The sequence below is a fragment of the Candidatus Poribacteria bacterium genome, assembly GCA_009839745.1.
Classification (GTDB): domain Bacteria; phylum Poribacteria; class WGA-4E; order WGA-4E; family WGA-3G; genus WGA-3G.
Map to the genome: position 1 here is coordinate 1 of VXPE01000075.1, position 57,671 is coordinate 57,671.

The following is a 57,671-nucleotide window of genomic DNA, read 5'->3' on the forward strand; positions in this document are numbered from 1 at the left end:
ATGGGCCCACTAGGACTCGAACCTAGGACCAGCCGGTTATGAGCCGGCGGCTCTGACCACTGAGCTATGGGCCCCCTTTTAGAACAAGTTCAATGCAAAAATTATATCATATTTTGAAAAAAATATCAAATTTTAATAGTTGTCAGCAATCAGGAGTCGAGAATCGAGGTATTTTTGCTTGGGTATTTCCCCTACCTGCAGCAAAGTTAGTGCTAATGCACAAAATCTCGGAGTTTTCGGCTGCGTCTGGGGTGTCTTAACTTCCGGAGTGCTTTCGCCTCAATTTGCCGGATGCGTTCCCGTGTTACGTTAAAGATATTGCCGACCTCTTCAAGCGTCCTTGGATAACCATCTTCAATCCCAAAACGGAGCGAAATTACTTTTCTTTCCCGTTCATTGAGTTCGGAGAGGACTTCCTGAATCTGCTCTTTGAGTATATTCAATTCGGCTTCTTGGACAGGGGAAGGAGAGTCCACATCCATAATGAAAGCACCGAGAGGGTTCTCATCCTCTTCACCGATCGGGGTATCTAAAGAGGCTGTTTCAGGAGCGACGGCTAAGGCTTCAGCGACCTTATTGGTAGAAATCTTGAGATCGGCGGCGATCTCTTCAGCTGAGGGTTCAGTGCCTAACTCCTGTAAGAGCGAACGTTGGACACGCCTGATTTTGTTAATGCGTTCGTGCATGTGGACAGGGATGCGGATCGTGCGTCCTTGGTCAGCGATAGCACGCGTGATCCCTTGACGAATCCACCAGGTGGCGTAGGTGCTAAATTTATAGCCGCGCTGATAATCAAATTTGTCCACTGCCCGCATCAAGCCGATGTTCCCCTCTTGGATCAAGTCGAGAAATTCGAGTCCCGATGCGCGGTGTCGATGTTTCTTTGCAATGCTGACGACCAGGCGGAGGTTGGCTTCAACAATCGCCATTTTTGCGTCTTGTGCCTCGGATTCACCCTTGTCAATCTGTTGTGTGAGTGCCTTGAGGCGTTCCCGGGGGACACCAATTTCGGTCATGTGCTGTCGGATATTGCGTTGTAACCGAACAATGTTTATGTATGCGGCTTTCGCGGTGTCGCTTTTAAACTCGCGATCCGCTCCGTTAGTGCCGTTGAGCGATTCATCGGGAATCTCATATTTCTGCTGAAGGTACTGGATTTCACTTTCCCACGTGCTAATCTGATACTCGGCTTGTTTGACAAGGTCAGAAATTTTGCTAATTTCCTCTCGGTCAATCTTAAGTTGCTCGAGTGTCTTAATAAGATTGGGACGATTTTTCGATTTCGCGGCGGTTTTCCCTCCGTTTTTAGCAGTGGCAGGCGCGGTCGCGGCAAGACGTTCCATCTCTAAGTTTTCAAGGACCTCCAACGCTTTCTTGACCTGTTCGCGTAGTTTGCGTTCCTTATCCTGTGTCGAGTTGCTCGAAACAGGCATATCAATAATATCAGAGGCACGCTTTTTAGCCGTGACGATTTTATAGAGAAGTTTCCGAACTTCAGTAATAGCGAGTGCTGTGCCGAAGGTCGCTTCATGAGCCGTGCGATGTCCTGCCTCAATCTGCTTAGCGAGTTCCACCTCTTGCAGCTTATCAAGGAGTTGAAATTTCCCCATCTCGCGCATGTACACCTTCACGGAATCGTCCGTGTAACTTGTGCCAGCTGCAGCTATTTCTGCCATTTCGTCTTCATATCCGAGTTCGTCGTTGTTCTCGGTATCCAGGTAATCAAGGGTAGAATGATCTTTGAAATCCACCATCAATTTCCTCCTTCATTTAGATTTTCCTCATGAGTGTCCGCGGTCTCGCGATTACGTAAAGCGCGTCTTTGGTTCGAGAGTTTTACCAATTCCTCAAGCGTTTCTATTTTATCTGCCCCCTCAGCGAGTGCGTGCGAGCGAACACGCTGTTCAAGGTCGCGCAAGAGGAAATGCCGTAGTTTTTTAAGGCATCCGTCCACCCGTGCCTGTAGTAGATTCGGTGGATGTGCTCTTTGTAGCATTGCACCTGAAATAAACGCTCTGAGTTTTTCGTCAGGGCATTCATTAATTAGGGTTTGGATGTCCACATGCTCGTCATCCGTACAAGCCTCCCACAGCAACCGTGCGATTCTAACAAAAAAGGGTTCCGTGAAACTCTGATAGTCAAATTGAGGTTTGACATGCGAGATTAACGCTGGGTTTTGGATTAAGGCTTCAATTAATTGACGTTCAATTTGTGCGCGGGGTGTCAACTTTTGGTTCTTCGGCTTGGTTCGCCGCTGCTGATTCGGAGTCGGGGTTTCCTTGAACCCCATATCTCTCAATTCCTGCCAAAGGACCGACGCCTCCATGTGGAGTTCCCGTGCGGCGTATCTGATGTATTCGCTCCGCTCTACCCGATTCTGAAGGTTTAGGAGCGTCTCAACAATCTCTTTGACGACCTGTGTTTTCACATCAACCCGATGAATGTTCTGCCGTTGGATGGCGGCTTGAATCTGAAATTCGATGAGATTTATCGCCTTTTCCGTGAGTTCCATGAACGCCGTTGCGCCGTGTTGTCGCGTAAACGAATCTGGATCTTCGCCTGTAGGTAGCAGGGCAACGCGCACCCGTAATCCCTCAGCGAGCAGTCGGTGCAATCCACGTTGTGCGGCTTGAAGACCGGAGGCATCTCCGTCATAGACAATGATAACTTCAGGAGCAAACCGCTTCAATAATTTCGCGTGATTTTCGCTCAACGCGGTTCCAGAGGATGCCACTACATTCTCAATCCCCGACTGAAAAAGCATCAAAACGTCCATATACCCCTCTACAAGCAGCACGTGCTGCTTTTTGTAGATAGATTGGCGTGCTTTGTCGAGGTTATAAAGGATATTACTTTTATCATATAGAACTGTCGCCGGAGAATTCAGATACTTCGGTTGATGTTCTTCAGAGAGCGAGCGTCCCCCAAATCCAACGGGTGTCCCCCGTTCATTGTAAATCGGAAAAAGGACCCTGTTCCAAAACCGATCCTGTGGACCCCGATCTTCATCCCGAATGAGTCCGGCATCAATGAGTTGTTGGATCGTAAAACCTTTATCTGTTGCGACTTTAATAAGCTCGCGGCGCCCAGCCTTTGCGTAGCCCAACTGAAAAGAACGGAGCGTTTTCAATTGGACACCGCGATGCCTGAGATACTGCCTCGCCGACGCGCCGGCTCTATCAGTGAGAAGTTGATTGTGGTAGTATTCCACAGCAAACCGGTTGAGATCCTCCAAAGTCGTGAACCGTTTTCGGTTCGCGCTCCCCCGACTGTCCTGATTCGGGAGGTCAATATTCAGCCGACCCGCTAACCACTCCAGCGTCTCAATGAAGTTTTTACCTTCGTGCTTTTGCACAAAAGAGATGACATTGCCCCCCGTCTGACATCCAAAGCAATAGAACATCTGCTTTTGCGGTGAGACTGTGAAAGAGGGGGTCTTTTCATCGTGAAACGGACAGAGTCCTTTGTAATCTCGACCCGCAGCACGCAGGGCGACCCCACACTCGGAGATGACTTCAACAATATCGCTTCGACTCTGAATCTCATCAATTGTTTCGCGTGGCACAGAGCCTCTTGTCTGGGGGGTGTTCACGGTGAATCTGCCTCACTCTTTGAATGTAACGACGGTTACGCCCTCACCGCCTTGGCTGAGTGGCGCGAATTGGTATTTGGTTACACGCGGATCCTCACGCAACTCGTCATGAACGGCTTTTCGCAAGGCACCCGTCCCTTTGCCGTGAAGAATACGAACTGTCGGGAGACCCGCGAGATACGCGTCATCAAGATACTTATCCGTCACGTCTAACGCCTCTTTTACAAGCAATCCTCGGATATTCAACTCACCACTGATTGTATTGGATTTACTGTATTGGATATCGAGGACAGACGTTGAAAGGTTTGATGATTCCTGTTTTGGATGCACGGAATCGATTTCGTGGTAAGCGGCTTGCATTTGCATATTCCCAACCAGAATCTGAAGGGGTGTTTTACCGCGCGATTTGATAGCGAGGACTTCTCCAAATCGGTCGAGTTTTTTGACCCTGACCTTATCACCGACGTTAACTTTAAGTTTTGGTGGATGAGATTGCTTTTTCGGGGGTTCTTTTTTTAGCGATTTTTTGGCGGACTCTATCTGTGAAAAAGCGTTTCGGATACTATTTTTCGAGGCTTGTTGTTTGCGAATATCAGCGACAAGTTTCTCTACGGTTGTGCGTGCGTTGTTAACGATGTCGCGAGCCTCAGACTCAGCCTGCTGTTTTAAGGTATGGCGTTCGGTTTCAAGGGTTTGAAGGAGTTGTGTATGTTTCTCGGAGGCGACTTCGGCTTTTTGAATCTTATGGTGTAAGTGTGTGCGTTCTGTTTCCAGTTCATCTTGTGTTTGCTGTAAACGCACGAGAAGGTCTTCAACAGCGACGGTGTTATTCCCTAAATGCGTTTGTGCTTCATCAAGAATTTCAGTGGGGATTCCGAGTTGCGAGGCGATTTTTAGAGCGTTGCTACTTCCAGGTATACCTATCTGGAGTCGATAGGTCGGACGCAGCGTCGTCCAGTCAAACTCCATTGAAGCGTTCTCCATGGTGTGTTGTGTATGGGCATACGCTTTGAGCGCGCCATAGTGCGTTGTGACGATGGTATTCACCTGTCTTTCACCGAGCCACTCAAGGAGTGCCATACCGAGAGCGGTTCCTTCACTGGGATCCGTTCCGGCACCGATCTCGTCCAACAACACGAGCGAGTATTTGGCGTGTTCGATTTTCCGAAGCATCTCCGCAATCTTCGTGATATGTGAGGAGAAAGTACTCAGACTCTGTTCTATACCTTGGTCATCGCCAATGTCAGCAAAGACCTCGTCGAAGATAGCGACCTGACTTCCGTGTTCCGCTGGGATATGTAAGCCGGATTGTGCCATGAGCGTTAAGAGCCCGACCGTTTTGAGAACAACGGTCTTGCCACCCGTATTCGGACCGGTGATAATCAGTGTATTGAACGTTTTACCGATATGGATGTTTGTCGGCACAACACGCGTTGGTAGATCCGTGCTTCTATCCGAATCGGCATCCGAGGGACGCTCGTTTTGAAGATGGAATTCTAACAACGGATGCCGTGCTTCAATCAATTTGACGACACCACGGGTATTCAATTTCGGTTCAACGGCGTCTAACGCGAGACTAAAACGTGCCTTCGCGTTCAAAAAATCGAATTCTGCTAACAGATCGAGAGACAGTTCCAATTCGTGTAGGTGGTCGCGCACGCGATCGGTGAGGTCAAGGAGGATGCGTCGAATTTCACGTTGTTCGGCTTCAGCGGTTTCATGGAGGGCGTTGTTCATCTGGACGATTTCCAAAGGCTCTACAAAAAAGGTTGCCCCACTTGTAGATTGTCCCTGAACGACGCCTCGAAAAGATGAACGCGCTTCCTGTTTTATTGGAATAACATACCGATTGTTTCGAGAGGTGATGACCTGTTCCTGAATTGCTTTCTGATGTTCCGGTGAACGCAGCGTCGCTTCGAGCTTTTGGTGTATATTTTCACGAAGACGCGACAATTTGCGACGGAGGGCGCGCAACTCAGGACTTGCGCGATCCAGCAGTATTCCGTCAGCGTCAATGCAATGGCTGATTGCTTCAACTAACGCTGGGAACACCGGCAGGGCATCGACAATCGCGAAGAGGTTGGGAAACTCCTCCCGATCACGTTTTTTGAAGACACGATGGATGTCTTCGGGAATCTGTGCGACCTTTCGGACATCAAGAAGTTCCTCAGCATCTAAAAGCGCGCCTGTCTTGGCAGCGTGGGTTAGCGATTTGCGGATATCCTTTAAACCGTTCAGCGGTATTCCACCGTAAACTTGATGAAAGAATTTCGTTTCACTGCACAACGTGAGTAGATAGCGGACTTTATCGACATCGCAAGAGGGCGCGAGGGTGTCAACACGTGCCGTTCCGAGTTGAGAAGCGGTGTATTTTTTCAGGAGTGCACGGATTTTGTCGTATTCTAATGCTTTTTCAACACTGGATACCACTTTTTAATTATTCCTTGCGGTTCGGTCAGGTGGGTTTGACAGATAACGTGCCTCTCCGTAGACCTAAGGGGAAACGCCCAAGCAAAAACCCCTCCGCTACGCTTACGGGCTACAGTTTTCCATTCTATACTAAGACAGCAGCCTGCAACAATACGCAGAAATCCCCAAGCAAAAACACGCAGGCGGATATAACAGAAAAACGAAAACCCACAGAAGACTTCATTTAACGCCTTGCGAACATTTAAAAATTCTTACGCTTAAGGTTGCCCCACGTCGTGACTAACTTCTCTTGCGGTTCGACTGGCAGTAGCTCTCCGTCGCGTAACCAAGCAATGACAAAAACGCTACCATCGACCTCGACGATCACTTCGGTTTCATCGGTGGCGAAGTCATAAAGATAGATCGACCCCCACCGAGAATATGCTATATAGTCTCCGCCAGGCGACCAGTCTGCCCAATACCCGGTGGCTTTGTCTACATCGAACAACGCCTCAATCGTTTTGGTTTCGATATCAATTGTGCAGAACGTATCAAACTCTCTGTTCCATCTGAGGAAGAGGATCCGTTGCCCATCGGGTGCCCACACCGGATAAAAGTCTTTATGGAGTTCGGTCAAGATTTCTATCTCTTTGGTTTCAACGTCTAAGAGGTAGAGATGTTCCAACCAACCGGGTCTGGAGAGCGAAAAGGCGAGTCGCTTGCTATTTGGCGACCAGGACATTCCCCAAAATGAATAGGGCCATCCTTGATGCGGGACTTGCGTCATAACTTCCATCTCACCCGTCTCGATATCCAGGACCCATATCTGATTTTCTTGCGGAAGTTGATCTATTGTCCAACCGTTGAAAGCGAGTTTTTTGCCATTGGGAGAAACGGAGAGAAACCGATACGTGCCAGCCGAGGGTGTAATGAGTTTCTTGTTCTTTGGATTTTCGGGATTAATGGAATAAACGTTAGAGTGCCCAGCATCCCGTTGAATGAAATAGAGGGTATCCCCGTTCGGACCCCACGAGGGATACATCCCTTTGAGGTTCAAAGGAATCGCTCTCAAATCCTTCGTGCCTTTGATTGCTGTTGTATAGAGATTCCAATCGAAGCGACCGAGGTTTTCATCGAATCCGTTGACTGCATACGCCAGGTGTCCTGTCGGTGCCGCTTCGCCTAACGATGCAAAAGGGAGCAGGGTTAAAAAAAGGACTCCTAAAATAGCGAATCCGAGGGGTTTGGCAGCGAAGTAAGGCGGACGACCATATTTATAAAGCATCATTGCTGCTCCTTAATATTAAAAAATATTAAAGTAGAAAAATTGTTAGTAAAACTAAAATTACTGGACGGAGCCGAGACGTTTGTAATGGAGCAGCGCGTTCTCATAAAGGCGGCGACTTAACCCCAGTTTTTCAAGTTCAACAACCAGATCATAACTGTAAAGTGCTGAACTTTCTCTGCCTTCGTCGTCGGCACGACGGGCGTTTTGAATGCTATTTATCAATGTGATCGCTTCTTTTTCAAAACTTCCGATCTGCTTTCGGAGCTCCGTGGATAATCCGCCCTGAATGTCTTTGTTGACTTTATAGGTGCGAATCGCGTCGGTATAGGCGACATAAGCCTCGTAGTAACGCTTTTCGCTCTCCAGTTTTTCCGCATTTGAGAGGTCCAACGTTTCACCGAGAGCAGCGATAACAACTTTTGCGTCTTCAATGACCTCAAGGCTCTTTTGTGATATGCCGACTTCAAGGGTCGTCCGGAATTCGTCCACGATCTCTTTATATGCGGCACGCGCGGCATCGGCGTTCCCCAACTTTTCATAAACAATTGCCTGATTAAATTTGGCTTCGGCAAGCACGAACTGCCGAATCTCTGCTGGGAGTTCTGGTGTGGGCGGGAATGCTTTTGCCTGATAAGCGTCAACGGCTTTTTCGTAGTTGCTTTCCTGTTCGTAGGTGTTGCCTATTGCCTTCTGCGCGTACAGACTGTAGATCTGATTTTCGGGTTGATGGTTGGCAATAATCTGTTGGAATTGTGAGCGTGCTTCTGCGTAGTTGCCCTGATAATAAAGTGAACTCGCGTATTGATACCGGGCTTGGTCAGCAAAAGCGGTATTCGGATATTTCTCAAAGACCTGTTGCAGCTGCGTCTGGGCGGATGCGAGGGATTCTTCACTTTCCGCTAATTTCTCTGCATCGAAAAGACTTTCCTCGGCGGTTCGATAGGTTTCGGTGGCGTCCCGCAACGCGATTGTTGCTTCAGCGCGGCGGTTTTCCTGATTCTGATAATATGCCGCATAGCCTGCGACAGCGATAAGGACTATTCCCACCACAATGATGATGGTTCGCAGGTTCTCTTTAAGGAACTGGTAGGTTGTTAGAAGTCCTTCAATAAATTTGTCTTCTTGGATTTCTTCTTTCGTTAAGCGTTGGTCTCGTGCCATGGATTTCCTCAGTTTTAGGCGATTTCCAGTTAAATACTTTAAGTGGGCAAATGTTTAAGCGGGTGACGGGAATTGAACCCGTGACCCTCAGCTTGGGAAGCTGACGCTCTACCGCTGAGCTACACCCGCATTAATGGTATTATACCATATCCTTTCGGCGTTGTCAATGTTGTGAAAATTAAAATGAAAAGCGGGCGTTGGCAGGTAGAGAGTCACGGTTTGCAGTTTCGCCAGATGCCCACTTTTTCATAAGGTTGAGGCACGCGGACCGCGCAAACGGTCCCGGTTGCTCTAAAAGGTTTATTGCAATTTGTCTAACTCACCCAGAACTTGCGCAGGTGACAACGTATTGTCGGGGGGCGCCGCTTCGACGTGTTTGAAGGCGATATTGCCAGACGTATCGATGATAATGACACCACGCGTGGTAATACCGACGTCTTCGAGTGCCATACCGAACTGCTTAGAGACGGTAAGGTTCATGTCGGCAAGAAGCGGAAAATCGACACCACCGAGCACTTCACTCCATGCCTTATGGGCAAACGTTGAATCGCGATTGATGGCGATGACTTCGGTATTTTTCGCTTGAATCGCTGACAAACTTTCGTTGAAATCTGGCACCTGTTCAGCACAGACCGGTGAAAAAGCGAGCGGGTAGAAAAGCACGACTAAATTTTTGCCTGCGTAGTCGCTCAATGAAACTTCAACATCTTCTTGGTTAACTGCACCTGTGAGTGTGAAATCCGGTGCAGCACTTCCTACATCTGCCATTAAAATCCTCCTATCGCGCCTGAAAAACGCGTTGAGATAATGAGAGTTTTCGGTAAAAATGTTACACTTGGTGTAACATTGCGGGTGTATAGGTTATAGACACAAAACCCAATAACTGTAAGGGTTTATAGACGTTTCGTGTCTGGTCTTCTACGAGAAAAAAAGATAAAAATAGCAAAAAGTGTAACGTTTTGTTGTTAACGGTTAAATTTTTTTATGTTGTATGCACGTTAGGGACGTTTATTTGGTTTCGGTAGGTGTAAGTTTATCAAATTCTTCGGTGTCAAAACCCCGTCTTTTAAGGCGGGGATGTAGACACCGCCTATGGTTGTGTCAAAAAACATTTGACATTGAGTTAAAAATGTGGTATAATTAGAGTATCAGGTTGGCAAGCATTCTAAGCGTTGCCACTCGGCAATGTGCTTGCCTCCCACTTAGAAGGGGATAAACGCCTGATACCTGATATACCATGCGAAACACGACACACAAACTTTTTCATGATAAGTCTTTGAAGCATTTGCACGACGACTTGAATATCATCGGCGTTGTGCGGAATCACTTCATTGGGCTTTCTATGCGGTATTACCGCCGCTATGGGAAGGGACTTTCGTATTCTAAAATGTCCAAGCACTTGACGAGACTCAAAAAACTTGAGAAGTATCAGCATTGGCATATCCCGTATTCGTGGTCTCTGCAAAACATGCTCAAACGTTTGGCACAGTCCTTTCGAGAAATGAAAACGCTTGGACGCGGACACCCCCAATTCAAGTCGTGTAAGAAATACAAGGGAATGACGTTTGATGGCATACAAGCCCCGCTTGAAAAAGTTTTGGAGAAACAGAAACACCAGAGAAACCATCCGACCTACAAAATCCGCTTGAATGGACGCTGGTATCGCTTCGCCTTGCATCGTGCGATTGAAGGTAAAATCCTTCGCGTTCAGGTTACAAGGGACGCACTTGGAGATGTGTATATCACCCTCACAGAAGATTTTACGGAAGTCCGATACGAACCCAAGACGGGTAAAGCCGAAGGGTTTGATTTTGGTATCAAAGACTTCTTGACTACCAGTGATGGTGAAAAGCCTGCCTCCCCGATGTTCTACAAACAGAATGCCGAGAAGTTGGCGAAAGCCCAGCAGGAGCATTCTCGCAAGGTCAAAGGGTCTCATAATCGAGAACGCGAACGCAAGAAAGTTGCGCGTATCCATAAGAAAACGGCAAATCAACGAACCGATCATCATTGGAAACTTGCGATAGAGTTGTGTCGTGAGTTTGATATTCTGTTCTTTGAGGACCTGAACCTTGAAGGAATGAAACGCCTTTGGGGTAAACAGGTCTCCGATCTTGCCTTCGGTGAGTTCATGCGAAAACTCAAGCATCAATCTCATAAGCGTATCCGCTCTGTGCTGAAGATTGGGCGATGGACTCCCACCACAAAGTGCTGTTGTGTGTGTGGACATAAAAATGAAAACCTCACGCTCACAGATCGTCATTGGCAGTGTCCTGAATGTGATACATATCTTGACCGCGACCAAAACGCTGCTATCAATATCCTTAAGGAAGGGGTAGCTTCCTTTGCGTTAGGAGAAGTAAATCCTATTGTTTTGTTTAACAAAATTGTAGGTATCTCCGTTGAAGCGAGTAGTCCGCTTCTGAAAACCACAAATGCTTCTGCTTAACGATTGCAGAAGCCTCGCCCTTTAGGGCGGGGTCTATCACTGTCTCTTTATAGCTGCCCAGGACGTTGCGAGTTTCCCCTGAGGCTCAATTGCCGTAAGGGATGTTGTGGTGTTACCCTTCACGTTCACGTCATCAAAACTGGCTTGTGTATCCCACGTCCAGACACCGACTTTCCCAACGGGATAGGCATCATCAAGAAAGACACCCTGTTCTATGTCGTTAATCGCAACTGCGATGCGACTGCCTTCAACGACAACTCGGAGCGTGAACCATTCGTTGCGCGTCAGCGTGAGTCCGATAGGTTCAATGTCGTGTTCGATTTCATCGCGTGCTTCAAATCCGTCTTTAAAAGCAGTGCTGCGTTTGTGTCGCCATAACTCCGACTTATTCTCTTTCGGACAGATGAGGTACACATAGTACTCAAATTCATTTTGTGCTCGGAAGACGATACCGCCCCAGTGTCCGTCATCAATACGGACTTTCGCTTCCAACGTATGGTCTCCCCATTCTACCCCGTCAACCAATGCCTTTTGTGCTTCACCCCAGCGTGTCGTTTGTTTATAGATGCCTTCTCCGACTTCCCAGCTGCCGTTCGCGGGTGCCCAATCGGAGGCATCATTATCAAAGGTCCAAACGTGTTCTTCAGCAGTTGCGAGAGGGACGGCATAGAGACTGATGCACATGAGGAGCAGGGCGAGTCGGTTTTTCATAACGTCCATCATGGTCGAAAACTACCGTTAACCTCATCTGAAATAGGGCGAATCCACTTGGGTTTCGCCCTATCCTTAAGAACCTATTTCCGTTTAAGCTTTGCCCATTGGGTCGCGAGTTTCCCTTGGGGGACAACATCGAGACTCTCGGGTTCCATTCCGTTAACTTCAGCTTCGGTCAACGCGACGGCGTAGATTCGGGATTCTTCAATGTGCGCGTTGAGCTCTCCGGGACCACCGAGTCCGTTTGTATGCCGTTTTCCCCAAATTATTTCAGCATCACCTGTGGGCCAGGTTTTGATCTCACCCTTTTCATAACTGCCGAGGCTCTCACCGTTGCGGTATCCCGTAATCTTGTAAGTTCCACCCTTATCTTCGTAAGTGAAGGCTAAGTAAACCATTTCGCCTTCCTTCTTCTCGTTGTGCGCTTTTGGGAAGTCTTCCGTGCGGTGGAACCAACTGCTTCCAGACATCCATTGATTCGGTTGGCGTTCGGCATAGACAATCGCGTTAAATTGGTCCTCTGTGGCTTTATCTAACGTGAGTGCTGAGCCTTTCGTCGCGGCGAGGTTGTCCAGAGCGACCCAGGTCATCAATGTTTTCTCTTCAATGTCGGGTCCACTGTATTCGAGGGCGTGTGCCCATTTTCCTGTCTCCACAATCAGCTGACCACCTTTGAGTTCGGCACCGTGGAGATCTATATCGTCCCAGTTCCCCATCTCGTCTTTTTCGCTATCAAATAGCCACCACCCAAGCAGGTTATCTTCTTGAGCACCTGGATCTGCGAAGACCACGGGGGCCGAGAGACTCAACATCAGCAGTACAGCACAGATGTAATAGACTTTTACTCTCATTGTCAATTGCTCCTCTTTGAGTTCAAATTGAGGTTCAGCGCGAGTAGATTTCCTCAAGGATAGAAAACAGATTGTGCTTCCACCCGCATCGGTAAATTATATACAATTATAACACATCGTTGAGACAAAAGCAAATACATTTACACATCTACACACTCGGAAATTTCGCCGCTTGCAAATTATACCTGTATATGTTACCATATAATCATCTCAGTGCCACGTCTGAATCAGAATCAAGGAACAGGCGGGTTGCGCTGCCTACAGCAAAGTGATCTGTAATCTAAACTACAATTTGAAAATAACATTGTAAAAGCAAGAGAAAAACATGTGAACAGGAATAAAAAATGAAACGATTGATACCGTTACTACTCGTCATCAGTATCGGGCTGGTTTTCTGCCAAGAAATTTTTGCCCAACAAAACGCCGCCACCCAAAGAATGACAGCCACCCTATCCGGAAGTGTTATCTGGGAGGGACAGGATCTCTCCCACACGAGCGTGTCGGTCTACCGGGATAAAGAACTCAAAGCGTTGTATACCACCGGGATCCCCCAACTCGGCGATGGACAATTCACGATCCGCGTTGAGCCGGGTCGCTACTATATCGTTGCCTACGTTGATGTGGATAAATCGGGGCAATTCGATGCGGGGGACGGCTTGGGGATCCTCGGTATCACCGATTGGAACGACCAAGCGCAGGGGTATCAGTTAATTGCGGTAGATAACGGACAGAAGATTCGGGGCTTAGAGATTCCGATAACGGCGCGTGCGGCACGTATTAAAGGGGAACTTAAGATCGTTCCAACCTCCCAATATGAGCCGAGTCAACTCCAGCGATTCCAGACGGCTTTGCGGACGGCGACATCTGGGTGTCGTGGCTCACTCAAGATCGGTCAAGGTCCTGTGAATCCTCAAGCCCGCCTTGGAAATCGGAAAGCCTTGATCCTTGCGTATACGGATCTATCTTGGAAATATCGCGCGGGTATTGGTCCCGTCACGGATACAGGGGCGTGGGCGTTGAATCTGCTGCCGGGGAAGTATTACCTGATGGCGATTGTGGATAACAATAACACGAACAAATTGGACACAGGCGACGACTTCGGGTTCTACGGTGTCGAAGATATGCGGAAGCGTGGCGAATTCCCCGAACCCGTACTCATTTCGCCGAATAAGTTCACCGAAGATATTGAAATAGCGATTACGGCGACCTATCAGACCCGTAGAAGGACGGCGACCGAAAATACGAGTATACTCACAGGACATGTATCGCTACCTGAAGATGCAACGGCACGTGTTGAGGTATACGCCGAACCCGCTCTCGTTACACCGATTGCGAGCGGAGAAACCGCAGCAGGCGGTATATTCCGCATCGCGCTCCCGCCGGGGGAATACTACGTTATTGTTAATTCTGATGCCGATAAAAACGGTAGATACAGTGAAGGCGACGGCTTGGGTGGTTATGGAACAGTGGACATCACGACACAACCCCCGGCTCCGATCGTCCTTATGGAGGGTGAGAACCGAGACATCGAACTTGTGATAAGCGGGCGTTACGACGCGAACGGACACCTTCACGCCGCACCCCCGGGCATTGAAGCACATATCGAACAGGGCAGGATCGCAGGACGCGTAACGTGGGATGGGCATTCCGTTCAACAGGGTATTTTGACCCTCTCTTATAGCCCTGATTTCAGCGCACCGATCGCCATGCCAATTTCTCTGGCGGGAGACGGTAATTATCAGGTCAGTGTTCTACCGGGTGCCTACTATGTCATGGCAATCATGGACGCAAACAATGACGGAGCAACGGGAATCACCGATGGGGTCGGAATATACGGCACGCGCCGCCCGACGCGCGGTGAACCTACAGCGGTCAGTGTATTTTCAGGACAGACGACGCCGCACATTGATATCGACATCCTCGCCAGTTACATCGACGAAAAGGGGAACATGGCGGAAATTGAGGACGGGGGACGGTGGGCAATCAAAAAACAGCATGGCGAACCTGAAGATATTTTTAGGCTCACCCGGAATGGACGCATGAACGAGGAGTGGAAATATTGGACAAAAGGCATCGGTTTTCTCTGGAGAGCCAACGGGGTAGGTTGGGAACTCGGGAACGAAGAGCGTTTTACGCCGAAAGATGGCATTACCGCAGAAGTGGTATCTTCAACGGGACAATTGCCAGCGCACATCTACTTTTCCTATGACGATATAATCTGGGGACTTGCCTCGGATGGAACCAATGCGCCATTGGGTGCCGGACATAATCCATCCGTCGCGAATGATGGGACACTCATCTTTCAAGACAGGGAAGGAAACGTTATCGTCCGGAGTCGTGAACAGCGCAGCGGTGCGCTCCTACTTGACAGCCGACAGATGGCAAGAGATGTGGCAATATCGCCTGATGCGGATTATGTTGCCTATGCGCGTCCTGAGTATGGAAATCGGAGCCGCGTTATCATCCGACATATTCCGACGGAATCCGAGTTTATTGTGCCGTCAACGGCGTTACAAAGTTTTACACCCGCATGGAACAGGGACGGCACGGTGCTTGCCTACGTCACAGCGGGAACAATCGAAAATCCGGATGCCGAAAGACATGCTCGGAACATTTACGCTTTTGACCAAGTGACAAAAAGTATAGAGCCGATTGTGGTATCCCCTGCTGATGATACGGAACCGACGTGGTCCCCTGCGAATCCGAACCAATTGGCGTTTACAAGAACAGAAGGCACCTATCCACAGGTCTGGCTCATGACCTATTCAGATACAGGGGAACCCACGGAGCGGCAGTTAACGCAAAAAGGGGGCTCGCATCCGGTATGGGTGCCGTCGGAGGGACGCTGGATCCTCTATGAGAATAATGGACAACTCTGGCAGATTGATACGCAGAACCCGGAAACAACTGAAGCACCGATGATGTCCAACGGGCAGATTGTGTTTGGACACGAACCCGCGGTTTTAGGTTTTAAATAATCGTTTCTTGACCGCTTTTCACTGTGGGAGGGGTTTGTAACCCTAATGCTCTTGGAAAAGCGAATTAGAAGGGACACGCAATTGAATCGTTTAAAAATCTCTGTTTTCATATTACTATTGTGTTTGATGACGGTAAACGTGGCTGGTGCGGAATGGCTCCTGATACCGATGGAGATCGGGGCACAGACCAACCACCTCAAGGCTTACGGGCTGACATACTGGGCATTAGAGGTTCCGCGAGAGTACCGATGCTACTGGTGGTTGAACTATCGCGGGGGTGCGTTCGTCCTACCCGACTCGCGAGACGTGCGGATACGCGCGGCGTTGATGGGAGTGCGCTTTGAACCGATAAATCACGCCGATTACCTCAGTATAAAGGAATCTGTTCTCGAAGGTAGCAACATGGACGAGATTCTCTTGGAAAAAGCCCCCAAAATCGCTGTGTATGCCCCCTCAGAGGCATCACCCTACCGAGATCCTTGGGACGATGCAGTCAAAATCGCCTTAGATTATGCAGAGATTCCCTACGATGAAATATGGGACAAAGAGGTCCAAAGTGGGGTGTTAGAAACAGAAGGGTACGACTGGCTTCATCTCCATCACGAGGACTTTACAGGTCAGCACGGTAAGTTCCACGCCGCATTTTCCACGCAGGTCTGGTATCAGCAACGGATGCTGATGTTTGAAAAAGCCGCCACAGCGGCAGGGTTTGGTCGGGTGGCGCGGCATAAAGGGCAGACGGCACAGATGATCGCGGACTATATCGTCAACGGTGGGTTTGTTTTTGCCATGTGTTCTGCGCCAGAAACCCTTGACATTGCTCTGGCGGCACGCGGGGGGGCACTCGATATTGTTGCGCCTGAATTGGATGGGACACCGATTGAATCGGATGCCCATATCCACCTCGACTTTCAGCGCACTTTGGCATTTGAGAATTTTAGCCTTTACACGAACCCATTCCGATACGAATTCTCAGACATTGACAACCCGAATCCTGATCGGGATGCACAGAGCGGGATTGAGGATTTCAAACTCTTTGAGTTTGCTGCGAAACATGATCCCATTCCGACGATGCTCACGCAGAATCACGTAAGCATTGTGCCGGGGTATCTCGGACAGACGACATCCTTTAATATGGACAAGATTCGTGGCTCTGTGACCATCTTAGGGCAGGTAGAAGGTAGCAACTACGCAAAATACATCCACGGCAAATTGGGGAAGGGGACGTTTACATTCCTCGGTGGACACGATCCGGAGGATTACCGTCACCTTGTCGGTGAGGGAAAAATACCAACGAACCTTGATTTGCACAAACATTCACCGGGGTATAGGTTAATCCTGAACAATATCCTATTTCCGGCGGCGCGTAAGAAACCACAGAAGACCTAACTTTCAACGCGCTATGAGGATAAAACATAAGGAGTTGGCAATAAGGAGTTGGCAATGAAAGCGGTCCTCGCAACGTGCAACCTGAATCAATGGAGTCTCGATTTTGAAGGGAATACCGAGCGTATTATTGAATCCATAGAGATTGCGAAGGAACGCGGGGCTCGGTATCGGTTGGGACCGGAACTGGAGATTACAGGGTACTCCTGTGAAGACCATTTTCTGGAATTGGACACCCTCCTGCACAGTTGGGAGTCGCTGGCATGCATCCTCAAAAGCGGACGGACGGATGGTATTCTGTGTGACATTGGGATGCCTGTCATGCATAAGAACGTCCGATATAACTGTCGGGTCTTCGTATTGGATGGCACACTCCTGCTGATTCGTCCCAAGATGGTCCTGGCGAGCGACGGTAATTACAGGGAACATCGTTGGTTTACAGCATGGGAACGCGGTTGGAATACCGAACCGTATACACTTCCGCGCGAGATCGCCGAACTGACAGGTCAGCGGACAGTGCCTATCGGCATCGCGGCGATTGCCACTGGGGACACATTTTTGGCATCGGAGACCTGCGAGGAACTCTTTGTGCCGATGAGTCCACACATACACTTCGGTAATGCGGGTGTTGAAATCATAGCGAACGGATCAGGGTCTCACCACGAATTACGGAAATTAGACACCCGCATCGCGCTCATCAGGAACGCAAGTGCCAAAAACGGTGGGGTCTATCTCTATGCCAACCAACAGGGATGCGACGGCGGTAGACTCTATTTCGATGGGTGTGCACTGATTGCCCAAAACGGCGAGATTTTAGCCCAAGGTTCCCAATTCTCCCTCAAAAATGTGGAAGTCGTCACCGCGACGGTGAACCTTCACGACGTGCGGGCGTATCGTGGTGCGAAGGCGAGTCGAGCTGTCCAGGCAAGCAAAATGGAGCCGTTACCGCAGATAGATATTGATTTTGATGTGGGAATGGAAGGAGGGAAGGATAGCAGGAGCGGCGGACAATCTTCCAATCTTCCAATCTTCCAATCTTCTCTGCCAATCGAGCCACAGATGCATGAACCTGAGGAAGAGATCGCTTTGGGTCCGGCGTGCTGGCTCTGGGATTATCTACGCAGATCGGGTGCGGGTGGGTATTTCATTCCACTCTCTGGGGGGGCTGACAGTGGTGCCGTTGCTACGCTTGTCGGTTCGATGTGTCAGTTGGTGTCGAAAGCCATACGCGACAAGGATGCCACGGTGATTCGCGATGTAGAACGGTGGCTGAATGCGGGTGAAACTCCCGACGTTTTCACGGATCCGCGTGTCCTCGCCAATCGTTTACTGTATACATGCTACATCGGGACAGAGAATAGTTCTCGCGACACCCAAAAACGCGCGAAGCAGCTTGCGGAGCAGATCGGTGCCGATCATCTCAACATCAATATGGATGGACTCGTCACTGCGTTGCAGACGCTCTTTACCCGTATTACACAGAAGACCCCTCGATTTAAGGTTGAAGGGGGCAGTTACAGAGAAAATCAGGCACTCCAGAACATACAGGCACGATTGCGAATGGTGCTGAGTTATCTGCTCGCGCAGATGATGCCGTGGGTGCGGAATCGAGACGGCACACTTCTTGTGTTGGGCACGGGGAATGTTGACGAAGCACTACGCGGGTATCTCACAAAATATGATTGCAGCAGCGGCGACATCAACCCGATCGGTGGGATTAGCAAACACGACTTACGTCGATTCCTGAATTGGGCTATACACAATCTCGGTTATACGGCTCTCTCGGAAATCGTTGACGCACCACCGACAGCAGAACTGGAACCGATAACCGAAACCTATACGCAAACCGATGAAGACGATATGGGGATGACTTACGCCGAATTAAGTCGTTTCGGACAACTCCGAAAAATGGAGCAGTGCGGTCCTGTCAGTATGTTTGAAAAATTGGTCCAGGAGTGGGACCATCTGTCCGCATTCGAGGTTGCCGAGAAGGTCAAACGGTTTTTCAGATACTACGCTATCAATCGACACAAAATGACGACGCTAACACCCTCCTATCACGCTGAATCCTATTCGCCAGACGACAATCGTTTCGATCTACGGCAGTTCCTCTATAACGTTCAATGGACGTGGCAATTCCGACGTATTGATGTCTATGTTAAGAAATTGGAGGCAGAGTGATGTGGCGATCGGCTGGCAGCGATCGGGAATCATCGGCTGAGCCGTCCACTCCCACCCTTCCAATCTTCTACGCTTTCACGCTTCTCTTTGCCTCTGTGCTCTTTCTCAGCACGGCATTCGGGGCACCCAATGTTCCGTTGAATTTGGATGGTTGGGTTGCTGAGGCACTCGCGAAGTTGGAAACCGATGGTATCACCGGTGGGTTCCATCGACACACGGCACCGCTGTCAAGAACAGACGTGGCAGGAGCGATACGGCAGGCTGAATCGCGCATTCGCGGCGGCGTTGTCGTTCCGTCAGCGATAGATAGGAAACTCTTAGAAAAATTAAAACGAGAGTTCGCGAAGGAACTCGCGATCCGCGATGGACGACGGATGCGATTCCTGCCACAACTTCGGATGACTCAAGAAAAAGCGGCTCCGGCGTTTGAATGGGGGTTTCACTATACACTTGGGCAGCTCGAAAAACGAGAAGCACCGCGCCTAACCCTCTACTCTGAATTTGAGGGACATAATTTTGAGAGTCCCCCCTTGGACGGGAAGACGGCAGAGCAACGGATTGAACGTTGGCGTGCGGACTACACTGGCGACTTTAAGAGAGGTTATTTGCAGGTCAATAGCGCGCACCTTGATCTGCTTGTCGGCAGGGATTGGCTCTTTTGGGGGGCGAGTCCATACAAAACCGTTGGCATCTCCGATAACTCGCCACCGTTTGACCAGGTCCGACTTACCAGTAGACTCGGAAACCGACTCAAAGCCACAGCGTTTACGGCGCAACTTGATTCAACGTGGTATGATGACGGTGAAAAACGCTATCTCGCGAAACGTTACATCAGTGGACACCGACTCGATTACCAATGCCACGATCGCGTGGAAATCGGGGTCGCGGAATGGGTGCTTTACGGTGGCGATGCCCAGACGCTTGAATGGAAATACGCAAATCCGATTACTTTCTATTACGCGCTGCAATACAACGCCAAAGCCGACGATAACGTTATGTTCGCCTTTGATGCTGCCATCCGACCGATTGATGGCGTGCGCTTGTATGGTGAATGGGTCATCGACGACATTCAATACGTTCCTGAGGCGAACGATCCACATGCAGTGGCATGGCTCTTGGGAGCGACATGGTATCCGCAATACCTGGGGCGGCACCTCGGAATTCACAGTGAATACGCACGCGTCAACCGATGGGCTTACACACATCTGGTGCCTGATAATCAGTTCACACACTTCGGCTACGTAATCGGACATCCAATCAGCACTGATTCCGATACAGTCCGATTCTCAGCCACCTATCAATTAACTGTCTCCGCGGATGCAGAGGTTGGCGCTGTGTTCACGCGACAGGGGGAAGGCACAATCGCAGATCGGTTTTATGGGGAAGACTTCAGGACACTTCCCTTTCCGACGGGTGTTGTTGCACGGACAACGGAAATCGGTGGGCGGTTCTTCTACCGTCCCCTGAATGGCTGGAATGCCTCGTTCTTATACGTATGGCACTACACGCAGAATTCCGAACATCGTAAAGGGGCGACCCGCCAAGCACATCGACTCGCGATTCAGATGGGGTATCTGTTTTAATCATGACTTACGCAAATTGCGCGAAAAAGCAATATATTTCAGTGATTTAACCCCCTAAATCCCCCTTATCAGGGGGACTTTAAGAGGACATGCTAAGTCCTATTAATAGTTGTTAGTTATCGGTTATCGGTTATTAGTTAAAGAGGGATCTGGTCGAACCAAACCCTCTCTTAGCTGACAACTAACAACCATTTTGGGTAAATAGAAATGCTGCGTAAACGGACATTCATTCTTATTCTCGCAACACTCGCTTTAATCCTCGTCCTCGGTTTGGTTATTAGCCTCCCGTTGGACCTGCGGTTGCTTGTGCTGACCCCGAAAATTCTCAAGTATAGAGGGGTAATTCAGGAACACGCCGCGCAAGAAGCGTTGGACGCTCGATTGGTGTGCGCCTTGATTGTGCAGGAGTCTGGGTTTAACGAAAAGGCAAAAAGCGCGGCGGGTGCATTGGGGTTGACGCAATTGATGCCGACCACGGCGAAGGAACTTGGTGTCCAAGACCCGTTTGATGCGAATGAGAACATTGCGGGAGCAACGCGCCACCTACGGACGTTATACAACGCTTTCCGAGAAAGCCCACACGAACATCAGCATCGTTTGGTATTAGCGAGTTATAACGGGGGGCTTGGACGGGTCCGCGATGCCCAAGCACTCGTTCGTTACCATGAGACGGGAGATCCTCTTCTCTGGGAACCCGTGAGTGTTACACTCAGTCAGCTGACGAAACAACACACCGCCATGCATTACGGGGTTTGGGAAGGCGGCAAACCGCCCCACGGCTATTTTGAAGGTGCCAACCAGACGCTGGGACATGTAGAACGCGTGATGCGCTACTACGCACGCATCCGTTTCTATGAGGGGTTGCTGTTTTTCCTCTGAAGACTAAGTCCGATGGAAGATTTCATCTAACTGTTCGGTGCGGTAAGAAAAGATTTTTTCTATATCCGGACGCACGAAAAATTTATTAACGAGTCCACCTCCCCAGACCGCATATTTGACCGTATCCCCTACAACAACACCGTCTTCCGTTTCATCAAAGGTATGTGTATGCTGCCAGAGCCGATACGGACCCCGACGTTGCGCATCCGCGAAGGTGTATGGAGGGTTCCACTCGGTAATCTCGCTCTGCCAACGAATCGGAATGCCTCGTAATTTCAACCGATAGTCGATACGCGTTCCGACGACCATTTCAATCGGCGCCGGGGTTAGGACTTCAAAACGGAGCCACGGCGGCGTAATCGCAGCGAGGTTATGTGCGTCAGAGAAAAAATCGAAGACTTCTGTGAGTGGCTTCTTAATTGTTTGTTGTGATTTAAAAAGGAAGGTCTTCATCGGATTCGTGTTCCAATTGTGCTAAGCGTTTGTCGAGTTCCTGCTGCTTCCGATCCAAGTTTAGGATATATAGAACAAAGACTAACCAGATAACCAAATAGGCGGAGGCAAGATACTTGAGGCGTGTGCTTTGTGCCTTTTCGAGTTTCACAACGGACAGTTGCATGGCTTGTGCTAAGATATCTTCATCTACAGGAACTTCGGATTCTGAACTTGCTTCTTCAATAGCCTTCGCGACTTCGTCTGCTGTCAAGGTGACTGGGGCTTGAGTTGCAAAGATGAATACACCTAAAACCACCACAAAACTCACAAGAACCGCTATTTTCATTTAGGATGCCTCCCCTAAGTATTTCTGCCGAACGATTTCGTAACGCGCTTCCGCCTTCTTCATCCGATACCGCACGATGAGCAGTAGAACAAACAGCATAATGAATGCAAGCAGTGCCACCATCCATGTCTGCCGCATCGTTGCTTCGAGATTCCATTTGGTGCCACGGTCTGGATGCAACCCTCCGTGCCAGATGTCTACGGCATAATAGACGATGGGGACGTCAAGGTAGGCGATAATACCGAGGACGGCGGAATAAAGCCTGCGTTTGTCGCCTTCCAGCGCGGAACGGAGCATAAAATAACCGACGTACATGAGCCAAAGGACGAGTGTACTCGTGAGACGTGCTTCCCAATTCCACCATGTATTCCAAGCGTATCGCGCCCAGATCGGACCCGACAGCAACGCAATCGTGCAAAAGACGAGGCCCAGTTCCGCCGCGGCGACTGCGAGAAGATCGTCGGTGGATTTTCGTTGGATGAGGTATTTGATGCTGAATACGCAATTAACACCGAAGGCGACAAAAACGGTGAGTGCAGCAGAGACGTGATAGTAGAAGATTTTTTGAACTTCGAGCATTGTGCCTTCAATGCGGGCATATCCGAAGACGAGATAGAGCGAGATAAAGATGAGGATCGCGGTGATAATACCTATAATTTTCATTTTTTAAACTATTAGACTCTTGGACTGCTCTCCATTATATTTGGGGCAGGTCTCTGGTTGGTTTCAACGAGGTCTATCGCTAAAACGCTATTTGAAGATAGCAAAAACCACTGCGTAATGTAATGGAGCAGTGCCCAGATGTTAATTATTTAAAGATCCCACAATGAGCTCCCCGTTAGAATTTCGGGTCCGTCTGAGAGGATCGCCACCGTATGTTCAAAGAGCGCGGATAACGTGCCATCAAGCGTTGAGACGCTCCAACCGTCTTCCAGTATCTGGACATCGGGCAGCCCAACATTCACCATCGTTTCAATGGCGAGGACCATCCCCGGTCTCAGACGTAAACCGCGGCCAGCGACCCCCAGACACGGGATCTCTGGTGCTTCATGGAGATTCCGCCCGATACCGTGTCCAGCAAAATTCTGGAGGACAGAGAATCCTGCGGACTCTGCACCGCCTTGTAGTTTAGAAGATATGTCGCCGATACGGTTTCCGGGTTTCGCTTCAGCAATCGCGTCGTAGAGAGAACTGCGTGTCACGTTAAGCAACTGTGCGGCTGGCGGTGAGATGTCTCCAACAGGGAAGGTGTATGCGTTATCGCCGTGGTATCCTTCGATGTTGACGGCTGTATCAATCCCGATAATGTCGCCTTCCTGCAGCACTTCCTTTTCGTCTGGAATCCCGTGAATGACGATGTCGTTAAGGGAGGTACATATCGTGGCGGGATAAGGCGCGTGCTCGGGGAGCTGGTAGCCTAAGAAGGAAGATGTGGCGTTGACTTCGGCAATTGTATCCTGCGAGATGCGTTCCAAGTCGGCAGTCGATACACCGGGGGCGATTGCCGCTCCGATGCGCTTTAGCACCGTCGCTGCTGCCTTACCGCTCCGTTTCATCTTCTCAATTTCGAGCTTGTTTTTGATTCTAAGTTTGTCCATTAGACCTTCTGCCCAATTAAGGTGTGTGCTGTTGTGCTGTGAACGCGAACGTTGACGATATCTCCGATGTGGCTGTCCGCTTTGGGAAATACAGTCGTCTTGAAACCGTCGGTTTTTCCGTGGTATCTATCCGCGTCGCGCCGGGATTCGCCTTCTACGAGCACTGCAACGGTGTTCCCGACGACAGCAGTGTTGAGGTCCGTAGATATGTTTTCTTGGAGTTCAATGATCCGTTTGAGGCGTTCTCCCTTTACTGTTTCAGGTACATCATCGGGTAAGGCTTTGTGTGCGAGTGTCCCCTCACGTTCGGAATACTTGAACATGAACGCTGAATCGTATCGGATATCTGCCATCATCTGATACGTTTCCATGAACTCTTCATCGGTTTCACCACAGAAACCGACAATAATATCGGTTGTGAGGGCAATATCAGGGACGCGTTCACGGAGTTTTGAGACGAGTGTCCGGTATTCCTCTGCTGTATAGGTGCGGCGCATCCGCTGAAGGACTTCGGTTGAACCCGATTGTAGGGGGAGGTGCAGATGTTTACAAACGGCTGGTGAATTCGCCATAGCATCAATCATGCTGTCTGTTGCGTCTGCCGGGTGTGGCGAGGTAAATCGCACGCGTTCCAATCCGTTAACTTCGCCGACGGTGTAGAGGAGCTCCCCAAAATCGGCACCATTATCTCGATAGGAGTTGACGGTCTGCCCAAGAAGCACGACCTCTTTGAACCCCTGATCAACGAGCTTTTCGACATCTTCAACGAGGCGTTTTAGGGGGAGGCTGCGTTCTCTACCGCGAACGAACGGAACGATACAGAAGGTGCACATCTTATCGCAGCCCCGCTGAATCGTGAGCCATGCCCGAATCCCCTCTTTTCGGATCGGTGCGAGGTCGGCGTAATCCTCGTTTTTGTCCAATCGTAACCCAACAAAGGGATCGCGATCCGTCAAAGAGACATGCGATTCGACATCACGTGCCAAAGAATCCAAAGCCGTCGGCAGCTGCCGATACGCGTCCGGTCCCATGACGAGATCAACATAAGGGGCAGCCTCCAAGAGACGGTCTCGGAGGTGTTGCGCCATACACCCACAGACCCCAATAATGAGTTCTGGGTCGCGACGTTTCCGGTGGTTCAGATGCTTCAGCCGATTAATAACTTTCGTCTCGGCGTTTTCCCGTATCGCGCAGGTGTTGATGAGGACAACATCCGCATCGTCGAGGTGTGGGACCGTCTGGTGTCCACTTCGCGCTAAGATGCCTGCCATCAGTTCGCTGTCGCTGACGTTCATCTGGCACCCATAGGTTTCGATGTAAACGCGGCGGGCGTGTGTTGGGGTGGCACGAGAAGTACTTGCGTCTTGCGGGACCTGCGGTGGTGGATGCGGTGCATCTGCGATTTCGTTTTTATTGTAGAGTGGGAAAAGCCTATCGTTTTTCATAGATTTCCTTGGGACGGAGACGCTTGTCAATCCGATCTATATCGCGTAGTTATATGGATTTGCAAAATGCGCCGAGTTTCTATCCTTTTTATATCGAACGCGCCGCATTATATCGACTCACCCAATATAATCTTGATGATATTTCCAGACATCGACTGTAAAGAGATCGCCTATATAGGCGAGAACACGGTATTTTAGCGTGCGCGTCAGTCCGACGTTCACTTTGAACGGAACTGCCTGTGCGAAGAGGTACCCGAACGATGTGTCCTCCGCGAGAAACGTTGTTTCACCGTTTGTTGGATGCGGAAAGATAGCGACCCCTACAGAACTCTGTTCAGCAGCGGTGATGCCGGAGAGCGTTCCCCATACCGACCGATTCCCATTTACTTCCGATTCGCCGAGACGTCCGTTTGCATCAGCGGCTTTACGGTACTCCATCTCAACCGTCCGACATCCGAGTCCGATGTTACCCGCAAATTCAAGCGAAGCCGTAGGTGCGTACAACGCGATGGCGATGTCCAGCACTTGAACTTCAGTTTGCGGTGGATGGACATCCGTGGCGCACGTTTCTACGAGCAGCGGTTCCGACGCGTTCCATGTCGTGACAATTGTGAAATCTTCCGAGGCACCTTCGTTCGAGGGTTCTCTTTCACGGGTCAGTGTGTTCGGGTCGAGTTGCTCGCCGTTGACAGTTCCCAATGTGAAACAGATCCCTGGTGGATAGTGTCCTGACGTGTGTTCCCCCTCGGTGACTACCCGTCCATCCGGTGCATAGAGCGGATGAAAATAGGGAGGGTTTTCAGGGTCGCCGTAACAGTAAGTGAGTATCGGTGCGCCGTCTTTTGTAATGGATAATTCGTTTTTGTTAATTTCGTGTATCATATTCTTTTATGTTCTTTTATGAAATTATACCACGCGTTTTCAGATAATGCAAGTTTATAGTTGTCAGCAGTCGGGAATCGGAGTTCCCGCCTACAGGAGTGAGGTCGGTTTGTTATTTGGCTCTGAAATGGGGTATAATTTATGTAAGGAAAAACTACTTAATAAGGAGGCTTTCATATATGGTACCTATTATTGGAATTACATTTGGCGAAAATATTGAGGACAACCCTTCTAATAATTATATTAAAGCCGTTAAAGAGTTCGGAGGTATACCTCTCATACTCTACCCGGGTGTATCGGATTTTAAACTCGACGACATAGACGGACTCTTGCTAACAGGCGGTGGCGATATTCATCCAGACAACTTTGATGCCGAGTGGCACCCAACCCTATATAATGTTGACGAAGATCGCGATGCGCTGGAAATACCGCTCTGTCAAGAGGCAATCGCTGCCGACCTTCCCGTTTTTGGTATCTGCCGTGGTATTCAGGTGATGGGGGTCGCAATGGGGGGCAGTCTATACCAAGATATACCCTCGGAATTCCCAACAGAGGCATCCTGTCAATCAAAGGTGAACGATGTGGATTCTCGGCACACAATTGAGATTGTCGCGGGCAGTCGACTCAACCAAATCACGGGCAAACGCACAGACGAAGTCAATTCCGCCCATCATCAAGCAGTAAGGGAGAAGGGCGGCGGTTTTGAGGTAACAGCGTGGACAACGGAAGGGATTATTGAGGCGATGGAAAATAAATCACAGCGGTTTGTGCTGGGTGTACAATACCATCCGGAGCGGATGCTTGAAACCCCCGATTTTCGGGAACACCGACGTAAACTCTTTGAGGCGTTTATTGCGGCAGCGTCCGAATAGTTAAAAATTGGCGACTAAGGAGATGCGGTGGGTTAATCCGAGAACGCCGAACGGGATGAGTGCATAGTCGATTTGGAAGCGGAGGAACGTCAACCCAAAACCGCCTCTGAGTCCAGAAATCGCGCCTAAATCGTTACCGCCGATCTTGTATTTATAGCCGGTGCGGAGGTGTAAGACATTACCGATCGTATAGCCTGCCCCGACCCCGATGGCAATATCGTTGTCGGAGGGACGAATGATGTCTGTCGTGAGGAGGAGGGCGTCATACCAGAGCCTGTAAGCCACGCCTATTCTGAAGGTAAAAGGTAACCCGAACGCTTCCTCTATGAACTGCACTCGGGGTCCGACGTGCTGTGCGTTGAACCCCAGTGTGAGCGGTATCTCAGGAAAGTTATAGAGTCCACCGAGATCGAAAGCGATACCCGTTCCGCTTTCGTCAGCGATCTGCTCACGCAGGAATTTCGCATTTGCCCCGAAAGCGAGTGAACTGCCGAAACCGCGGGCATACGAGAGAATCAGTGCCAGATCATAAGGACGGAAAATCGTGGTTTCATTCCCATCCCGATCCCGTCCCTGCAATTCCCCGAAAGACAAGAAACTCGCGCTTGCGCCAAACGTGCCTGCACCTTGAAGTGGAAGTCCGAACCCGACGAATTCATGGTTAATATCAGCGAACCATTCGTTGTGCATGAGTGCGAGTTGCGGCTGTCGGAGTCTTGCGAGACCCGCGGGGTTCCAATACGAGGCGTAAAGGTCATCGGTCGCCGCGACTTGGGATTCCCCCATACTCATCGCCTCTGCGCCGACACCGATTTTGAGGAAGGTCATGGCGCGAGTGCCAGCGTTTTCGTGGATGTCGGTATTATTCGCCGCTCCTGGCATGCACACGAGGATGAGAGCTATGATAAGCGTGTATGTAAAGCATCGGTTCATAATTTGTTTCCATCTAATACCATTTCTAAGAGATTATATCGCATTGACAGATCGCCTCAAAGATTGCACAGGCTAACAGCCTATGCTACAAAGAGCTCGTTTATTGAAGCATTTTCAATCAGAAATGGTATAATTTTGTTACTGTGTTTCCGTTCTCTGATCAGAGACCCCTGAGGGAATTTCTTGCACTACAGGAATAATATAACTCCGAATTGATATACCGTCCAGTGTTTCCATCTCGATCCGAGACTCCGGGGCTTGCCGGTGATCAAACACGACATAGTAGCCTTCTGTTGCACCTTCTAACTTGAGATACGCTGCAAGCTGCTTTTTACCTGCTTGATAGCGACTCTCGCCTCTCCAAACCTTTGTTTCAACGATGTACTTTCGATGATTATGTGTGAGAATGAGGTCCATTCTGCCGCGTCCCGTTTGCACTTCAATGTGCATCATACCGCCAACTAACCTAACAAACTCATCGAGATAGGCGAGTAGAAGGTGTCGTCCGACCGACTCTTGCGGTGTGTCTGGTACTTGCAGAATTCTGAATCCCGCCCGCGCGATGAAATCCCGAAAATTGTTAAGTAAAGATGCCATTTCAATCTGCCCTGTCGGTGTAAGATACTCACGCCTCTCATCATTGGTGTCTTCAGGAAAATATTCCTGCTCCAATCCATTTACGGTTGGCTTGAACACTCTCATAATACGGTAGAGATAAATAGGGTTGAGAATCTCACACATACCGTCTGTTCCCTCTTTGATAACTCCATAAGTAGCGAGTTCGCTGATGATGTCAGCATCCAGATTGAAGTCCACACCTTCATCACGTGTCATAATTCGCATGAGCAGGCTTTCAAAGCGTCGGTCTTTGCGAATATTGGTTGTTAAATGCCCAATATTGGTATTCTGTCCGCGGAGGAGTTGGGTATGTGCGGTTGTAAAGTGTTCCATCGTAATCGTTTCGTTTTTTGGGATGTCTAATTCCTCCGTGAGAATTTGCGCAAATCGATTGACGAGGACAGGTTGTCCGGCGGTCTGCCTATGAATGGACGCAATAACCTCTGGTGCGAAAATCTGTCCAATCTCATTTGTATATTGTTCAAGGAGTTCTTGCACCTGTTCAAGCGTAAAGTTCGGCAAACGGAATTCATCTTGGATATTGAACGGAGAGACAGAGCGATCATAGTTGAGTTGGTTGATGCTTTTGACCCCGATGATACCGACACTGTGCGGGCAACGAGGCGCATCAGACAGATAAATGTGGCGGAGGGCATACAAAAAATCGCTTACAACCCTTTGCGGAATACCATCGAACTCGTCAATGATAATAACAACTCGCTGATTTTGAAGAAAGTTTGAGAGTTGCTGGAAAAACGTCATCATAGAGAAGTTATCGGTTATGTCCGTTTTCTCCAAAAATTGCGTGAGTGCTGCTGAAGGATTTTTTTCACGTTTCTGGAAAACGATTTCTATTTCCCTACGTATCATGTAGGAGAGCCGCTCGTAAAAAGTAGTTGACGCGATGTTGCGAACGATTTGAAAGTCCAACTGAATCGGGAAATAGGTTGCATCTTCAGTAGCGAGTGTTTCAAGTGCCCAGCGGAAAAAGGTCGTTTTGCCGGTTTGGCGCGGTGCGAAAAGAACAATGTATCGTCCCTGTTTGACACGGTCAATAAAATCAGCCATCTCTTCGGTGCGTGAGACGACATAGTGTTTATCTGGATACACGCGCCCCTGGGTTCCAAAACGTCTCATAACTCCCTCCTCGTTGAATTTAGTATATCACATCGCCGCGCAAAAATCAATCTTAGACGGAAATCTTCAAATCCAACGAGGGCAACCCCTCAACAATGTCTACCGTCTCTAAACTGACGATTCGGAAGCCGTGATCACTGACAATCATCTTGCGGATACCAGCGTTTTGGGACAGATTCCAAGGTTGAAAGCAATAACTGAGCAAGGTCGGAATTCCACTGATCCGATAAATATACCCCGTATTGTTGCCTTAATTTTAATGAAGCTGTGCTGTAGCTTATTTTAACAGGTTCATCAACAAGTATTACTTCTACCGGTTTCACCACAGATACTGATTCAGAGCCTGAAGGGGTCTCATCTATTTCCCAATGGTAGGTAAAAGGTGCAGCGTGTGTGTATGTGATAGTAGTGAGCAAAAAACCTACAATCAAAAGAAATATAACGTTTTTCATGTTTATCCTGAAAAATAATACATAAGGTGCAGTTCAGAAACCGCACCAACCAAACCGGGCGTTCCCAGCGCGTTAATCTTCTTGCTCTGGAATTGTAAACTCAAACAAGCCGTGCCGATACACAACCACGACCTGTCCTCCAATCTGCATATAGAGAATATATTTGTCAAAATGCAGGATACATCCATTCAAAACATGCCCTGTCCGTGTGACAAGGTTGACGTTAGATTTGTCTTGCTGCGCCTGCTGAAGAAGTTCGTCATCAACATGAAACCGTTCGTTTGGGTCCTCAAGCTGTTGAAGGTTCTGGGCTTTCACGGCTGGCCTGATTTTCACGTAGGGTTTCACATCCGGCATCTTCTCTTTCGGAAATGCAAATAAAATATGAAGTTTGGCTATCTGAATCCTTTCACGATCAGGATCAACGCCCCTGAGTAGATAAGACTTCGTTTTAATTTTCGATAGATCCTTTATGCCTGTATACGTAATAAAACGAACAGGTTGTTCGAAATATTCGCTGAAGAGCGGATTTGTCTCCCAATCGCTGCTCTGTTTCTTGGAGGCTTGTAGCAACGCTTCAAGTCGCGTAATTGTCTCAGAGGGATTTGCATGCATGTTCCTATTTTCCTTTGTGTTGTTCTTAACTGGATGACAACTTGAGTATACCGCTTGGGACACTTTAATTCGTTAAGTTCACGACAAGGCTCACGCCGGTCGCAAGGATATAAACGATGGTACTGACGAGATTCCAATTAATCTCAAATTTCTTCTTTACCTCTAAAACGTCGCCCGGATAGAGTAGAATCGGTTGCGCCTCATTTTCAACGACATCAAATGTGAATAGCACTTCCTGACGCGTTCCATCGCGGCGGTGAATGCGGATTTCCTCACGGTTCGCTGCTGCATCAAACCCGCCACTGAGCGCGATGGCTCGCGCGATTGTCAACGGTCCGCGAACCCGTTGGGCACCCGGTTCACGAACATAGCCGATCACATAGATAGGATCGACTTTGAAGACGTTCGGCACAAACAACACGTCACCGTCTGACAAAGAAGGAAGAGGGGCATCGTTCGGGGTGGATCTCCAGAACTGCTCGGCGAGGTTGAACTCGGACAGACTCCCGTTCTTCTCGACTCGGACAATGGCGGTTAGGTCTGCCTCTTCGGTGGTACCGCCTGCGCGGGCGAGTGCCTCTTTAAGGCTAATTTGTCCTCGAATAAAAAGTTTGCCGGGGGTCTGGACCTGTCCTTGGACTTCAACGACACTGAGGGGCATCACGAACACGAGATCGTTGACGCTGACGCGGATATCGCGGTAAGGGTGGGTCGGTGAGAGGTCGTAGATTTCGACCTTCTCTGGTATGTCGGTTCGGATTAATTGGACGACTTGGTGATCGGCATTCTCTGCCAGACCGCCCGCGAGTGTGATGGCACGGTATAAACCGATGTCGATTTCTGGGGAAATGGGGTAGCGTCCGGGAAGTTTGACTGCACCCCCGACGAAAACGCCGTTCTCTTGTAGCACCGGTGAGACCATGACGACGGGATTCCTGATAAGTCCCTCTGAGATGAGGAACTCGCGGATCTGTTGGTTGACCGTCTCGACTGTCTGTCCAGCAACGTCAAGATCGCCACTGAAGTAACTAATTCTGCCATCTTCGCGGACCTGTGCAGAGTGTGTATATTCAGGTTGTCCGACTACCGCAATCAGAAGGGTATCGCCTTTTTTGATACGGTAGACCTCGCTGAAGAGTGGAGTCGTCACGATGAGAAACAGTAAAATCGTGTGTGCTTGCAGGCCTCGGAACGTCCAATGGGATACATGCAAGCGTCGCAAAAAGTAGATCATAGCATTTTTTTCAGAAGTGCCTTGTTGTGGCTATCAGTTATCAGGAAGAGGGCTTGTTAGGTGTGTCAATCTGAGGTATCACTGTTGACAACGAAGGAAAGCTGCTCCTCTGTTGAATTAATCCGTTTGAAAGTACCAAACCTTCGGTTGGGTCGGCTCCGCCAATGCTCCCTGACGTAACTCCCGTTACGCCGACGATGTCCTCTTACATGCACCTTATTAGCCATGCGGCTGTGAGATTTGTGGGATTTTGCTTCTTTAAAGAGGTAGAGTTGATCGGCTTTCATGACAACCTGCCTGCGGATTTTAACGGTCTTGTAATGAATCGAAATAGGTGTTAAGGCACTCTCGTGCTTGTGGCAGTAGATTCGCCGGCACAAGCAGATCGCCCCATTCGGATTGCCAGATATTGCCTTTCACGCCACCATAATTAGGGGCTTCATGGCAGCGGAGGCGAGCAGGGATACCGTCCTCCTCCAAGACACTTTGGAGGATATTTCCCGCTAATTCATTCGGGACAGATTCAAGCGTATCCCAGTCCCCATATTCCGTAACCTCCATTTGTATGGGGTGTGGCACGAGCGTTACGTGACAATCCGAACACATCGATACTTCTAGCTTATATTCAGCATTGCATTGTGGACAGAACGGCATCGTTTTTCCTCCCGTGTGGATAGAGTGAGGTTGAAACCTGACCCTTAAAAGCGTATAAGGGTTTGTAAAGCGTGGTGCCTTGCCACGGTGCTATTTTTTGCAGAGGGTTGGGAACGGGGATACGTTATTGCCTTTAACTTAATTCTCTTATGATACCATACGCGCGAAAATTTGTCAAGAGAAAAAATTTTCAGAATTGCCAGAGACGGAGTGCGGTTTTTCCTAACACCCACTCCCGGTCTTCGGGTGTGAAGAAATCCATCTCATCACGCACGACCGATAAAGTCTCTGAATAACTGGCGCGTTTGAGACAGACGGGCCAATCTGTTCCCCACATCAGCCGTGAACCTCCGAATGCCTGATATACCTTCTTAACCTGTTCAAAGGTATCTGTCCACGGGTACCCTGTCTCCGATATTGACCATGTGTGGCTAATTTTGACGTAGACGCGAGGAAACCGTGCGAGGTTCAGCAGCAATTCAAGTTTGTCAGGGGCGTCCGGCGAGCAGTCTGCCATGTGGTCTATGACGACATCAAGGTCCGGGTGTTGTTCCAAAAGTGGCACGAGATCTGCCAATCTCTCCGCTCCTGTGAGAATCAGCATCGGGACCCCGAGGGTTTCCGCACGACGGAAGATCGGTGGCATCAACGGTCCCGCGAACCAGTCGCCCGCCTCACCGACAGAAGGACTGAGTCGCACCCCGTGGAAGCCATCCTCCTCCGTCCAACGGCTGAGGTGATCGGGGGCATCCGGATCTTCGGGATTGATTCGGCAGACACCCATGAATTTATCGGGATACCTTTTCATTGCATCTGCGGCATAACTGTTATCCCAGCGGTAATGGATGACTTGAACGAGAACGGTTTTCTCTACACCGTTCGCCGCCATCAATTCCAAGAGCATCTCTGCCGTTGCATCTTCTTCAGGTGGACTTGTCGTCTCTGGTGCCCATGGGAATTGGGGATCGTTTTTCCAAACATGAACATGTGGATCGATAATTCTCATATTATTTCTCCTTCGGTTTCATCAAGAACCCGAACGCGCCTAAGGGTAAACAGTAAAGTAGGATTAGAATGTGCAAACTGAATCCAGTAACAGTGGCGACCTCTATAGAGGTGCCGAAATGGTTTAGCAACCAGACGAAAGGGAATTCCGTTGTCCCGAAATTACCGACGGTTTGAATGGGTAACAGATTGAAAACGTTGGTAAATGCAAGCGCGAACAGCACTTCGGTCATCGGAATGTCAACACCCATCTCGGTGACCAGGTAACATTGGAACCCAAAACGGATTGCGAGACACAGGACAGAATATAGCCAAACCTCCAAGAACCGCCGATGTGATCGGAACCTCGTGAGTTCCTGAAGCACTGCCAAAACTTTATCGACTGTCCACGAAACCGATCGCTTTTCAAGTGCCAATAGAGGCCTCGCACACCGTTCTGCGAATCTCATACAGGCATGCGGTGCAGCGTAGACAAAAACCACTACAGCGACCAAGCCACCTCCCATCAGAAGCGGTATGAGATAGAGAACCGTGCCAGAAAACGTGTCTTGAAGCGCAGCGCGCAGGAGCCACGCCGTAGCGACCACCAGGCACATCAGCAGTACCAAATCTATCAGGCTTGCTACCAGCAGCGAAGCGACTCCCTGCGTTGCATCCACCTTCTGACGGCGTTGCATCAGATAGACATAAGACACATCGCCTGTCCGCATCGGGAGGATATTGCCCCAAAAGGTGTGCATCGCCAAGATTGGGAAGACCTGATGGACGCCACTCTCAAGATTGAGCAGTGCCCGGAAGCGGAGGGCTTTCGCTAAGACTAACACACAATAGCATCCGAACCCGATGCAGAGCGCTTTGATTGACAATCGGCTCAGGGTTTTGGGTATTTCTTGAATGTCGATCTCTTTTAAAAGGAAGTATGCTATAACGACTGCTAAGACCGTCGGTAAACCGATTTTGGTAACCCGTTGAATTTGCTTTTTGTCCAAAGGCGCGCTCGCTGTGTGTATTGTGAATGTTTTCTGTTTCAGGGATTCGTATCATAGTATATGTGAAGAATTTAATTGTCAAGAAGAAATGGCGATCTCGGGCTTACAAAACCACCACATAGAAAAAAGATTTGCTTTTTAGATGGATGTGTTTTACAATGCACACTATCTTAAACTTCATAGAAAAGCGGTATCTATTTCACCTCATGGAAAACCCTCAAAATCCTTCTAAAGCGTCTTCTCGGAAACAGTTCTATTTTCTGACGTTATCCCATACCGTCCTTGACTCCTATGCGACCCTCTTGTCCCATCTGCAACCTCGCCTACTGACAAAGTTAGCGACATCCGCTGCAACACGGAACAGTTTAGCCGGCAACTTCATCTTGATCTATAGCGTTTTTAGCTCGCTTGGACAGATACTCTTCGGATGGCTATCGGATCGGGTCCGGACGGTCCACTTCCTGACCTTTGGTGTCGGTTTGACCGCAATCGGTTTAAGCCTGCTGTGGGTCGCCCCGTCCTCTCGGATCGTCTATCTGTTATTAACGATTGGGGGCTTAGGTGTTGCGTCTTTCCATCCACAAGCGACGACTTATGCGGGTGCGCTTGCTGGAGATGGGAGAGGCATGGGGATCTCCATTTTTCTCACAGGCGGCAACATCGGTCGGGCACTCGGTCCGTTGGTGCTGATGTTCATTCCATACCGTTTCGGCTTGGAATACTTAGTTTGGGAAATGGTACCCGGCGTGCTTGTAGCCTTGTTAGTGCCGAAAGTGCTGAAATTCGAGAAGTCGCTGGATCTGACCGTCACGCCGCGCGGAAGGTTAGACGAGGAACCCCGACCGCAAGAATCCTTTTGGACTGTCGCAAGTCCACACCTGTTACCCCTCAGCGTGCTATTTATTATTGCGGCGTTCCGAACCGTCACTGCAGTTGGGTTGGAAAACTTCTTATCTATCTATCTGGATGACCAAAATTATTCAGACCAGGCGCGTTCGCTCGTGATTGCCCTTTTCATCTTCGCGGGTTCCATGGGAATCATGTCAAGTGGGTGGCTTATCACCCGAGTAAATACCTATCTCCTGCTCTTGGTCTCACTCCTCGGATCGCCACCGCTTCTCTATGCCTCACTACACACTGAGGGTCCGAGTTTCCTTGTGCTCCTCTTTTTAGGCAACGTGGTGCTCTCAAGTTCAATGACGGTTAACATCATCTTAGCACAAATGATCCTACGCGGGCATGAAAACATTGCATCGAGTTTTATGATGGGTGCGGCATGGGGTGTCGGTGGATTATTAAATAAAGTCGTCGGTATTTGGGCGGATCAATACGGTTTGCCTATCGTGCTCGATGGGTTAGTGATGATTCCGGTCGTCTTGGCACCGCTCCTGATTCTGCTACGCGATCAACCGAACTTGTCAAGACCGAACGTTTAGAGGTTGTCGGTTTTCAGTTATCAGATTCATCCAAATCCTTAAGTCGAATTGACGCTATCCTTAACGCTCCTGCACATCAAAAATTCCATAATAGACTCAGGAAGTGTGTGCTGATTAGATCACCGAGGAGGAGGGCGTAATCGAGTCGAAATTGGCGGACCTGGATGCCGATTCCACTTGTAATGCGGTCGTCCCGGTAACCGACACGGAGTGCCAACGGTTCGCTGATACGATATTCTATGCCGATATGCGATTGCCCGCCGTAACGCTGTTGCCACTGATAGGAAACAATCATCTCCCGGTTGAAAAGGTGATGGTTCGTATAGGCGACTCCCACGTTCCAATTCGCTGGAATCGATTCTTTCGGTGCCGACACAGTGTTCCACGTTAAAGTCGTTTTTGAGATGTCCTGAAGATTAAACCCAAAGGCGAGACTGCCGAAGTCCTCTAAATTGAAAAGCGCGTTGAAATCGGGCAAACGGACGAGGAATCCAGCATCAAAGCCGTATCCCCAACTCCCATAGTTATAGGCATCAAGTTCACCGCCGTCCAAGCGCTGCGTAATCAGTTTTGTGTTTACACCACACATAAACTCCGGTGGCAGTGAATCCCTTCCGAAATTATCCCACCACGACTGACTCACGACCCAACGCGTCGCAAGCGTCAAAATATAGGCGTTTTCACTGTCGTTTAGGTAGCCTGCTGGAATGAAATCGGATTCTCTGGGACGGTTTTTCGCGAGGTTTCGTCGTGCCTCTGGCGTGATATTGGGATCGAACGCTGGAATGAGTGGATAGATAGGAATATCGTCTACCCCGGCGCGAAGCCATGACAATCCGAGCTTGAGTCTTGATAGGACTTGTGTTGTGCCGCTGATATAGTTGAATGCACCCAATCCGGAACGCCGTGCGGCATGCATGAGACAGAATTGGTAATTATCGCGGATCCCTGCGATGCCAGCGGGGTTCCAATAGGTAGCGGTTACATCATCGGCGATGCTCACGTAGGCACCGCCCAATCCGAGGGCTCTGCCGCCGACACCATTTGTCAAAAAATCTCCAGTGTAGTTTTCGGCAGAGACAGGTAAAATAGCGATCCCTATCCATCCGATTAACACTACAACACAACGGATAATATCTGCGGTATTCAGTTTTCGTTGTCGCAATTTAATCAATTGATTTTGTTTTCCTTGGAACTACTATGCTTTGTGAACAGCGGATCCACGAAGTGTGCCTATGACCTTGCTACTCAATAGGATCTACAGGACGTTTATCACCGCTCACCCTGTTCAAATCGAATGCATTCCAATAATACTGATATTCCGTGGAAGTCCAATCCTTGTAAATTTCGTCCCATGCCATCCGATTGAAATGCGGTAAAAGTGAGCCGTCAGTGACAGGCTTGGAGTTTCCCTGATAGCGATAATCCACCGAGAGGCGTATCCGATCCGAAGTCTGATTCGGCATCCCCTTGTGGACGGCATGGCTGTGAAAGAAAAGGGCATCGCCAATTTCGTAATTACCGCCGACCCAGTAGAAGCCATCTGCTTCCAGAGGTGCTGTATCAATACCGAGTCCACCTGCGCCGAGTGCAGGTTTGACGGGATAAATACCCCCGCGATGTGAACCCGAGAGTACCGACAATCCTCCCAACACTTCTGGGCAGGGTCCAAGCGGTATCCAGCCGGTATAGGTTTCCTCTGTCCCTCGGATGTGGATGAAATCTTGGTGTGCAGGCGTCGTGTATTTTGTGTTCTCCGGGAACATAATTCTTCCAATATTCCGCGGATGTACGAGGGTTTTTTCACCGAAGAGTTTGTCGCACACGTCTATGATCGCCGGATGGTGCGCGAACGCGTGGAAGGATTCCAAGCTCTGGAACTCATCCAAAACGGGCCAATAGCCATCATCGCCTTCCATGAAGGGACCCCCGATGCGGATACCCTCCATCAGGGCATCTCCGCCTTTCGCCCAGCCGTGACGATGGCATATCTCCAAGAAATCTCGACGCAATTCGTAGATAGCATCGGCATCAATCAAGCCACGAAAAAAGAGGTAACCGTCCTGCTGTGCGCGTTCTCGAAGTTTTTCAGGGTGATCTAAGAGTTCATTTGAAACAAAAAAAGGTTTAATTCTTGCCATAACGTGCTCCTTGCTTACGAACGCCGTGGCGTTTTAATATCGGGCATGTTAAAGATATTATACCAACAAAAAGCAGAGGTGTCAATTGTGTTGTTAGTTATCGGTTATCAGTTTTTAGTTGTCAACGTTCAATGGCACTTACGATTACCTGTTTTCACACCTTTCGTTGCGAATTGTGTCGTTTTTCTTCAAGGAAAGATAAGGGGAACAGTCGGAATTCGGAGATCCTTCCTACACGGAGTCCACCGTAGCAATATTTTTGCCCGCAATTTCGGAAATGTGATACAATTCGGAAACACATATAGCAGAAAGCGAAAAGCAAACTGTGTAAGCGAAAGTATACCCATTGAGGAGGTACCTCATGCTCAGTATCAAACATCTCGAAGCGATTCCGTTGAACGTGCCGTTTTATCACGAACGGGTCAGCCGACACATGCACCGTGCCTTGACACACGGCGAGCGTGTCTACGTTTACCGCGTCGAACTCAGTAACGGCGTTATCGGATACGGTGAGAATCTATCAGATGAATCGGCGAACATTGAACAGGTGATCGGACAGAACGCGTTTGCATGTATGAACGATGATAGCATCGGGTTCGGCATCCAGATGTCGCTTTTCGATGCAGTCGGTAAATCCGTAGATGTGCCTGTCTATCAACTCATCGGACCGAAGGTTCGTGAGAGGTGTCCAATTTCGTGGTGGGACATCGATATGCCCCCGGAAGACTGGGTTGCGGAAGTCCAAGAATCGGTCAAACGGGGTTACACATCTGCGAAACTGAAAGCGCGTCCGTGGCGGGACATCTTCGCGCAGGTAGATGCTGTCGGGAACGCCGTGCCAGCAGACTATCGGCTTGATATCGATTTCAACGGGTTTCTGCGGACTGCGGATAACGCTATCCCCGTGTTGCAACGATTAGATGAACACCCGAACGTCGCTATATACGAGAGTCCTTACTATCTCGGCACCGACGTAGCGGGTGCCGCGAGGTTGCAAGCGGCTGTTCAGAAGCGGATCGTCGAACATTTCAATGAATCGTGTTTGCATGCGCGCTGTTGCGGTGGGTTCGTTGTCGGGGGTGGTGTGAACTCGCTCCTGCGGACGAATGCCCTCTGTGCGTCCTTTGTGCAGCCTTATTGGGTCCAGATGGTCGGCACGGGTATCACAACGGCGTATTCGGTGCATCTCGGTGCGGTATTATCGCAAGCGGAATTGCCGGCGATTACGTGTCACGAGTTGTGGGAGTCGGATCTGCTCGAAACGCGGCTCGCAGTGGTTGATGGGACGATTCAGGTGTCGGATGCACCGGGGTTGGGAATTACGGTGGATGAGGCGGCACTGTCAGCATATCGCGTCGATGCGGCTACACCGACACCGCAGCAACTTTTCCGTGAAAGTGAATATACCTGTCGGGTGCATATCCGGAACAGCAGCGGCGGCGAGACGGTTCACGATTTCCGTGAGGAGGCTGTCTATTATCCGGCATTCAGTGAGGGAGAGTATCCGGGGTTCGTGCCGGGGGTTTGGATGGAAGTGGTTTGATGCTTTATTGAATATTGTGTCTCATCCTTCAAAAACCTATCCAATTTTTATTTTATTAGGACTTACGCATACTGCTCTTTTGTAGCATAAACTTTTAGTGTGGGTTTCCACCAAAACGCTGTGTTTTCCGAAAAATCTCATCTCACAGAACAGACGACAGTCAAAAGTGCGTAAGTCCTGAAATAAACATATCGTCCCTACGGGACTGAAAGGGGGTGTATGCCGTTTTTCTATAAACATATCGTCCCTACGGGACTCAAGAGGGGCAGAACTCGTGAGAAACACATAAAAAAATGGCACTTCTGTGAAGTTGTGTTTTACAAACAGTTATTTAGCACAAGTCGTTATACTATCTTTTGTATAGACGAAGGAGAATTCTCAATATTATTGTTTGACTAACGCACCGAGAAAAAGAAGTGAAGAAATAAAAGGAGTGAAATGCGGCTGATTCTTTTCATGCTTTGCAGTATCCTACTGCTATCCGGATGCGGTTCGGATGAAACACCAGCACCAATGGAACAGATGCCAAACTACTTTCCCGATGGCATTGGAAGTAGATGGATTTACAAAAATTCCGATGGATACCAATGGACACGAGAAGTGAGTGGCAAGGCGAATATTGAGGGAAAAGACTATCGGATCTTCAAGGACACATCGCCACTTGCGGGAACCGCCCTGGATTTCCTGAATTCTACATACTATCGGGTTACACCCAACGCTGTTATTTTCACGGTCAGTCAACAGGTAACCGACTACCTTCAAACAGAACTACCGAAAGCCGTGCAGGACGAATTCGCGGGTTTGGAATTGACCGTTGCAGTAGAGCCGTTCGCGCATCCTGAACTTGTTTTTTTACAGATACCCTTGGTTCCCAATTTCCAGTGGGACGCACTTAACATAAAGGTCAGCGGAAACATCATTTTGCAAAATCTTGTGCTGCTCCAAATACCTTTTGAGGCACATATACGTGTCAAAGCGGAAATCGTTGCTGAAAGTCCACTGGAAACGCCTGCTGGGAACTTTGAGAAAACATATCGGATAGAATACCAGACCGAAATCACACACACCCTCTTTTCGGCAGATGAGACGATTCAAGGGAAGCAGACGATATGGTTTATACCGCATGTAGGTGTTGTCAAAATCGAAGACGAAGATGGTGTAACAGAACTGGCTGAATATACCTTAACTTGAACAACGATCCAAGAGTAAAGGCTCCGGAGTATGTTTACTACTTTACAGACTACGGCACACGGAGTGTGCCTGCTACTTTAAAAATGAAAATTGTTATCTTAAGCGACAAGAAACCGGGACATTACAAGCAATCCTTAGGCATTGTTGAAAGAATGCCTGAATGCCGAACGGTATGGCTTGAGATACAATTTCGGCGCAAATGGCGTGATAATCTCCTGCGCGTTTTTATGTGTCTGTTCGGAGGTGTCCCGCTTCCCATATCCCTTATCCATGGGCTCTTGCGGTGGAGTCTTATCCCTGAATCTTACGACGCGCTGGTCCAACACCAAACCGCTGATATTATCCTCTCAACAGGCTCATCTGTGGCGGCGGTGAACCTACTCCTCGGTAAAATCCTCCGTGCTATGACGGTTACGTGTCGCAGACCCTCACCGGTAGGCACCCGATATTTCGATCTCGCAATCCTGCCGATGATCTCTTGGCACCACGTCTCGCGCAAGGACAATATTTGCCGAACCATCGGCGTGCCAAACCCAATTTCACCAGAATCGCTGGATACCAAACGGAAACAATTGGAAGGTGAGCTGAACCTATCAGACTGTCCACGTATTGGTGTCCTGCTCGGTGGGACGGATCGGCATGAAACGATCGCGAGAGACGATGCCGAACGACTCAGCGAGATTTGCAAGGTGACCGCAGAGACGATGAACGCTCAAATATTGGTGACGACCTCCCGCCGAACGCCTCCTGATGTAACGGAACACTTGGTATCAACCGTAAAACATGCCGACTGGTGCCCATTCTTTATTACGCCTGATACGTCTTCAGAGCTTGAAGACCCGTACCAAGCCATTCTCGCCTTAAGCGATCTGCTTATCGCCACCGCGGATAGTTTCTCAATGGTGTGTGAGGCGGCGAGCAGCGGACGCAAAGTTATCGTTCTCATGCTGTCAGAAGAAAAGACGCGACTGCCGAAGCGACATGAAGTCTATCGGTATATGGAAGAACATTCCATTGTGAGTCGTCGCAGACTCGACGGCTTAGAAACGCACATCGCCAATGCTCTCGCTTCTGAGATGTCGAACAAGTCTCTCCAAGATACAGATATAGCGGTGGGAGCGATTCGCCAATTGGTGGCGAATCGCAGTTCCATTTAATTCGTCTCTGCTGTAGCCTCCTTGGAGGCGGGTGCATAGTATCCGGACCCGAAGAGGTAACCGTCGTGCTGAATCGCCCATAGGTGTTTCTGCTCATCTTGACCTGTTTCGGGATTGGGCCACAAATACTCGGTCCAGAGACCTATTCCAGTCGTTTTGGCGATATTCGCGCCGAGAGGCGACCCATCAAGCCCCATGACATCCTTAAGGTCTGTGCCTACCAAGTCTGGCATTGGTGCGTGTGCGACGAAGATATCATTTTCATCGGTGATGGACACATACCACTGCCCATCGATATTTGCTGGATCGTTGTAGTAAGTGGCCGTAGCTTCGAGTCCTGAAAATTCATAACGGGCAATCGCCGCCAGCACAACAGCATGCGTAAATGCCGCTGGATCGTCTTTCGAAACCACTGGGAGTGTTGCGGGATCTGGAGCCCACGGTTCGTAATACCCAGCAGCAAAGAGATACCCATCGTGTCGGATTGACCACGTGCGCTTCTGTTCTAATGTGTTGGTTTCGGGATTGGGCCACAGGTATTCAGTCCAACGTCCTTCTTCTGTCGCCATAGCGATCTCCGCGCCGATAAGTGTGCCATCAATTCCAGGAATCTGTGTTATATCGCTACCGAGGAATTCAGATGCCACGGGATGCGCGAGATAGATATTGTTTTCATCTGTAATAAACACATACCACTGTCCATCAATACTTGCAGGACTGTTGTGATAGGCTATCATCACCTCGCGACCCTCTGTCTTGTAGAGATCGACCGCACCTTGAACCAATGCCATCGCAAACGCCTCTGGATCGTCCATTGTAGACATATCAGTCGGTGTGACGGCATCCATCATCGGTTTCGCCATAGATCTCTCACAACCCGTGAGGCAGACTGCGGCAAGTCCGATGAGCAGTAATATTAAAAGAAAATTTCTCAATTTTTGACTCCTTTTTAGTCAATTTTAAAAGTTGATTTCCGTTAATTGTATACAGTCATCACCCGATTGTCAAATCTACTATTTTTTTTCTTGTAATTTTTCCGCGAATAGTGTATATTCTGTAGAAAGTTCACAAACACTATAGGAGAGAAAGTCATGAGATATATTATGCGAATTTTTCTGCTTTTGCTCATCCTCGGAATCATCTTTGTTGGGTGTTACTTGAAGTTGGATTCCAAAGCGAAAACGGAGCGATATACTGGTCCCCAAACTGTTGACGCACTCATGGAGGCGTTCGATGATAGATATAGTTCTCATGAGAAAAAGGCTCCTGCGAAAGCACTTTATGACGGTAAACGCTACATTGCGTTCGCGTTGGCAGATATGGACACCAAGTATCCACGTGAAGAATGGCTTCAGCTGCTCCTCAATAGCGGTATAACGATAGAGAATTTCAAAACCTATAGTGAATACCTTGATATACGCGCAGATTTAATCTTGGAAGAATTTTACACTGGAAATGAGTGTGAAACTGTTAAAGCGAGTTATATTGAGAGCCTACGCCAAGAGTATCAATATCAGCATCAATTCATCACTGAAGCGAATCGAGTCAAGCCGGAAATGGAAGAGTGGATTGTGATAGGTGAAAACGCGCTGCCCCAAGTTCCGGGAAGAATCTACGTCCAGAAAACGGAATCAACCGCGAATATCTGGCACACAACACGTGCTGGGGCGAATTCGGAGACTGGAGAGGTTTGCTCGGTTAACGGATCGGAACTTTCCGAAAGACAGAGATTAAACCTCTTGAACACCGGGACAGTTCCAAAAGGCTGGGAAGTCGTCTATGTAGATGGAAATGGAAACCCCGTCCGCTAACACACGTGATTTAACTGCAAGGAAAATTAAAAAATGTCTAACCCATTAGCGATTTCAGGCGGCACCCCTGTGCGAAATACAGAAAGCGAGCCGTGGTCTTCATGGCCGCTTACCACGACTGAAGAGTGGGAGTCGAAAGTTGAGCCGTTGCTCCGCGAAGTGTACCTGAGTGCGAATGAAGGCTCCGGTGGCACGATGATTGAGCGTTTGGATGAACAATATGCCCAGTATTCTGGCACGAACTACGCCCTCTTTATGCCGCATGGGACCGATTCAATCAGTGCCGCTTTAGCGGGTGCGCTGGATCTCGATGGGTTTAGCGATGGTGGCGAGGTTATCGTGCCGAATTATACCTTCGTCGCAACCGCAAGCGCAGTGTTAGAACGCCGATGCACTGTGGTGTTCGTAGACATTTCACCGGAGACCTTCACGATTGATCCGAAAGCGGTGGAGGCGGCTATTGGTCCGCAAACGCGGGCGATTCTGCCTGTCCATCTCGGAGGGCACCCAGCAGATATGGGAGCTTTACGGGAAATTGCCCAACGCCATAACCTCGCGATTATTGAGGACTGTGCACAGGCGCACGGGGCAGAGTATCAGACGAAAAAGGTTGGATCCCTCAGCGATGTCGGGGCTTTTAGTTTCCAAGCCTCAAAAAATCTGACTTCCGGTGAAGGCGGTATGGTTACGACAAACGATAAGGATATTCACGATCGGGTCTGTGCCTTCATGAATGTCGGACGCGCACCCGGGGGCGCACGCTGGGAATACCCGAGACTCGGATGGAACTACCGTCCCTCAGAGTATCTCGCTGCAATATTACTCGTCCGGTTGGAACTGTTAGAGTCACAAACCGATCGCCGCAATCGAAACGCAACCTATCTCTCCAACGCTTTAAAAGCGATTGAGGGTATCACACCCCCGAAGCTTGCCCCGTGGGTTACCAAACACGGGTATCACCTCTACTGCTTGAAATATGATCCCCAAGGATTTGGCGGTAAATCGCGACAGGAATTTGTGAACGCGCTGTCCGCCGAGGGCATCCCGTGCTCTATCGGCTACCGCTCTCCGCTTTCGGAAGAACCCGGAATGGCACACGTCGCGAAGAAATACCCGCACCTCATCCGATCATTGCCGTGTCCAAACGCAGCATCCGTCTGTGAGCAGAGCGTATGGCTTTTCCAGAATCTCTTCCTCAGTTCAGAAACGGATATGGATCAGATTGTGGAAGCTATTGCCAAAATTCATCAGACATGGCGTTAACCTTTCCCTATCACCAAAATTCATCAGACATAGCACTCGTTTTTTCCCTTATGACCTTCTATAGGAGCGGAAAAACTGGACGGGTCTTCAAACGCAGTCGCGAATTAACCTGAAACCTGCCCGAAACGAAGTGGAGAGCAGCCCAGAGGCACATAAATTAAAGAGATGCAATCACGAGTTAACAAACCGCTCCTTGTTTACGATAACGCTTGTGACTTTTGCCGATATTGGGTTGCGCAGTGGCAACACGTTACTGCGGACAGTATCGACTATGCACCCTACCAAGATGTAGCGACACAATTCCCAGGGATACCCCTTTCAGCGTTTGAGAATTCAGTCCAGTTAATACTTCAGGATGGAACCGTTTTAAGTGGGGCAGCAGCTGTCCTACGCGCCTTGAACAACGGTCTGTTGCTCTGGTGTTACTACCGTTTACCCGGCTTCGCGGGCGTATCTGAAGGAATCTACCGTTTCGTTGCCCAGCATCGTCCGTTTTTCTCCGCGATGACGCGATGGTTGTGGGGGACACATACCGAGAGAACAGTGTTTTGTCTTTCGAGATGGCTGTTCCTACGCGGACTCGGTTGTATCTACCTCATCGCTTTTTTGTCCTTGTGGGTTCAGATTCACGGACTCGTTGGGAGCAATGGGATTTTGCCCGCAGCACAGTATCTGGAGGCTGTCCGTGAGCAAATCGGAACAGAAGGCTACTACCTCGTTCCGACCCTGTTCTGGCTGAACGCCTCGGATGTCTGCCTCAATCTCTTGTGTGCTGGTGGTGTGCTCCTGTCATTCGTCTTAATCGCCGGCTTTGTTCCGTCATTCGCCTTAATCGGTCTGTGGACGTTTTATCTGTCGCTTGTGTCAGTGGGACAAGTTTTTCTGAGTTTCCAGTGGGATGTCTTGCTCTTAGAGGCGGGCTTTCTGGCAATCTTCTTTGCTCCGTTGCAACTACGGGAAAGGTTTACACGTGCGTTGCAACCCTCAACAGCGTTTTTATGGCTTTTCCGTTGGCTCCTCTTCCGATTGATGTTTGCCTCTGGGTTCGTTAAACTCGCCAGTGACGAGGTATGGCGAAACCTTACGGCTCTGAATTTTCATTATGAAACACAACCGTTGCCGACATGGTTGGGATGGTATGTGCATCAGTTGCCGGAAGCGTTCCAGAAAGCGTCAGTCATCGGTATGTTCGCGACGGAATTGGTTGTCCCGTTTCTGATTTTCGCGCCGCGACGTTTACGCACCCTTGGGTGTATCGGATTAGTCGGTCTGCAAGTGCTAATCATCTTAACTGGAAACTACTGTTTTTTCAATCTGTTGACAATTGCGCTATGTCTCCTGCTGATTGACGATGCGACGTGGAAAGGGCTGCTCCCAAGACGATTGATGCCGACTATCCGCTTCGTCGAACAGCCGCTTCACCGATATGGACGTGCTGGTATAGCGATCGTCGCAACACTTCTCTTTCTGCTGAGCGGTATCCGCTTCGGTGGGCAGCTTTTCAGAGAGATAAGGTTTCCAGATGTCGCCTGGATCACACCGTTTCGGAGTGTGAATACCTACGGACTCTTTGCAGACATGACGGAATCGCGTCCAGAAATTATCGTTGAAGGTAGCAACGATCGTATCGAATGGAAGACTTACCCGTTTCGGTGGAAACCCGGAGATCTGGCAACTGCACCAAAATGGGTCGCCCCGCATCAACCGCGCCTCGATTGGCAGATGTGGTTTGCTGCCTTACAAGGCAGTTATCAAAGGACACCGTGGTTCCTCAATTTCATGGGAGCATTACTACAAGGCAAGCCTGAGGTGCTACAATTGTTGAGAGAGGATCCGTTCCCGGATAAACCCCCGCGCTATATCCGGGCAACCCTTTACGAGTATCGCTTTACGGATCTCGCAACAAAACGTTCGGAAGGCACGTGGTGGCACCGCGAATGGAAAAGAATTTATTGTCCCGCAATTTCGCTCCGTTAGAACAACTTTCGGTAGCCTGCAACAATACGCAGAGGCACCTGAAAGTCCTAACGTCCCTGACCGAACCGCAAGGAATAATTAAAATATGCCGAGTCAATTATCAGCCGTCGATAAAGAGGTGTTCGTTAAACCTAAACGCGTAGCCCGTAAGCATAGCGGAGGGCGGATCTACGTAAAAGCACTTCAGTTATCAAAGTTACCTGACCGAACCGCAAGGAATAATTAAAGTATGCCGAGTCAATTTTTAACCGTCGCGTTGGAAGCGTCGAAAAACGCTGAAGAAATCATCACCGCTTACTACACCGGAGATGCCATGAAAGTGGAAATGAAAGCTGATGAGACCCCGGTGACGCTCGCCGATAGAGGGGCGGAAAAAATTATCCGAGAAACCATCAAACAGACATTTCCCGACCACGGATTCTTAGGTGAAGAATATGGGATCGAAAAAGGGGATTCCCCTTATGTCTGGATCATCGACCCGATTGATGCCACAAAGAATTATATCCGAAAAATCCCAATCTTCGGCACACAGATTGCCTTGATGAAAGGCGAAGAACTTATCCTTGGTGTTTCTAACGCCCCACTTTTAGATGAACTTCTCTACGCGGAAGTAGGGGGCGGAGCTTTCTTGAACGGCGAACCGATAACCGTGTCCAGCGTGACGCAACCCGAAGACGCGATGGTATGCCACGGTGGCCTGAAGTGGTTCGTAGAAAAAGGCACTTTCCCCGGCATCTACGATTTTATCAACGATGCCGCTCGCACGAGAGGGTTCGGTGATTTCTACATGTATCATCTCGTGGCGTCTGGAAGAGCCGATGCCGTCGTTGAAGCGGCGATCAGTATTTGGGACATCGCGGCGATTACTGTTATCGTAAGGGAAGCAGGTGGAAAAGTGACAGATATACAAGGACAAGCCATCACGACAGATACGAATTCGCTCGTAGCAACGAACGGGATCTTGCATAGCACTGTATTAGACTACTTTAAAGATGCCTAATCGCAGACTTTGATAAATCCACACCTTCAACTGTCAATACGCGGTTCGGTGATGTCTCGTCAAATCAATTTCCGCTACACAAAGTAGGATGCACTTTTTTACGATTACCAAAACCGAACGCCGGTTCGTCTACGTGATTTAACTTGAATATCCCAAGGAGATGTGCTATACTACATATAAGCCTTATAGAGGCGATATGTTTGTGGGAAGGAGAAATAATATAAAATGCACCTTGACTTTCAAAACGTGCTGGATCTGTCTTATGTGGTTGATGAAAAGAGTCCATGCGAGCTGCCGATTGATCCCGCCAAAATTTATGACCAAGCGACGCTGGAAAAGGATGGCTACTTTGAAAGCCGTGTCGATACATCCGGACACTACTCTACGCACATGGATGCCCCCTGCTTAATGTACCCGGGTGGCGCAACTATCGCCGAAATCCCAAAAGAGAAACTGACGGGACACGCGGTGTTGATAGACTTCTCCGCGATTAAGAAACCGAATGACGCTGTGATCGCAGAGGATGTTAAAGCGTGGATAGCCGAAAATGGTGATATACCAGAAGGCAGCATCGTCTTTATGCGGACAGGGATGGATAGATTCGTCTATCAGGACAATTTCAACCGGGAGTGGATCGGCTTCAGTGAAGATGCCGCCGAATTCCTTGTAGAAAAAGGCATTAAGGTCATCGGAACAGATGCATGTAGTATCGACTCGGTGGCAGGACATCCACCCTTGCACGACGGTTTACCGCCAGCGCATCTCGTTTTCCTTGGTGCGGGGATCCCGCATGTTGAGGATTTGTGCAATTTAAGCCAATTGCCGACGCATTTCTATGTCGTGATTGCTCCGCTAAAGTTGGCGCGCAGTTCTGGGGCACCCACGCGAGTCTTTGCCTTCGTATAGGTTTTCTAACTATGTGCTTCCGGGCTACCCTCCATTACATTACGGGTAGGTTTGCAGTGAATTCATACCCCGTTCAGGATAGCTAAGGTCCCTTCTAATGCCCTTGGATGCCATTCGCAAGTGAAGGAGGTAACCTGATACCGTAGTTAAAATAACAGAAAAATGATACCCAACATTCCTGAACCGATCTTGGATCTGTTACATGAAATTGGTGAAGTAGGTGGAAAGGGAACTTACCTCGTGGGTGGATTCGTCCGGGATCTCCTGCTCAAACGACCAAGTCTCGATATCGACATCGTTGTAGAAGGCGATGCGATCCGAGTTGCGAACACGATGTGTGAACGGTGGAACGGCACGCTGGAAACACACCCTCAATTTGGCACTGCAACCGTCACGCCTGTCGATGTTAACCTTCCTAAAGTGGATTTCGTTACCGCCCGTCGTGAAACTTATCAAGGGGCAGGGACGTTACCTACAGTATCACGAGGGACCCTCAGGGACGATTTACGAAGACGCGACTTTTCAATTAATGCCTTGGCAATGTGCTTAGACACACATACTTTTGGTGAGATCGTTGATAAAACCGGGGGTTTGGATGACCTCAAGACCCGGACAATTCGCGTCCTACATAAGCACAGTTTCACAGATGATCCGACGCGCATCTTTCGCGCTTTTCGATATGCCGGACGCTACGGATTTTCTATTCCTGAAACCGATATCGTTCTGATGCGGGAGGCACTCCCAGTCTTAGCACAACTCAGTGGTGAACGGATACGCAATGAGATTGAGAGAATACTGAGTGAAAAGAACGCACCGGAGATTGTTACACATCTTGCCCGGCTCGACGTATGGAAAACTATCTCTCAGGGATGGAATATACCGACGAGGTTTGCATGTGATTTTAAGAAAGCGGAACAAGCAACAAACTGGGTATCAACGTCCCTTAAAGACGAAGAGTTTCAGCCTGAACGGGTGCGCTGGATGGCATTTTTGGGAACCCGCACGCCGATATATCAGATCGAGGCACTCAGTTTCAGATTGGTATTGGAACATCAACTTCAACGCCTCATCAGCCGGGTCCAAGCCTCGCAACAGCAAGTTTCGCTTGAAAAGGTGACACACGATGCCTTTGCGAAACTCGGAATCTCATTATCGGATGATGCCTCCATTAACCCACAAAGTGGGAGATGGCGGATTGTCGATCCAAAGAACATGGCAACTTACGTATGTGGAGATGGAAATCTTTATCGGGTAGAAACACCGCTCACCGCTTACAAACAGTTGGAACAAACACTTGCGCCGTTGCAAGAGACAGTGAGACCGAGCGAGATTTATCAATCGCTAAAGTCTTATCCGATTGAGGCATTAGCACTCGGCTATGTGGATACGACCTTGCCGAAGTGGAAACGCGAAAAAATAAAAGACTACCTTTTTGTTCTGCGGAAGATAGAACCGTTTATCACAGGAAAAGACTTGATAGCGTTTGGCGAAAAACCGAGCCAGGCTTTTGAAACCCGACTTTGGAAATTGTTTGCGGCACAATTGGACGGAGAGATTACCAAGAAAGAGGAGGCTTATGCCCGATTGCGGACCTTTGTATAGCAAGATTTGGCTTACAAAGCGGCGGCAAATAAACGATGCCTAATTTCGACCCTTATGAAGCAATCCTTGTGGTTACACAGTTCATTATTCTGTTAACCTTTCATGAATGGGGACACGCCAAATCAGCGAACATGTTAGGGGATCCGACAGCGCGCGACCTTGGACGGATGTCGTTGAATCCGGGCGTACACATTGACATTATCGGCACATTGATACTTCCGTTGCTCGGCACGCTTTTTGGGGGCGGTTTCTTCGGTTGGGCAAAACCGGTGCCGGTCAACCCGTTCAACCTGAAAAATCCGAGAAGGGACATGATGCTTATCGCCGCTGCAGGTCCCTTCATGAATATTGTCCTCACTTTTGGAATTTTGGGAGTGATTCGGCTATTACTTGAATTTACCGCTTTTGATCCGGCGGGATCTCCACTTCATGCTGAGATTAACAGGCAATTAATTCGGACTGCCCTGATTAGTGTGTTTCTTGCAGCGTTTAACATGCTCCCACTTTTTCCGTTAGACGGTTTTAGTGTTGTGAGAGGTTTGCTCCCCGCAAGGACAGCGCACCAATTCGAGAAACTCAGTCCGTATGGAATGCCGATTCTGATGTGTCTCATCTTTCTACCGGGTATCTTCGGTATACCGAACTATGTGTTCGGGTTCTTGAGCAATATCAGTTTTGAAACCCTAAATCTGATTGCGAAAATTGTCGGTATTCGTTAGTCCGAAACGCGCAGCCTGCAACATCGGCGCAGGCGGATATACGGAGAGGCATATAAAAGTTCAAACCGACCTCACCGAACCGCAAGGTAAAATTAAAAGATGCTAACTGAAACAACGCCAACGCCCGCCTCTACAGCCCCAATATACTCCCTGAAGTTAGAAGGTTTCGAGGGACCGCTCGATCTGCTCCTCCATCTGATTCAGAAGGAGGAGATGGATATTTACGATATTCAGATTGCGCATATCACGGATCGGTACTTGGAATATGTGAATCTAATGGAGCAGTTAGATTTAGATGTGGCATCCGAATTTTTGGTGATGGCGGCAACACTTCTGCACATTAAATCGCAAAGTATCCTCCCACAACTCTCACCGGATGCTGAATACACCATCGGTGATCAAGAGCAACTCGTTAAGCAGCTCTTGGAGTACAAACAGTTCAAAGAGGCTGCCGAAGTTTTGGCGGTTTATGCCGAACGTCAGACATTAATCTACAGCAGAAATCCTAAAATACACGAAGATTTAGAGGGAGCGCGTTCGTTTGAAATCAAGGCGACGTTGTTCGATCTCCTTACCGCTTTTAAGGGGGTGAATGATCGAGCCGCAGAGATAGAAGTTGAAGAAACTTATGAAACGGTTGAAGAGGAAACAATAACCGTTGAAGATAAAATCGCTTTTATTGATAGGCAGTTGGAAACTGAAAACCAATTGCTCTTTGATGACCTGTTTCCCGTGACCTCGACCAAGACGGATCGAATTGTAACATTCCTCGCCATTTTAGAACTCATTCGGATAGGAAAAATCGTCACTGTTCAAACCGACCATTTCGAGAGTATTTATATCGTTAAGCAGGAGCAAGAGGCGGATGATCGAGAGATTCCGCCACCTCCAACCGTTGAAAACACTCGTTCAGAAGAACGAAACAATTAGGAATTTGGTTTATGGATTCTGAATATGTTACCGCTGTCGATTCGATACAGGAACCGGACGCGATACCCGCGCAAAACCCTAAATTAATTTTGGAAGCGATTCTGTTCGCCGCGAGCGAACCAATTTCGGTGGAACAGTTTCAAACCGTGCTGCCGGCGTTAGACAAACCCGCAATCCGGACGGAACTCGACGAACTGCGCCAAGACTATCAAGAAATGAGACGGAGTTTTCGTCTCATTGAAATAGCGAATGGTTACCAAATCTGCACGGATCCAGAATACGCAGCGTGGATTCAGAAGTTTTATACGCGTCAGGTTCGGGTCAAACTGTCGCCATCAGCACTTGAAACACTCGCAATTGTTGCTTACAAGCAACCTATCACGCGGACGGATGTCGCTGCGCTTCGCGGTGTGAACAGTGACAGTGTAATCAACTCACTGGTAGAGAAAGGACTGGTTCGTATCGCTGGGAGAAAAGATGGGCGCTCCTTACTCTTTTCAACCACAGACGAGTTCCTCTTACAATTCGGCTTGAAAGATCCCTCTGAGTTGCCCTCACTTGAAGAAATAGATGAACTCCTGAATACATCAAACGGAAACGAACCTGCCCAAAACGCCCTGCCAGCGGCTATGGAGGAGAACGCCGAGCAATGAACTACGACGCATGGTTCCAGTGCAGCGCAGGATGCGATGAGACCTATCCGCTTACAGAAGTTATCTATCGGTGCAAAAACTGTGGCGGACTGTTAGAGGTCCGGCACGATATGGACCTGTTAAAACAGCGGCGTGCTACTGAATGGAAGACCCTCTTTGAACAGCGCTACATGCGCACGCAATATCCGTATGGCAGCGGTGTCTGGGGGAAAAAGGAACTCGTCTGCCCAATCATTGATGATAATAACATCATTTCTATGTATGAGGGGGGGACCAATCTGTTCTGGGCAGAACGGCTCGGTAATCAACTCGGGGTGAGTGACCTGTGGATTAAACAGTGCGGTAACAGCCATACCGGCTCATTTAAAGACCTCGGGATGACCGTTTTGGTCTCAATGGTCAAACAAATCATGGCTGGGTCCGGAAATCTTCGCGCTGTCATGTGTGCATCAACTGGCGACACCTCCGCCGCTTTGGCAGCGTATGCATCTGCAGCCGGTATTCCAGCGGTCATCCTGTTACCGAAAGCGAAAGTTACACGTGAGCAACTTATTCAACCTATTGCGAATGGTGCCTTGACGCTTTCACTTGAGACAGATTTTGATGGATGTATGGAAATCGTTCAAAAACTCTCTGCGCGAAAAGATTTCTACCTCGCCAATTCTATCAACTCCCTCCGGATTGAAGGGCAGAAAACGATTAGCATTGAGATTGTGCAGCAGTTCGATTGGGAAGTGCCGGATTGGGTAATCATTCCCGGGGGAAACCTCGGCAATGTTTCCGCACTCGGACTCGGCTTTTTAATGATGCTGGAACTCGGTATCATTGACAAACTTCCGCGCATTGCTTGTGCCCAAGCAGAACGCGCGAATCCGCTGTATCGAAGCTATCAAACAGGATTCACAGAGTTTCATGCTATCACCGCACAAGCCACACAAGCCACAGCAATTCAGATTGGAAATCCGGTCTCTATTCACCGTGCTATCCGAACGTTACGACGGTTCGATGGTATTGTTGACCAAGCGACTGAGGAAGAACTGGCAGACGCTGCAGCGAGAGCCGATAGGACAGGTTTGTTCAATTGCCCGCACACCGGAGTGGCGTTGGCTGTTCTTATAAAAATGGTCGAGCGAAAACAGATCCGTCCAGATGACAGGGTTATCGTTATCTCTACAGCGAATGGACTCAAATTCCCAGATTTCAAGGGGGCATATCACGATATCACGCCTGGGGAACCCCCGCCTCGCTATCTAAATACGCCACTTGAATTGGAAGCAGACTATGAGAAGGTTCTGCAACAGATTTCCATGCACCTTGACGCATAACACATCGCTTACTTGATGTTATCCGTTGACAGTTTCAGCGAGGCCCGAACGGCTTGCCGCACCGTATCACAGATACGCAGGGCGTGTTGCATGTCCTCAGCAGTCGCTGAATCACCCGGATAGCGGGAATCTACCGCATACTCTGTGATTCTCTTAAAATCAGGCTGCCACTGCGACCAAGCAGGCAGCATCGGCACAATCAACACCAGCAATTCTTCAAGGTCATGCGTCCTGGGGACGGGAATGTCTGACTCCTGAAGCCATGCCTTGAGATATTTTTCAATACACTGTTGTGCATGGAAACAGATAGAATTGTGAAATGGGCGAGATGCCTGTCGCGCCAATTCTGCCATATCATAATCTTCTTCAGCCTTCTCTATCCACTCCAGCGTCAACGGATTCATGCAGTTCTGCTCCTTCTTGACAGCGTTTGACGTGCCTCGCCAGTTTCCTCTATTGTAATCCACATCGGATCCATAAAGAAAATCGCCTTTTTCAGTGATCTCTCGAAGGAACCAATCGTTATACGAGACGCGAGACGCTATTTCTTTCGGCGAACGCACCAAAAGATCCAAACTGAAGCGATCCGGAATACGTTGCTGGATTTCCACAGCCTTGCTGCGAAATTCCGATTTCGGGATATCCATGACAACAAGTATATCCACATCCGAGCCTTCGGTAGGCGTGCCGTAGGCATAGGAACCGAAGAGGATCACTTGTAGCGGCGTGAATTCGCGTACGATGTCGTCGCATGTCGCTTGAATAGCTTCCCGGGTAACCATGCATGCGTTCTCCTTTATCGAATTCCTATGAGAGTTTAGCATAGGTTCGGGCGCGGGGACAAGTTATTTTTCCATACCCTTTGATGAAAGGCGATCAGAATATACCAAGTTGTTGTCAAAACGACTGTATAATTCCTTCATATCGTTCAGGGTATCGTCGTAGATGGTGGTTTTGTGTTTACTCCAGACGTTCTGATGTGCATGACCACGATAAGCCGCGTATTCTGCAAATTTCCAGATTTTCATATTCTTTACCTCCCCTAACACCCTAACACCTTATTCGTCCGATGGCAGCACATGATCTAAAAAAAGCCAATTGCTATATTCAGCTCTACGATTGTCTACACCCATCTGAATTTTATGTTCTGTTTGGATATAAAATTGAGAGAACGCAGGTTTAGAGAAATGGCGAACAACTGCCTCTACGATTATAGCCTCATGGGGTGCTTCCCTATTACAATCAGGACACACGGAGTTCAACAGGTTGAAGACGACCAAATTTAGTAGTCATAAGATGATTCTCGCTTTGTATCAGTTCGGTTTGGAATAGAGACTGCGCCAAGCGGTGCGAAGGAAGTTCTCTATCAATTGCGCTGAGCAGAGTATAACACAAACCGCTTTGAGATGTCAAAGAGATTGCACATCTGCAGGTGTGAAGATACGCACACCTGCACGATTTCACACTCAACAAAACGCATACAACGCCTGTAGCACTTTCAGAGAATACCCTTTGGGATATTGTATTCAAAATCCTTTTTTTGTCAAATTTTTAATGTGAGAAAACCCAGTCGTTACAAGGGTTATCTGCGTAAATCGGGCGAGGTTCGGAAACCTCGCCAGCGGAGCTGGAGCGTTTTGATGTTTTTAAAATGTCTACCTATTTTTTCAATTCACCATAAAGGATCCTGAACAGACAACGAAACAACGATAAGAATTTGCAACAAATATACCAAATATGGTATAATTTAAATGTTGGCTCATAAGCATGTCAAAATTATAAGCAATAGGAGGAAATGCATGTCAGAATTGTATCAGCCTAAGCCTGAGCATAAGTTTACCTTTGGATTATGGACGGTCGGTAATCCCGGTCGCGATCCATTTGGTGATGTTGTCAGGCCCCCTTTGAAACCTACATATACAGTCCAAAAATTAAGCGAACTCGGCGCATACGGCGTTAATTTACATGACAACGACCTCGTCCCCTTTGATGCTTCAGCCGTTGAACGCGATAAAATTGTTAGCGAATTCAAGCAGGCACTCGCCGATCACGGTATGAAGGTGCCGATGGCAACAACAAATCTCTTCTACCATCCAATCTTTAAAGACGGAGCGTTTACCGCTAATGATCCGAAGGTGCGAGCATTCGCAATCCAGAAAACCTTGAACGCCATTGATCTCGGTGTTGAACTCGGCGCGACCGTTTATGTATTTTGGGGTGGGCGTGAAGGCTCCGAAGTAGATGCCTCTAAAAACGGACCCGATACCGTCAAGTGGAATCGGGAGGCGATGAACTACTTCACGCATTACGTCAAAGACCAAGGTTACGACCTCTGCTTCGCGCTTGAAGCAAAACCGAATGAACCCCGCGGCGACATCTACTTACCGACAACGGGACACATGCTCCACTTTATTGAGACGCTTGACCACCCAGAAATGGTCGGTGTGAACCCCGAATTTGCCCACGAAACGATGGCAGGTTTGAGTTTCATTCACGGTGTCGCACAAGCCTACGAATCGGGTAAACTCTTCCATATTGATCTCAACGACCAGAAAATGAGTCGTTTCGACCAAGACCTGCGTTTCGGTTCTGAAAATATCAAGAGTGCATTCTTCCTCGTCAAATTCCTTGAAGATGTGAACTGGGACGGCTCTCGTCACTTTGATGCCCACGCCTACAGAACTGAAGACGAACAAGGGGTCTGGGACTTTGCCGCAGGATGCATGCGAAGCTATCTGATTCTGAAAGAGAAAGCACGCCGTTTCAACGAAGATGCGGAAATTCAAGGGATTCTCGCTGAAATACAAGCACGCGATCCTGAACTCGAAGCACTCATGGCACATTACAACGCCGAGAGCGTCGGAAAACTCAGAAAGATTGATTTTGAACCCGATACCCTTGCACAAAAAGGACTCGGATACGAGAAATTGGATCAACTCACATTTGAGGTTTTAATGGGGATCAGGTAAGCCAAACTTTTACCTGCGGGTTTACGAGGGTGCGCGTGAAACTCCCGCCCCACTGGGAGTAATTGGCAGTCAGTTGTCGGTAAAGAGGTTTCATCTCACACGGGGTACTCCTAAAGATAGCCTCCAATCCCGTAGCTCGTAATGAAATGGAGAGCGGATTTAAGGAACGCATCCGATAGGTCTAACGCCCGTTGTTCCTCCGCAAGGTAAAATTTAAAAATGAATACGCTTATTATTGCGATCTTAAGCTTCATCGGTTTCATTGTTGCCTATCATACCTATGGCAAATGGTTGGCGAGAAAGATTTTCGGATTAGATGCCCAAGCCACAGTACCGAGTCAGGAGCTGCGAGATGATGTCGA

At 49.0% G+C, this 57,671-nt stretch carries 51 protein-coding genes, 2 tRNA genes and 1 pseudogene (1 of these 54 running past the window's edge); 23 read left to right on the forward strand and 31 right to left on the reverse strand.

What is annotated here, in order from left to right; translation table 11 throughout:
* Window position 1 precedes the first annotated feature (1 nt).
* From F4X88_12205 to F4X88_12240, 8 genes are all read right to left on the reverse strand, one after another.
* Window positions 2–74: transfer RNA gene (locus F4X88_12205), tRNA-Ile, on the reverse strand.
* Between the two features lie 138 nt (window positions 75–212).
* On the reverse strand, window positions 213–1,754 hold the full coding sequence (locus F4X88_12210) for a sigma-70 family RNA polymerase sigma factor (protein MYA57054.1): 1,542 nt from the start codon (window positions 1,752–1,754) through the stop codon (window positions 213–215).
* Entirely contained in the window at window positions 1,754–3,592 is a 1,839-nt protein-coding gene (locus tag F4X88_12215; protein ID MYA57055.1) for a DNA primase, read from the reverse strand. The genes F4X88_12210 and F4X88_12215 overlap by 1 nt, the downstream gene beginning before the upstream one ends.
* A gap of 12 nt (window positions 3,593–3,604) precedes the next feature.
* Window positions 3,605–6,022 (reverse strand): endonuclease MutS2, encoded by a 2,418-nt coding sequence (locus F4X88_12220; protein MYA57056.1) that lies wholly within the window; start codon window positions 6,020–6,022, stop codon window positions 3,605–3,607.
* Window positions 6,023–6,263: 241 nt separating this feature from the next.
* Window positions 6,264–7,289, reverse strand: a complete 1,026-nt coding sequence (locus F4X88_12225; GenBank protein MYA57057.1) for a hypothetical protein — start codon at window positions 7,287–7,289, stop codon at window positions 6,264–6,266.
* 57 nt (window positions 7,290–7,346) lie between these two features.
* Window positions 7,347–8,450 carry a tetratricopeptide repeat protein gene (locus F4X88_12230; protein MYA57058.1) on the reverse strand — a complete coding sequence of 368 codons (1,104 nt, stop codon included), beginning with the start codon at window positions 8,448–8,450 and terminating at the stop codon, window positions 7,347–7,349.
* Between the two features lie 57 nt (window positions 8,451–8,507).
* Window positions 8,508–8,579: transfer RNA gene (locus F4X88_12235), tRNA-Gly, on the reverse strand.
* 171 nt (window positions 8,580–8,750) lie between these two features.
* On the reverse strand, window positions 8,751–9,218 hold the full coding sequence (locus F4X88_12240; protein ID MYA57059.1) for a redoxin domain-containing protein: 468 nt from the start codon (window positions 9,216–9,218) through the stop codon (window positions 8,751–8,753).
* 619 nt (window positions 9,219–9,837) lie between these two features.
* Here F4X88_12240 and F4X88_12245 point away from each other — a divergent pair.
* Complete coding sequence (locus F4X88_12245) at window positions 9,838–10,899, forward strand: transposase (GenBank protein ID MYA57060.1); 1,062 nt, start codon at window positions 9,838–9,840, stop codon at window positions 10,897–10,899.
* Between the two features lie 36 nt (window positions 10,900–10,935).
* On the opposite strand, the gene F4X88_12250 is transcribed toward F4X88_12245, so the two are convergent.
* On the reverse strand, window positions 10,936–11,622 hold the full coding sequence (locus F4X88_12250; protein ID MYA57061.1) for a DUF1080 domain-containing protein: 687 nt from the start codon (window positions 11,620–11,622) through the stop codon (window positions 10,936–10,938).
* Between the two features lie 71 nt (window positions 11,623–11,693).
* Window positions 11,694–12,464: a LamG domain-containing protein gene (locus tag F4X88_12255; protein MYA57062.1), complete on the reverse strand. Its 771-nt coding sequence runs from the start codon at window positions 12,462–12,464 to the stop codon at window positions 11,694–11,696.
* A 344-nt stretch (window positions 12,465–12,808) separates the two neighbouring features.
* Here F4X88_12255 and F4X88_12260 point away from each other — a divergent pair, with 344 nt between their 5' ends.
* The 5 genes from F4X88_12260 (at window position 12,809) to F4X88_12280 (ending at window position 21,471) form a co-directional block, all read left to right on the forward strand.
* A complete protein-coding gene (locus F4X88_12260) occupies window positions 12,809–15,442 on the forward strand; it encodes a hypothetical protein (GenBank protein ID MYA57063.1) in 2,634 nt (877 codons plus the stop codon).
* A gap of 126 nt (window positions 15,443–15,568) precedes the next feature.
* Window positions 15,569–16,831 (forward strand): asparagine synthetase B, encoded by a 1,263-nt coding sequence (locus F4X88_12265; protein MYA57064.1) that lies wholly within the window; start codon window positions 15,569–15,571, stop codon window positions 16,829–16,831.
* A gap of 54 nt (window positions 16,832–16,885) precedes the next feature.
* Window positions 16,886–19,009 (forward strand): NAD(+) synthase, encoded by a 2,124-nt coding sequence (gene nadE, locus F4X88_12270; protein ID MYA57065.1) that lies wholly within the window; start codon window positions 16,886–16,888, stop codon window positions 19,007–19,009.
* Entirely contained in the window at window positions 19,006–20,592 is a 1,587-nt protein-coding gene (locus F4X88_12275; GenBank protein ID MYA57066.1) for a capsule assembly Wzi family protein, read from the forward strand. Before nadE ends, F4X88_12275 begins: the two co-directional genes overlap by 4 nt.
* Before the next feature lie 207 nt (window positions 20,593–20,799).
* Window positions 20,800–21,471, forward strand: coding sequence for a transglycosylase SLT domain-containing protein (locus F4X88_12280; protein ID MYA57067.1), 672 nt, complete (start codon window positions 20,800–20,802; stop codon window positions 21,469–21,471).
* A 3-nt stretch (window positions 21,472–21,474) separates the two neighbouring features.
* Here the strand turns inward: F4X88_12280 and F4X88_12285 are convergent, their stop codons facing one another.
* The 6 genes from F4X88_12285 to F4X88_12310 form a co-directional block, all read right to left on the reverse strand.
* The gene (locus tag F4X88_12285) at window positions 21,475–21,924 is read right to left on the reverse strand and encodes an SRPBCC family protein (protein MYA57068.1); all 450 of its coding nucleotides are present in this window, start codon (window positions 21,922–21,924) and stop codon (window positions 21,475–21,477) included.
* Window positions 21,905–22,252 (reverse strand): CcmD family protein, encoded by a 348-nt coding sequence (locus tag F4X88_12290; GenBank protein MYA57069.1) that lies wholly within the window; start codon window positions 22,250–22,252, stop codon window positions 21,905–21,907. The genes F4X88_12285 and F4X88_12290 overlap by 20 nt, the downstream gene beginning before the upstream one ends.
* On the reverse strand, window positions 22,253–22,915 hold the full coding sequence (locus F4X88_12295) for a cytochrome C assembly protein (protein ID MYA57070.1): 663 nt from the start codon (window positions 22,913–22,915) through the stop codon (window positions 22,253–22,255). It lies immediately after the preceding gene.
* 149 nt (window positions 22,916–23,064) lie between these two features.
* Window positions 23,065–23,850 (reverse strand): type I methionyl aminopeptidase, encoded by a 786-nt coding sequence (map, locus tag F4X88_12300; GenBank protein MYA57071.1) that lies wholly within the window; start codon window positions 23,848–23,850, stop codon window positions 23,065–23,067.
* Window positions 23,850–25,295: a tRNA (N6-isopentenyl adenosine(37)-C2)-methylthiotransferase MiaB gene (gene miaB / locus F4X88_12305; GenBank protein ID MYA57072.1), complete on the reverse strand. Its 1,446-nt coding sequence runs from the start codon at window positions 25,293–25,295 to the stop codon at window positions 23,850–23,852. Before miaB ends, map begins: the two co-directional genes overlap by 1 nt.
* A 117-nt stretch (window positions 25,296–25,412) precedes the next feature.
* Window positions 25,413–26,177, reverse strand: a complete 765-nt coding sequence (locus tag F4X88_12310) for a hypothetical protein (GenBank protein ID MYA57073.1) — start codon at window positions 26,175–26,177, stop codon at window positions 25,413–25,415.
* Between the two features lie 179 nt (window positions 26,178–26,356).
* On the opposite strand from F4X88_12310, the gene F4X88_12315 reads away from it, so the two are divergent.
* Window positions 26,357–27,049 (forward strand): gamma-glutamyl-gamma-aminobutyrate hydrolase family protein, encoded by a 693-nt coding sequence (locus tag F4X88_12315; GenBank protein ID MYA57074.1) that lies wholly within the window; start codon window positions 26,357–26,359, stop codon window positions 27,047–27,049.
* On the opposite strand, the gene F4X88_12320 is transcribed toward F4X88_12315, so the two are convergent.
* The 9 genes from F4X88_12320 to F4X88_12360 form a co-directional block, all read right to left on the reverse strand.
* Window positions 27,050–27,982 carry a PorV/PorQ family protein gene (locus tag F4X88_12320; GenBank protein MYA57075.1) on the reverse strand — a complete coding sequence of 311 codons (933 nt, stop codon included), beginning with the start codon at window positions 27,980–27,982 and terminating at the stop codon, window positions 27,050–27,052. It abuts the gene before it with no gap.
* A gap of 138 nt (window positions 27,983–28,120) precedes the next feature.
* Entirely contained in the window at window positions 28,121–29,737 is a 1,617-nt protein-coding gene (locus tag F4X88_12325; GenBank protein MYA57076.1) for a hypothetical protein, read from the reverse strand.
* Window positions 29,738–29,871: 134 nt separating this feature from the next.
* On the reverse strand, window positions 29,872–30,189 hold the full coding sequence (locus F4X88_12330) for a hypothetical protein (GenBank protein ID MYA57077.1): 318 nt from the start codon (window positions 30,187–30,189) through the stop codon (window positions 29,872–29,874).
* Between the two features lie 72 nt (window positions 30,190–30,261).
* Window positions 30,262–30,804 (reverse strand): hypothetical protein, encoded by a 543-nt coding sequence (locus F4X88_12335; GenBank protein MYA57078.1) that lies wholly within the window; start codon window positions 30,802–30,804, stop codon window positions 30,262–30,264.
* Window positions 30,805–30,868: 64 nt separating this feature from the next.
* A complete protein-coding gene (locus F4X88_12340) occupies window positions 30,869–32,038 on the reverse strand; it encodes a hypothetical protein (protein MYA57079.1) in 1,170 nt (389 codons plus the stop codon).
* Between the two features lie 65 nt (window positions 32,039–32,103).
* Window positions 32,104–32,325, reverse strand: a complete 222-nt coding sequence (locus F4X88_12345; GenBank protein ID MYA57080.1) for a hypothetical protein — start codon at window positions 32,323–32,325, stop codon at window positions 32,104–32,106.
* 19 nt (window positions 32,326–32,344) lie between these two features.
* Window positions 32,345–32,692, reverse strand: coding sequence for a hypothetical protein (locus F4X88_12350; protein ID MYA57081.1), 348 nt, complete (start codon window positions 32,690–32,692; stop codon window positions 32,345–32,347).
* Between the two features lie 190 nt (window positions 32,693–32,882).
* Complete coding sequence (locus tag F4X88_12355) at window positions 32,883–33,698, reverse strand: amidohydrolase (protein MYA57082.1); 816 nt, start codon at window positions 33,696–33,698, stop codon at window positions 32,883–32,885.
* A gap of 1 nt (window position 33,699) precedes the next feature.
* A complete protein-coding gene (locus F4X88_12360; protein MYA57083.1) occupies window positions 33,700–34,728 on the reverse strand; it encodes a flippase-like domain-containing protein in 1,029 nt (342 codons plus the stop codon).
* A 164-nt stretch (window positions 34,729–34,892) separates the two neighbouring features.
* Here F4X88_12360 and F4X88_12365 point away from each other — a divergent pair, with 164 nt between their 5' ends.
* Window positions 34,893–36,122 (forward strand): MFS transporter, encoded by a 1,230-nt coding sequence (locus F4X88_12365; GenBank protein ID MYA57084.1) that lies wholly within the window; start codon window positions 34,893–34,895, stop codon window positions 36,120–36,122.
* Window positions 36,123–36,198: 76 nt separating this feature from the next.
* Here F4X88_12365 and F4X88_12370 read toward each other — a convergent pair whose 3' ends face one another.
* Window positions 36,199–37,296 carry a hypothetical protein gene (locus F4X88_12370; GenBank protein ID MYA57085.1) on the reverse strand — a complete coding sequence of 366 codons (1,098 nt, stop codon included), beginning with the start codon at window positions 37,294–37,296 and terminating at the stop codon, window positions 36,199–36,201.
* A 70-nt stretch (window positions 37,297–37,366) separates the two neighbouring features.
* A complete protein-coding gene (locus F4X88_12375) occupies window positions 37,367–38,263 on the reverse strand; it encodes a phytanoyl-CoA dioxygenase family protein (protein MYA57086.1) in 897 nt (298 codons plus the stop codon).
* Window positions 38,264–38,624: 361 nt separating this feature from the next.
* On the opposite strand from F4X88_12375, the gene F4X88_12380 reads away from it, so the two are divergent.
* The 3 genes from F4X88_12380 to F4X88_12390 all read left to right on the forward strand — a co-directional run bounded on the left by F4X88_12380 (window position 38,625) and on the right by F4X88_12390 (window position 42,154).
* Window positions 38,625–39,806, forward strand: a complete 1,182-nt coding sequence (locus F4X88_12380; GenBank protein ID MYA57087.1) for an enolase — start codon at window positions 38,625–38,627, stop codon at window positions 39,804–39,806.
* A gap of 438 nt (window positions 39,807–40,244) precedes the next feature.
* Complete coding sequence (locus F4X88_12385; GenBank protein MYA57088.1) at window positions 40,245–40,997, forward strand: hypothetical protein; 753 nt, start codon at window positions 40,245–40,247, stop codon at window positions 40,995–40,997.
* The gene (locus tag F4X88_12390; GenBank protein ID MYA57089.1) at window positions 40,994–42,154 is read left to right on the forward strand and encodes a hypothetical protein; all 1,161 of its coding nucleotides are present in this window, start codon (window positions 40,994–40,996) and stop codon (window positions 42,152–42,154) included. The genes F4X88_12385 and F4X88_12390 overlap by 4 nt, the downstream gene beginning before the upstream one ends.
* Here F4X88_12390 and F4X88_12395 read toward each other — a convergent pair.
* Entirely contained in the window at window positions 42,151–43,089 is a 939-nt protein-coding gene (locus F4X88_12395; protein MYA57090.1) for a hypothetical protein, read from the reverse strand. The two genes, F4X88_12390 and F4X88_12395, sit on opposite strands and share 4 nt — an antisense overlap.
* Before the next feature lie 156 nt (window positions 43,090–43,245).
* Here F4X88_12395 and F4X88_12400 point away from each other — a divergent pair, with 156 nt between their 5' ends.
* The 10 genes from F4X88_12400 (at window position 43,246) to thrC (ending at window position 54,340) form a co-directional block, all read left to right on the forward strand.
* Window positions 43,246–43,965, forward strand: a complete 720-nt coding sequence (locus F4X88_12400) for a hypothetical protein (GenBank protein MYA57091.1) — start codon at window positions 43,246–43,248, stop codon at window positions 43,963–43,965.
* Window positions 43,966–43,998: 33 nt separating this feature from the next.
* Window positions 43,999–45,228: a DegT/DnrJ/EryC1/StrS family aminotransferase gene (locus F4X88_12405; protein MYA57092.1), complete on the forward strand. Its 1,230-nt coding sequence runs from the start codon at window positions 43,999–44,001 to the stop codon at window positions 45,226–45,228.
* Between the two features lie 165 nt (window positions 45,229–45,393).
* Entirely contained in the window at window positions 45,394–47,205 is a 1,812-nt protein-coding gene (locus tag F4X88_12410; protein ID MYA57093.1) for a DUF393 domain-containing protein, read from the forward strand.
* Between the two features lie 229 nt (window positions 47,206–47,434).
* Complete coding sequence (locus F4X88_12415; GenBank protein ID MYA57094.1) at window positions 47,435–48,205, forward strand: inositol-phosphate phosphatase; 771 nt, start codon at window positions 47,435–47,437, stop codon at window positions 48,203–48,205.
* 225 nt (window positions 48,206–48,430) lie between these two features.
* Window positions 48,431–49,111 (forward strand): cyclase family protein, encoded by a 681-nt coding sequence (locus F4X88_12420; protein ID MYA57095.1) that lies wholly within the window; start codon window positions 48,431–48,433, stop codon window positions 49,109–49,111.
* 162 nt (window positions 49,112–49,273) lie between these two features.
* Window positions 49,274–50,713, forward strand: a complete 1,440-nt coding sequence (locus F4X88_12425) for a CCA tRNA nucleotidyltransferase (protein MYA57096.1) — start codon at window positions 49,274–49,276, stop codon at window positions 50,711–50,713.
* A gap of 35 nt (window positions 50,714–50,748) precedes the next feature.
* On the forward strand, window positions 50,749–51,432 hold the full coding sequence (locus F4X88_12430; GenBank protein MYA57097.1) for a site-2 protease family protein: 684 nt from the start codon (window positions 50,749–50,751) through the stop codon (window positions 51,430–51,432).
* A 99-nt stretch (window positions 51,433–51,531) separates the two neighbouring features.
* Window positions 51,532–52,362, forward strand: a complete 831-nt coding sequence (locus F4X88_12435; protein ID MYA57098.1) for a hypothetical protein — start codon at window positions 51,532–51,534, stop codon at window positions 52,360–52,362.
* An 11-nt stretch (window positions 52,363–52,373) separates the two neighbouring features.
* Complete coding sequence (gene scpB / locus F4X88_12440; GenBank protein ID MYA57099.1) at window positions 52,374–53,015, forward strand: SMC-Scp complex subunit ScpB; 642 nt, start codon at window positions 52,374–52,376, stop codon at window positions 53,013–53,015.
* Window positions 53,012–54,340 carry a threonine synthase gene (thrC, locus tag F4X88_12445; GenBank protein ID MYA57100.1) on the forward strand — a complete coding sequence of 443 codons (1,329 nt, stop codon included), beginning with the start codon at window positions 53,012–53,014 and terminating at the stop codon, window positions 54,338–54,340. The genes scpB and thrC overlap by 4 nt, the downstream gene beginning before the upstream one ends.
* 8 nt (window positions 54,341–54,348) lie before the next feature.
* Here the strand turns inward: thrC and F4X88_12450 are convergent, their stop codons facing one another.
* From F4X88_12450 to F4X88_12460, 3 genes and pseudogenes are all read right to left on the reverse strand, one after another.
* Window positions 54,349–54,744 (reverse strand): HEPN domain-containing protein, encoded by a 396-nt coding sequence (locus F4X88_12450; GenBank protein MYA57101.1) that lies wholly within the window; start codon window positions 54,742–54,744, stop codon window positions 54,349–54,351.
* A gap of 66 nt (window positions 54,745–54,810) precedes the next feature.
* Window positions 54,811–55,122, reverse strand: a pseudogene (locus tag F4X88_12455) (nucleotidyltransferase domain-containing protein).
* Window positions 55,123–55,185: 63 nt separating this feature from the next.
* Window positions 55,186–55,368, reverse strand: coding sequence for a hypothetical protein (locus F4X88_12460; GenBank protein ID MYA57102.1), 183 nt, complete (start codon window positions 55,366–55,368; stop codon window positions 55,186–55,188).
* 771 nt (window positions 55,369–56,139) lie between these two features.
* Between F4X88_12460 and F4X88_12465 the strand changes: the two genes are divergently transcribed.
* Together F4X88_12465 and F4X88_12470 are read left to right on the forward strand one after the other, a co-directional pair.
* Window positions 56,140–57,309: a xylose isomerase gene (locus F4X88_12465; GenBank protein MYA57103.1), complete on the forward strand. Its 1,170-nt coding sequence runs from the start codon at window positions 56,140–56,142 to the stop codon at window positions 57,307–57,309.
* Between the two features lie 219 nt (window positions 57,310–57,528).
* Window positions 57,529–57,671 carry the start of a carbon starvation protein A gene (locus tag F4X88_12470; protein ID MYA57104.1) on the forward strand. The gene runs 1,750 nt beyond the window's last position, so 143 of the gene's 1,893 nt are visible here — the first part of the coding sequence; it begins with the start codon at window positions 57,529–57,531; its stop codon lies beyond the right edge, outside the window.

Bases quoted from the DNA above. Each gene is read 5' to 3' on its own strand.
- F4X88_12400 (MYA57091.1), top strand. From the start codon at position 43,246: ATGAGATATATTATGCGAATTTTTCTGCTTTTGCTCATCCTCGGAATC.
- F4X88_12465 (MYA57103.1), top strand. From the start codon at position 56,140: ATGTCAGAATTGTATCAGCCTAAGCCTGAGCATAAGTTTACCTTTGGA.
- F4X88_12450 (MYA57101.1), bottom strand. From the start codon at position 54,744: ATGAATCCGTTGACGCTGGAGTGGATAGAGAAGGCTGAAGAAGATTAT.
- F4X88_12350 (MYA57081.1), bottom strand. From the start codon at position 32,692: ATGCCGTTCTGTCCACAATGCAATGCTGAATATAAGCTAGAAGTATCG.
- F4X88_12325 (MYA57076.1), bottom strand. From the start codon at position 29,737: ATGAGACGTTTTGGAACCCAGGGGCGCGTGTATCCAGATAAACACTAT.
- scpB (MYA57099.1), top strand. From the start codon at position 52,374: ATGGATTCTGAATATGTTACCGCTGTCGATTCGATACAGGAACCGGAC.
- F4X88_12210 (MYA57054.1), bottom strand. From the start codon at position 1,754: ATGGTGGATTTCAAAGATCATTCTACCCTTGATTACCTGGATACCGAG.
- F4X88_12460 (MYA57102.1), bottom strand. From the start codon at position 55,368: ATGAAAATCTGGAAATTTGCAGAATACGCGGCTTATCGTGGTCATGCA.
- F4X88_12240 (MYA57059.1), bottom strand. From the start codon at position 9,218: ATGGCAGATGTAGGAAGTGCTGCACCGGATTTCACACTCACAGGTGCA.
- F4X88_12280 (MYA57067.1), top strand. From the start codon at position 20,800: ATGCTGCGTAAACGGACATTCATTCTTATTCTCGCAACACTCGCTTTA.
- nadE (MYA57065.1), top strand. From the start codon at position 16,886: ATGAAAGCGGTCCTCGCAACGTGCAACCTGAATCAATGGAGTCTCGAT.
- F4X88_12435 (MYA57098.1), top strand. From the start codon at position 51,532: ATGCTAACTGAAACAACGCCAACGCCCGCCTCTACAGCCCCAATATAC.
- F4X88_12330 (MYA57077.1), bottom strand. From the start codon at position 30,189: ATGAAAAACGTTATATTTCTTTTGATTGTAGGTTTTTTGCTCACTACT.
- F4X88_12405 (MYA57092.1), top strand. From the start codon at position 43,999: ATGTCTAACCCATTAGCGATTTCAGGCGGCACCCCTGTGCGAAATACA.
- F4X88_12255 (MYA57062.1), bottom strand. From the start codon at position 12,464: ATGAGAGTAAAAGTCTATTACATCTGTGCTGTACTGCTGATGTTGAGT.
- F4X88_12345 (MYA57080.1), bottom strand. From the start codon at position 32,325: ATGAAAGCCGATCAACTCTACCTCTTTAAAGAAGCAAAATCCCACAAA.
- F4X88_12315 (MYA57074.1), top strand. From the start codon at position 26,357: ATGGTACCTATTATTGGAATTACATTTGGCGAAAATATTGAGGACAAC.
- thrC (MYA57100.1), top strand. From the start codon at position 53,012: ATGAACTACGACGCATGGTTCCAGTGCAGCGCAGGATGCGATGAGACC.
- F4X88_12260 (MYA57063.1), top strand. From the start codon at position 12,809: ATGAAACGATTGATACCGTTACTACTCGTCATCAGTATCGGGCTGGTT.
- F4X88_12375 (MYA57086.1), bottom strand. From the start codon at position 38,263: ATGGCAAGAATTAAACCTTTTTTTGTTTCAAATGAACTCTTAGATCAC.
- F4X88_12310 (MYA57073.1), bottom strand. From the start codon at position 26,177: ATGATACACGAAATTAACAAAAACGAATTATCCATTACAAAAGACGGC.
- F4X88_12355 (MYA57082.1), bottom strand. From the start codon at position 33,698: ATGAGAATTATCGATCCACATGTTCATGTTTGGAAAAACGATCCCCAA.
- F4X88_12230 (MYA57058.1), bottom strand. From the start codon at position 8,450: ATGGCACGAGACCAACGCTTAACGAAAGAAGAAATCCAAGAAGACAAA.
- F4X88_12420 (MYA57095.1), top strand. From the start codon at position 48,431: ATGCACCTTGACTTTCAAAACGTGCTGGATCTGTCTTATGTGGTTGAT.
- F4X88_12225 (MYA57057.1), bottom strand. From the start codon at position 7,289: ATGATGCTTTATAAATATGGTCGTCCGCCTTACTTCGCTGCCAAACCC.
- F4X88_12410 (MYA57093.1), top strand. From the start codon at position 45,394: ATGCAATCACGAGTTAACAAACCGCTCCTTGTTTACGATAACGCTTGT.
- F4X88_12320 (MYA57075.1), bottom strand. From the start codon at position 27,982: ATGAACCGATGCTTTACATACACGCTTATCATAGCTCTCATCCTCGTG.
- F4X88_12380 (MYA57087.1), top strand. From the start codon at position 38,625: ATGCTCAGTATCAAACATCTCGAAGCGATTCCGTTGAACGTGCCGTTT.
- F4X88_12425 (MYA57096.1), top strand. From the start codon at position 49,274: ATGATACCCAACATTCCTGAACCGATCTTGGATCTGTTACATGAAATT.
- F4X88_12290 (MYA57069.1), bottom strand. From the start codon at position 22,252: ATGAAAATAGCGGTTCTTGTGAGTTTTGTGGTGGTTTTAGGTGTATTC.
- F4X88_12365 (MYA57084.1), top strand. From the start codon at position 34,893: ATGGAAAACCCTCAAAATCCTTCTAAAGCGTCTTCTCGGAAACAGTTC.
- F4X88_12295 (MYA57070.1), bottom strand. From the start codon at position 22,915: ATGAAAATTATAGGTATTATCACCGCGATCCTCATCTTTATCTCGCTC.
- F4X88_12265 (MYA57064.1), top strand. From the start codon at position 15,569: ATGACGGTAAACGTGGCTGGTGCGGAATGGCTCCTGATACCGATGGAG.
- F4X88_12430 (MYA57097.1), top strand. From the start codon at position 50,749: ATGCCTAATTTCGACCCTTATGAAGCAATCCTTGTGGTTACACAGTTC.
- F4X88_12335 (MYA57078.1), bottom strand. From the start codon at position 30,804: ATGCATGCAAATCCCTCTGAGACAATTACGCGACTTGAAGCGTTGCTA.
- F4X88_12385 (MYA57088.1), top strand. From the start codon at position 40,245: ATGCGGCTGATTCTTTTCATGCTTTGCAGTATCCTACTGCTATCCGGA.
- miaB (MYA57072.1), bottom strand. From the start codon at position 25,295: ATGAAAAACGATAGGCTTTTCCCACTCTACAATAAAAACGAAATCGCA.
- map (MYA57071.1), bottom strand. From the start codon at position 23,850: ATGGACAAACTTAGAATCAAAAACAAGCTCGAAATTGAGAAGATGAAA.
- F4X88_12285 (MYA57068.1), bottom strand. From the start codon at position 21,924: ATGAAGACCTTCCTTTTTAAATCACAACAAACAATTAAGAAGCCACTC.
- F4X88_12415 (MYA57094.1), top strand. From the start codon at position 47,435: ATGCCGAGTCAATTTTTAACCGTCGCGTTGGAAGCGTCGAAAAACGCT.
- F4X88_12250 (MYA57061.1), bottom strand. From the start codon at position 11,622: ATGATGGACGTTATGAAAAACCGACTCGCCCTGCTCCTCATGTGCATC.
- F4X88_12340 (MYA57079.1), bottom strand. From the start codon at position 32,038: ATGATCTACTTTTTGCGACGCTTGCATGTATCCCATTGGACGTTCCGA.
- F4X88_12245 (MYA57060.1), top strand. From the start codon at position 9,838: ATGTCCAAGCACTTGACGAGACTCAAAAAACTTGAGAAGTATCAGCAT.